We start from the raw sequence: 42,377 nt of genomic DNA, 5'->3' as shown, positions 1-42,377 counted from the left end.
GGTTATACGGGCGAAGAACCAGCGCAAGCCGCGCGGGACGAAGGCATCGAATTGCAGGTCATCAAACTGCCAGAGGCGAAGAAAGGCTTTGTCCTGCTGCCACGCCGATGGGTCGTCGAGCGCAGTTTCGGATGGCTCAATCGGTTTCGAAGACTCGCACGCGACTACGAGCGCTTGCCTGAAACACTCGCCGGCTTGCATTTCGTCGTCTTTGCCATGCTCATGCTCGTTCACGCCGCACCTGTCGTCCAAAGTGCATAACACGCTCTAAACCGCCGATGACGCACCTCAGCGGTCCGATCGTGGGCCTTCCTTGTTCGAGCCTGAATCGCTGCGGGCGGCACGCGAGTCTCAAATACTCGCATTCCGCAGTCAGAGGTCGAAACTTTCGACCTCTGACAGACGGCTTCGACCCTCTGACGGCGGAACGCCAGCCTCGACTCGATGACTTCGTATCTCTGATGGCGAAGCGTGGGCTTCGGAGGGCCGATGGGTGGGATGTTTTTGGGCAGAGTGCGAACCTTTGAGCCCCGCGCGCCGCAGTTTGACGGCGAGGTGTCGCTCTCATGCAAGCGAATTCAGGTGTTTGAGCGCGACACATGAGGCCAAAACTGCGGCGCTCGGCGGTCTATTGGGTAGCCGCGAGCAGCATAGGGCGGCGTTCCACTCTACGCCGCAGGCTGGGTCGGTGGCGCCACGCGGCGCTTGATGAAAACCGCCGGGGATAACACCGGGATATGCCGGGCGCGCAGCGTGACCAGCCAATCGCCCACGGCGTCTTCGCAGGTGAGGCGAAAGTGGTCCGCATCGATCCACTCCACCTCATCCAGCCAGAACGTGTAGTACGCCGCACCGATGGTGCCGGTGCTGATCGCGCGTGAAAGGTCGGGCGCGACGAGCGTGATGGAGACGGCCTCTTCAAACGGGCAGTCGTAATTGGTGATGAGGACGAAGCCGAGATCGGTCTGGTACTGCCGCAGCAGTTCGTAGCCGGGGATGGTGAGCGTCGGGTGCGGCACGCCGTCGACAATCACGCGCGTGCGCATGGGCCATTGCTCATACGGGCCCCTGTGTTTCTCCAGGGCGAAGCGTTGGAGCGGCTGCATGGCGGCGGCGCGTTGGCTGCGCTATTCCTTGCGCATGCCGCACAGGGCGACCTGGCGTGCAGGATCGGCGGAATCCTTCCAGTCGGGTTCTTCGCGCTTCTGGTACGCCTCCATTGTTTGGTAGCCCTTTACGCTCCAGGAGAACTCGCTGTAGCGCGAGACCTCGATGACGGCCAGGCCGCAGCGCTTGCGATGGTCTTCAATCTTGAAGGCCGCGTGCGGGTGGTCGCCGGACAAGTCCTGCTCGATTACCTTGTAGCGCGTGGGGCCGCACTTGAAGAAGCTGGCATTCCATTCGATGGTGTTCGAGCGCAGGAACAAGGCGCCGTAGCAGGCACGCCGTCACCGCGGAAGGTTCCGGTCAGCGCATCTGCGGCCATGGTCGATTGTGCGGTCAGCAGCGATACGGCGACGAGGAGGCGTCCTACTTGCATGCGGCGGTTCCGATCTTCGGGATGAGCGTGAGCACGTAATCGAGTTTCCGGATGTACGCGGCGTCGCCGTGGTCCTGCCAGCGCTCGAAATCGGTTTTCGGTCTGGCCTGGGCCTTGGTGACCATCTGCCCCTCCGTGGTTGCTTGACCTGTGGAGGGGCATGGTAGCCAGCGCCCGTCGGCGGCGTGTTAACGGCTGTTGATGTACCTTGCCGGTGGCTGGCAATTGGCATCGGTGGCGTGCCGGGCTTCACTGCTTGGGCGAGGGATCGTCCTGCGGGTTGACGTATTTGATATCGAGCGGCCCCGTGCCATGAATCTGCACCACCGTCGCCGCCCTGGTGAAGGCGTAGTGGTGCATGCCTCCGGGCAGGTTGTGAAAACCGCCGGTCTTGAGCGCATGCGCGGCGCCCATGTCCATGGTGTCACCGCTGCCCAGGTACAGCGTGCCCGAGATCACCGTGAGGTTCTCGGTCTCGGTGTGCCAGTGCGGCGGCACCTTGTAGCCGCCTGGCGTTTTCAGGCGTACGACGTAGGGGCCGTCCTTGCCGGGGTCGCCGTAGAGCACGGCAAGCTTGGCGCCTTTGGGCAAGCCGGGCGGCGCGTCGACCCACTTCAGGGCGGATGGGTTGATCATGGTCATGTCGCCCATGGCGGCGTCTTGGGCGGCAGCGGGCGCGGCGCCCAGGCACAGCAGCATGGCCGCTGGCAGCAGTATCGATTGCGCGGATGGTGTCTTCATCGTCGTCTCCTTCTTGCCTCGGCATCGGCTCGCGGGCGACGCTGATGGCCGCCGCTGGAGAGCGAGAGGTGCCGCATCCTCATCGTAGGGAAAGCACCCGCGCGGCTGACAAGCGCGCAATTGCCCTAGGCGGGAGATGGCGAGCAACGCCCAACACCAAACAAAAACGCCCGGTGGTGAGCCGGGCGTTTGTTGCAGAGCGATGCGCTTACACAGCGCGCTTTTGCGGCACCAGCGAGCGCCAGAAGCGCTGGCCGAAACGGCGCACATCGCGCAGGTTGCGCTTGAGCATGTAGTCGAGATCGGCGACCTGTTCGTCGATGGCTTCGGTCAACAGGCTCATCGTGTCGGCGGGCGGCAATTCGAGGTAGGCATCGGCCTCGCCATAGGCGTATTGCACGCGCATGCCAGCCTTCTTGGCGATGTGCATCATGGCCGCGTTGCGCGACAGGCAATGCATGTACAGCGTGCGAACCTTGGTGTTCTGGCCGTGCATGGCGGCACGCTGGAACAGCGCACTGCCTACGCCCTTGCCGCGCGCCGATTCCGACACCGACACGCCGAACTCCGCCACGCGCCCTTGCGGGTTGTCGCGCAGGTAGGCGAGGTGGCCCACGCCGGTCAGCTCCAGGCGCTCGTTGTAGACCCCGAAGACCTTGTCGTGGTCGAAATCGATGCTGTCGACGTACGCTTCGATGACGTGATCCCGTACCACCTGGCCGAAACGCAGCAGACGGTCTTCCTCGCCCAGGGCGAGCAGGTGTTTGAGCAGGCGCGACCGGTGGTGCGCAGCAAGCTCGCGCACCAGCACGGTGGAACGCGGCGCACCTTGCGCGGCTTCCGTTTTGTCGATGTCGTCCTGGGTGACGACGCCGATGGCCTTGCTCAGTTCGAGCGGGTTCACGACACGGTTCCTGTTCTGATCGCGCCCTTCAGTGGAGGGCGGCAAGTGATGAGTTGGAGGCGCGGATGACACCTCCGGGGCACTCAGGGGGGGGCAACTGAGTGTTGTGCAATGCACCATGCTATTGTAGTGCAATCAGGGTTTCCCCGTAAGTCTGGTGTCAGACTTTCCATAGAATTTCCCGATAAATCATTGATTTAGCGCATCTGAGCAAGGTCTCCAGCGGTGTGGTGCAGCAACAACGTAAATGCTGCGTCGCGCAAAAGAGATGGGGCGTGCGCTTTCCAGGTGCCGCACGCGTTACATCACTACCCGCAGTACGATCGCCGCCTGTAACGCCGCTCAACAATAGCCGTGCGAAGATGCGCCATCAAGACGCCCCAGCCTCCTGATTTTCCATGACACCCTCGCGCATTCTTGTGATCTACGCGCATCCTGCGCCGCGCCGGTCGCGCGCCAACAAGCCACTCGCGCGTGCGCTGGCCAGCTTGCCCGGCGTGGCCATGCACGACCTGTACTGGCATTACCCCGATTTCGACATCGACGTGCGTGCCGAGCAGGAAGCGGTGGAAGCGGCGGAGCTGATCGTCTTCCAGTTTCCGGTGCAGTGGTATGCCACGCCGTCGCTGCTCAAGGAGTGGATCGACGTGGTGCTGGAGATGGGCTGGGCCTATGGGCCGGGCGGCACGGCGTTGCGCGGCAAGCATCTAATGGTGCTCGCCACCACTGGCGGCCGCGCGCATTCCTACAACCCGGATGGCGTTCACGGCCACACGTTCGACATGTTCCTGCTGCCGCTGCAGCAGACCGCCGCGCTGTGCGGCATGCAATGGCAGCCGCCGCATGTGCTGCACGACGCCGACGATGCGTCTGCTGACGTCATCGACGCCCATATCGCGCAGGTCCGCGCCGCACTGCAGCCCTGGCTCCGGGCCGATGCCGACGCCAACTCCGTCGCCTGACGTTTCCGATCTCTTCCCTGCCTATGCAATCGCACGATCTGCTCGTCAATTTCGTCATCTACCTGGCTGCGGCTGTGGCAGCGGTGCCGCTGGCGCGTCGGCTGGGGCTGGGCTCGGTGCTCGGCTATCTGCTGGCCGGGGTGATCGTCGGGCCGTGGGGCCTGCGGCTCATCACCAATGTGCAGTCGATTCTGGATTTCTCTGAATTCGGCGTCGTACTGATGATGTTTGTGATTGGCCTGGAGCTGGAGCCGGCGCGGCTGTGGTCGCTGCGGCGGAGCATCTTCGGCTACGGCGGGCTGCAGATTGTGGTGTGTGCGCTGGCCGTCGGGCTGGCGGTCATGGCGGTGGGCCATCCGTGGCGCTCAGCTGTGGTGGCGGGGCTGGGCCTGGCGCTGTCATCCACGGCGATTGCGCTGGCCACGCTTTCCGAGCGCAACCTCATGCGCACGCCCGCTGGCACGGCCAGCTTCGGCATTCTGCTGTTCCAGGACATTGCGGCCATCCCGATGATCGCGCTGCTGCCACTGTTGGCGACGGACGCAAGCGACGCGTCCGGCGGCCATAGCTGGGTGGCGGCGGCCAAGGCAGTGGGCGTGGTGGCAGCCGTGATCTTTGGCGGACGCACCCTGCTGCGGCCCGTGCTGCGCGCAATTGCCCGCACCAACATGCGCGAGATGTTCACCTCGTTCTCGCTGCTGCTGGTGGTGGGCATTGCGCTGCTGATGCACGGCGTGGGCCTGTCGATGGCGCTGGGCGCCTTCATTGCCGGTGTGCTGCTCGCCGATTCCGAATACCGTCACGCGCTCGAAACCGACATCGAGCCGTTCAAGGGCCTGCTGCTCGGCCTGTTTTTCCTGGCCGTCGGCATGTCGATCGACTTTGGCGTGCTGATGCGCCAGCCGTGGGCTGTGATCGGGCTGGTTGCGGTGTTCCTGGCGGTCAAGATTGGCGCGCTGCGCCTGCTCGCCAACCGCTTTGGCATTGCGCGCGGGCAGGCGTGGCTGTTTGCATTCCTGCTCTCGCAGGGTGGTGAATTTGCATTCGTGGTGTTCGGCCCCGGCGTGGCGGGCAACGTGCTCGGTGCGGAGACGGCTGCTGCGCTCAACCTCGTGGTGGCGCTCTCGATGGCCGCGACGCCGTTGCTGCTGCTCCTGCACGACAAGGTGCTGGTGCCGCGGTTCATGGATGGCAAGAAGCGCGCGCCCGACACGATCGAGCCGCAGGAGAACGAAGTCATCATCGCGGGCTTCGGCCGATTTGGGCAGATTGTCGGTCGCATGCTCTATAGCCAGGGCTACAGCGCCACCGTGCTCGATCACGACCCCGACCAGATCGACATGCTGCGCCGCTTCGGCTTCAAGGTCTTCTACGGCGATGCCACGCGCATGGACCTGCTGGAGACCGCCGGCGCCGACAAGGCCAGCATGATGGTTGTCGCCATCGACGACATGGAAACCAACCTGGAGGTGGTCGACCGCGTGCGCGAGCGCTTTCCCCACCTGAAGCTGTACGTGCGGGCGCGCAACGTGTCGCACGTGTACCAACTGCGCGACCGCGGCGTGGAAGTGATCGAGCGCGAGATGTTCGAGGGCTCGCTCATGCTTAGCCGCCGGGTGCTGGAGGGCCTGGGCAAGGAGCCCTACGAAGCGCACCGCATCGCGCAGACGTTCCGCCGCCACACGCTCAATTCAATGGAGCAGGTCTACCCGGTTTACCGCGATCAGAAGAAGCTCGTTTCCCTTGCACAGCAAGGGCGTGACGAACTGACCGAAATGTTCCAGCGCGACCGCATGCAGCGCAAGCGCCTGCGCGAATCCGGCATGCCCTGGGGCGAGGGCGACGACCACAGCGACGTGGAAGGCATGCAGCCCGACAGCGACCTGGCCAACGAAGGTGACGGTGGCGACGCCGACGCTCCGATTGATTGCCCCGCGCGCGCGGGCATCCGACGCGACGGCTGACCCGCGCTGGTGATGAACCCCGTTCTAGGCGCAAGCAGCGTGAACAAACAAAAAGGAGCGCTTTTGGGCGCTCCTCGGGGCAGACTGGCAGGATTGCGCGGCGCTTACACGGCCACGCTCACATTGCGCCGCAGTTCGCAGGTGCTGAGCGAATCGGCCTCGCCGCGCAACAGCAACTGGCCGTTGCCGACCAGTTCGCGGCAGCGCCAGAAGACAAACCAGTCGCTGGCGAGCAGCCCGTCGATGGCGCCCATGATGCTGCCGACCACGTCCCGTGCGCTGGCCCAGTCAGTGGGAACCTGCTCCAGGATCACTTCATCCACCGTGCCGTACGACACCGGTACCAGCGTGTTGCCCTTCCATAGCCGCGTATCGGCGTTCTCGCGCACGGTCTGTTGCCATTCGTAGGCCAGGCGGCCGATGCGCAGCACCGACACCGGCGCGATGGTCGAAAACCGCCGCGCCAGCCGGGCGCCTGAATACATGCCGATGGTAGTTAGCGGGCCCTGACCGTTGGGCGCCTCAAGTTCGCGCACATCCATGCCGACTTCATTGATGCGCTGGGGCGATTGATGCAGGTGAAACGCCACGCGGCGCAGCATGAGCTGATCCGACGCGCTCTGGCCGTGCCAGATGGCGACTTCCGTGGTGGCATCGCGCAGGTCGGCGAGTGACGCAAGTGCGTCCCGCATCTCGGCGGCGAAATCGATGTTGCTGTTGGGCGCCACGCGCTGCCAGAAGCCGGAGCGCGCCATGGCGACGCTGTCGACGTCGACCAGCGGCCCGACGGCGAGATCGTCGCGCAGCACGACTACGGAATCGGGGCGGCCAGCCTGTGCGAGCGCCTGCTTGAGTGTGGCGCCGGCAACTTCGCCGTTGACGACATGGATGTATTGCATGGCAGCAATTGTAGCGAGAGTGTCATCGCCGCGCTTTCGTTTTACGCATCTCTATCAGTATTCCTTTGCGCGGTGTCATGTGCCTATCCGAAGGGGGGATAGCCCTCGGGCAATCCTCAGGCTGGCGTGAGAAAATCGCGGTTTTGTTGCAGACCATAACTAAGAACAGGTGAGGAAACATCCATGAGAGCCCCGTTGTTGCCCAAGGGTTTGCGCCCTGCAGTGCTGGCCGCCGTCGCACTGGTCGGTGCGCTGGCTGCCGGCCACGCTGCCGCCGTGCCGCCGGCTGAAATCTACAAGCGCGCCCAGCAGGAAAAACCCGCGCTGATCGACACCATGAAGACTTTGGTCTCGATCGAATCGGGCAGCAAGGACATCGAAGGCCTGGACAAGATTGCCGGCGTGATTGCCGAGCGCCTGCGCGGCATGGGCGGCGACGTCAAGCTCATCGACCCCAGCGACCACGCTTACCGCATGGCCGATACCCCCGAGAAGATCGGCAAGATGGTGCTCGCGCGCTTCAAGGGCGATGGCAAGCGCAACATCATGCTAATTGCGCACATGGATACCGTGTATCTCAAGGGCATGCTCGCGCAGCAGCCATTCCGCATCGACGGTGAACGCGCCTACGGTCTGGGCATTGCCGACGACAAGAACGGCGTCGCGGTCATCCTCCACACGGTGTCGATCCTGCAGGCCGTCAATTTCAAGCAATACGGCACGCTCACGGTGCTGATCAACGGCGATGAAGAAATCAGCTCGCCGGGCGCGCGGGCCATGCAGGCCAAGCTGGGCGCCGAGCAGGACGCCGTGTTCTCGTGCGAAGGCACGCGCGTGACGTCGGACAAGCTGTCGGTGGCCACCAGCGGCATCGGCGCGATCCTGCTGGATGTGAAGGGCAAGGCTTCGCACGCCGGCGGCGCGCCGGAGCAGGGCCGCAACGCGCTGTACGAACTGTCGCACCAGGTGCTGCAGATGCGCGATCTGTCCAAGCCCGAAACGGGCCTCAAGGTGAACTGGACAGTGGCGCAGGCAGGCACGAACCGCAACGTGATCCCGGCCGCGGCCAGCGCTCAGGCCGATGTGCGCCTGCTGCGCGCAGCCGACGCCGACAAGTTGGAAGAAACCGTCAACGAACGCATCAAGAACAAACTGATCCCGGATACGCAGGTCACAGCCAAGTTCGAGCGCCGTCGCCCGCCGCTGGAAGCCACGCCGGCGTCGCGCGCGCTGGCCGAACACGCTCAGAAGATCTATGGCGAACTCGGCAAGACGCTGGAGATTGACGACAAGGCCGAAGGCGGCGGCACCGATGCCGCGTTTGCCGCGTCGAAGACGAAGGCGCCCGTGATCGAGCGTTTTGGCCTGGCGAGCTTTGGCGCGCACTCGAATGACGCCGAATATGTCGACCTGAACTCCATCGTGCCGCGCCTGTACCTGTTGACGCGCATGATCATGGACGTGTCGCGCGATCGCGTCGGCCCGGCCAAGTAACCGCACTGCAATGCGGCGCGTAAGCCTTACACGCGCCGCAGCAGCTCTCTTGCGCGAAGCCGCTGCCCTGCGGCTTCCCACCGCCCGGGTGCCGGGTATTCCGCTTGCTTTCCCCTGACGCATGTCCCCAGCTACGGCCGCCCGGCCGGTGGAGCGTGCGCCATGTCCGAACATCCCGCCGCAGCATCGAACGACCCCGCCTGCGAACCGGAGGGAGCGCCCGCGCGGCCGAGCCGGCGCGGCTTTTTGCAGAGCGCGGCCGCCGCCGCCTCGGCCTTGGCGCTGCCGCATGAGCCGGCTGCAGCGCGCGTTTCGGCGCCAGGTGCGGCCCGCCCGGCCGCGTTGGCACCGGCAAGGCCGGTGTCGCTCAATATCAACGGCAAGCGGTATGGGCTGTCGCTGGAGCCGCGTGTCACGTTGCTCGATGCGCTGCGCGAGGTGCTGGGTCTGACCGGCACCAAGAAAGGCTGCGACCGCGGTCAGTGCGGCGCGTGCACCGTCCTCGTGAATGGCCGGCGCATCAACAGCTGCCTGACGCTGGCGATCATGCACGAAGGCGAGGACATCACCACCGTCGAAGGCCTGGCGCACGTGCACGACGGCGTGGTCGACCGTGCGGCGTTACACCCGGTGCAGGCCGCGTTTCTTGAACGCGACGCGTTTCAGTGCGGCTACTGCACGCCGGGCCAGATCTGCTCGGCGGTGGCGGTGCTGGAAGAGGCGCGCTGCGGCATGCCGAGCACCGTCACGTCGCCCGCGGCGCTCGGTAATGACGGCGCCGTTGCGCTGACCGAAGACGAAATACGCGAGCGCATGAGCGGCAACCTCTGCCGCTGCGGCGCGTACCCCAACATCGTGGCGGCGATTCGCGTGGTGGCTGCCAAGTCCGGCAACGGTGCCTGAGGAGCCTCATGCAATCGATTGCTTATGACCGTGCATCTTCCGTCGAGGCTGCCGTGCGCCTGGGCAACGAGCCGGGCGCGCGCTATATCGGCGGCGGGACGAATCTGCTGGACCTGATGAAGGGCGGGATCGAGCAGCCGCAGCGCCTCGTGGACGTGAGCCGCCTGCCGCTGGCGCAGATTCGCGCGTTGCCCGACGGCGGCCTGCGACTGGGCGCGATGGCGCGCAATGCCGACACGGCGGCGCATCCGCTGGTGCGCTCGCGCTATCCGCTCCTGAGCGAGGCGATTGTCTCGGGTGCGTCGGGGCAGCTGCGCAACATGGCCACCAACGGCGGCAACCTGATGCAGCGCACGCGCTGCCATTACTTCTACGACACGGCGTACCCGGCGTGCAACAAGCGGCAGCCCGGCTCCGGCTGTGCCGCGCGCGAGGGTTTCAATCGCATGCATGCCATTCTGGGTGCGAGCGAGGCATGCGTGGCGACGCATCCGTCCGACATGGCCGTCGCCTTGGCCGCGCTCGACGCCACGGTGGTGGTGCACGGCGCGCGCGGTGAGCGGCGTATCCCGATCGACGCGTTCCATCGGCTGCCGGAAGCGCACCCCGAAATCGACACGACACTCGGGCCCGGCGAGCTGATCGTCGCCATCGATCTGCCGCCGCCCGTGTTCGGCTCGCACGTGCATTACCTGAAGGTGCGCGACCGTGCCAGTTATGCGTTTGCGCTGGTGTCGGTGGCTGCGGCGCTGGCGTTGCAAGCGGATGGGCGGACGATCCGGGAGGCGCGCATCGTGCTGGGCGGCGTCGCGCACAAGCCGTGGCGTGCGCATGCGGCGGAGCAGATGCTGGCGGGGCAGGTGCTGGACGCGCACTTGTTTGCCCAGGCCGGCGCGTTGGCCGTGCAGGGCGCACAGCCACTGCGCGACAACGGCTTCAAGGTGCCGCTCGCACAGCGTGCGGTGGCGCGCGCGCTAACCGTGGCTTCCGACCCGACTGGAGGCGTGGCATGAGCAACGTCGGCCAACCGCTGGACCGCACTGACGGTCTGCTTAAAGTCACGGGCCAGGCACGCTACTCGGCCGAGTTTCAGGTGCCGCGTCTGGTGCATGCGGTGCTGGTGCAAAGCACGGTGCCCGCCGGCCGAATCACCCGGGTGGATACACACGTTGCGCAGGCCATGCCCGGCGTGCTGCTGGTGATGACGCACGAGAACGCGCCGCGCTTGCCTAACGATGGCAAGCCCGCGCTGGAACCGCCGGCCGGACGCGTGCTCTCGTTGCTGCAGGACGATCAGGTGCACTACAACGGCCAGCCCGTGGCGGTCGTCGTGGGCGACACTCTGGAACACGCGCAGGCCGCAGCGCGCATGGTGCGCGTAGAGGTTGCCCAGCAGCCGGCGCGGCTCGACTTCGAAACCGCCCGCGCCGATGCGCACTCGCCCGGCAAGGTGCAGACGCAATCGGCCGATACCATGCGCGGCGATATGGCCTCCGGCATGGCGCAGGCGGCGCAGCGCATCGAGGCCATCTACGGGACGCCCATGGAAGCGCACAACCCGATGGAGCCGCACGCCACCATCGCCGTGTGGGAGGGCGATTCGCTCACGTTGTACGACAGCACGCAGTACGTCTCGGGTGTGCGCCGCACCGTCGCCAAGACGCTAGGTCTGTCGCCTGACAAGCTGCGTGTGGTGTGCCCGTTCGTGGGCGGCGGGTTCGGCTGCAAAGGCTCGGTGTGGTCGCACGTGGTGCTGGCGGCGATGGCCGCGCGCCAAGCGGGGCGGCCCGTCAAGCTTGTTCTGGAGCGGGCGCAGATGTTCGGCCCCGTCGGCGGGCGCCCGCGTACCGAGCAGCGCATCGCCATGGGCGCCGCCAGCGATGGCCGCTTCACCGCCATCTCTCACGACTCGCTGACCACCACGTCGATGATTGAGGATTGGACCGAGCCCTGCGCCATCGTCACGCGCATGCTTTACGACACGCCCAACCAGCGGACGACGCATCGGCTGGCGCGTTTGAACGTCGGTACGCCCACCTTCCAGCGCGCACCCGGCGAAGCCACTGGCACGTTCGCGCTGGAAGTCGCGCTGGATGAGATGGCCTACGCGCTTGGCATCGACCCCGTGGAACTGCGCCTGCGCAACGATGCCGCCCAAGACCCGGAAAAACGCATCCCGTGGTCGAGCAAATCCCTGGCTGCCTGCTACCGGACGGGCGCCGAGCGCTTCGGCTGGGCGCGCCGCAACCCGCAGCCGGGCAGCATGCGCGAGGGCACTACGCGCGTCGGCTGGGGCATGGCCACGGCCACGTACCCAGCCAATCGCAGCGCGGCTGCTGCCACGGCGCGCTATCTGCCCGACGGTACGGCGCAGGTCGAATCGGGATCGCAGGATCTGGGCACCGGCACTTACACGGTGATGACGCAGGTGGCGGCCGATGCCATGGGCATGCCCGTCGACCGCGTGCTCTTCAGTCTGGGCGATACGCGCATGCCCGAAGCGCCGGTGTCGGGCGGCTCGCAGAGCGTGGCCAGCGTATCGCCCGCGGTGCAGGCCGCCGGCCAGCAGGCACGCGATGCATTGATTGCCGCGGCCATTGCCGACGCCAGTTCGCCGCTGCATGGGCTGGACGCGGGCGCCATCACGGTGGCCGATGGTGTTCTGAGCGCACACAGCGGTGCTCGGGAACCGGCGGCTGCCGTAGTCGCCCGCTATGGTCGCCCCATCGAGGTGACCGCCAAGGTGCAGCCGGGCGAAGAGAAGCAGAAGTTCTCAATGCACTCGTTCGGCGCGGTGTTTGCCGAGGTCCATGTCGACGCGGACCTGGGCGTGATCCGCGTCTCGCGCATAGTGGGGAGCTACGGCGTCGGGCGGTTGCTCAACGCCAAGACGGGCCGTAGCCAGCTCATGGGCGGCATCGTCTGGGGCATAGGCATGGCGCTGTTCGAAGAGAGCCTGCTGGACCCGCGTTACGGTCGCATCGTCAACAACAACCTGGCGGAGTACCACGTGCCCGTCAACGCCGATGTGCCCGACATCGACATCCTCGTACTCGACGAGGCGGACCCGCACATCAACCCGCTGGGCGCCAAGGGCATCGGCGAGATCGGCATCACCGGCGTGCCGGCGGCCATCGCCAACGCCGTCTATCACGCCACCGGCCGGCGCGTGCGCGAATTGCCGATCACGCTCGACAAGCTCATCTGAGCGCGCATGAAAAAGCCCCGCCGGCGCATCACCAGCGGGGCCAGAGTGGGCCAAGAGGCGGAAAACGGAGGATGCCTGGAGACAGGCCCGTAACTGATCAATGCGTGACGGCTGCGTGACGAACGCGGTGAATGCCGTTCAGCGCATCAATTCGGAACCGGATACCCGTAGACCGTGCCGCCGCCCTCGCGGGAGCGGCCGGCCGGGTCGCTGCGCATGCCTTCCGAATAGGGATCGAAGCGGCCTGCGCGCGCGCCTTCTGTATACGTGTCGAAGCGGCCGGTGCGGGCACCGTCGCTATAGACGTCAAACCGTTCGGCGCGAGCATTCTGGCCGAACACTTCCACGCGGCTGGCCTGCGCCCAAGCGCTGCCCGCCGCGAGGGCCCCGACCGCCAACATGGCGGCCAACCCCATTTGCTTGAGTCGCATGGCGAACTCCTTCTTCAACTGATTTTCGGTGCTGTTTTAGGCGTGGTCATTTGATGTCCTGCCACGGTCTACAGCCTAGGTCAGGAGGCATGCCGCATCCACGGTGGAGCGACGAACGGTTTGTTGTCGGCGCCGAAATGATGCAAGTCAGCGTGAACGGCGCTGAAAAGCGCGCCAATGGCGTAACGCCACCGGCAATCTCCCAACCTTTTTGTCTAATCAAGAGATGGGGTGAAAGCCAGCGCTCGGCGTTGATGCACCACAGCAGGGCGTCCCGAGCCGGCAAGCCTTGCCATAGGCCGATTTGGTGCAGCGCATTAAGAGCGATGCGCGCTTACCACACTTGGTAGAACGATTCCGTGAATTGCTTTGCCGCGCATATGGGCTTTTGTTAAATTTGCGCGGCACTTCCGACACGGAAGTTAAGGAAACGGAGGAGCCCAACCTCATGCACACGGGGTCGGGCGGTTTGAGACAACTCTTTTATTACGAGCCCACATGAAAAAGTCTGCCATTCTGGTCGCAGTTGGCGCCCTGTTCGCAGGTTCTGCCTATGCCCAATCGAGCGTGACGCTGTACGGTATTGTCGATACCAGCATTCACTACATCAACAACGCCAACCAAGCTGGCAACAGCGTGACCCAGATGGAAAGCGGTGCTGTGTCGAACAGCCGCTGGGGCCTGAAGGGCTCGGAAGACCTGGGTGGCGGCAACAAGGCACTGTTCGTGCTGGAAAGCGGCTTCAACTCCGACTCGGGCACGATGAGCAGCAAGGGTACGCTGTTCAACCGTCAATCGTTCGTGGGTCTGTCGAACAAGGACCTGGGCACCATCACCCTGGGCCGTCAATACAACTTCGGCTTCACGACGGGCGGCAACTTCGACCCGCTGGGCGTGGGTAACTACGACGGCAATTCGTGGATGTACTACGGCCTGACCGGTCTGCGTGAATCGAACATGCTGAAGTACGAAGGCAAGTGGAACGGCCTGTCGGTCGGCCTGGCCTACGGCTTTGGCGAAGTGCCGGGTGCTGCAAGCCAGAACTCGTACGTTGGCGGCACGGTGGCCTATGAATTCGGCCCGGCCTACATCGGCGCATTCGCACAGCAGCACAAGGATATTGCTGGCAACAAGCAAACCGTTTGGGGTATCGGTGGTAACTACACCATCGCTGCAGCCAAGCTGTTCGCAGGCTACATCGACAGCAGCGACGCCACGGGTTGCGTGAACAGCTCGGCTAACTGCGTCGGCGGCAGCGCCTTCGGCCTGAACATCTACGGCAACGCCACCTCGGGCGCTGGCCTGACCCCGGGCGCCACGAAGCGTCGTGACCACGTCGGCATCCTGGGCGTGACGTACAACATCACCCCGGCCCTGGCTCTGACGGGCGCGTTCTACTACGACAGCATCAACAACGCTGCCCTGACCGCCGGCAACGACGGCAAGCGCTACACCGGCGTGCTGCTGGCCGAGTACGCCCTGTCCAAGCGCACGCAAGTGTATGGCACGGTCGACTACAACAAGGTCAAGGACGCAGCTCTGCCGGAACTGTCGGGTGGCGGCAACGCAACCGGCGTTGGCAAGTCGAACCAGACGAGCGTTGGCGTGGGTATCCGCCACATCTTCTAATCGACGCTGTCACTCGATTGGGAACGGAAAAGGCGCCTTCGGGCGCCTTTTCTTTTGCCTGCCGTTTTTGTATTTCGCCGGGGCGAGCTTGCCTGGGCATCGGCCTACAATGTTTCTTTCCGTTTCTTTCCTCCGACATTGCGCCATGACTTCCGCACGTACTGCCCGCCGTCGTCTGATTGCTTCTGCTGCGCTACTGTGCGCCGGTCTGCCGTTGCTTGCTGCTGCGCCGGTGCAAGCGCAGGACTATCCGGCCAAGCCGATCCGCATCATCGTCGCCTATCCGACTGGTGGCATTTCCGACAACGTGGCGCGTGCACTGGGTGAAAAGCTGTCGGCGCAACTGGGCCAGCCGGTGGTGGTGGAAAACCGCGCCGGTGCCGGCGGCAGCATCGGCATGGATGCCGTGGCCAAGTCGGCCCCCGATGGCTACACGTTGGGCTTCTCATCGGTCAGCCCGCTCACGCTCAACCCGCATTTCAGCAAGCTGCCGTATGACCCGCAGAAAGACATCGCGCCCGTGGCCAATGTCATGTATGCGCCGATGATCCTGCTGGGCACGCCGTCGTTCACAGGCAAGAGCTTTGCCGACATGCTGAGCCAGTCGCGCACCAAACCGGGCTCGATCCGCTGGTCGACATCGGGCCTGGGTACGGTGGGGCATCTCGCGCTGGAGCAGATCAAGTCGCAGGCGCACGTCGATATCACGCTCATCCCGTACAAGGGCGGTGGCCAGCAATTGACGGATGCGCTGGGCGGCCAAGTGGAAGTCATGTCGACCAACGTCGGTCCGACCTTGATGCAACACATCACCAGCGGCAAGCTGCGCCCGCTGGCGGTGGGGGCGCCGCACCGGCTCGATGCGCTGCCGAATGTGCCGACCTTCACCGAGCTGGGTTACGCCAAGGCGAATATGGCGTCGACCTTTGGCGTGTTCGCGCCGGCCAAGACGCCAGCCCCCGTGATTGCCCGGTTGAATGCAGAGATCAACAAGGCGCTGGCTGCGCCCGATCTGCGCGAGCGTCTTACGCAGGCCGCCGTGGTGCCGGCCGGCGGCACCGCCGAGCAATTTGCCGCGGCCATCCGCGCGGAATACGACAGCAACGGCCGCATCGTGCGCGCCGCCGGCATCAAGGAACAGTAAGCCGACTTACGCCGTAAACCGGTACCCCACGCCGACTTCGGTCAGCAGGTGTTCGGGCCGCGCCGGATCGCGTTCCAGCTTGTGGCGCAGATGGCCCATGTAGATGCGCAGGTAGTGGCTGCTGTCGGAATGCGCCGGGCCCCAGACTTCGCGCAGCAGCTCGCGGTGCGTCATCACGGTGCCGCGGCGGCCGAGCAGCACCGCCAGCAGCCGGTATTCGATCGGGGTGAGATGCACCGCCTCGCCGTTGCGGCTGACCAGGCGGCGCGCCAGGTCGACTTCCACCTCGCCGAAGCGGATGACGCTGCCGCCGTCTTCGCCGCGCTTGGCATGTCGCCGCAACAGCACGCGCAGGCGCGCAACCAGTTCGCCCACGCCGAAGGGTTTGGTCAGGTAATCATCCGCGCCCGCATCGAGCGCTTCGATCTTGTCGCGCTCATCCACGCGGGCCGAAAGCACGAGCACCGGCACTTCCGTCCAGGTGCGCAACTCGCGAATCAACTGCATGCCGTCGCCATCGGGCAGGCCGAGATCGAGAATCACCGCATCCGGCTGACGCGTGCCCGCTTCGATCAGGCCGCGCTCGACGCGGTCGGCTTCGTGGACTTCGCAGCCTTCCTCCTCCAGTGCAGCGCGGACGAAGCGTCGGATATGCGGCTCGTCGTCGATGACGAGGACGGTGGGTGTGAATGTGAACGGCATGGCACGCATTGTAGAGCGCGCCCATAAAAAAAACGGACCCCGCAGGGTCCGTCTTGCTTGCATGCGATACCGCTTCGCTCAGGCCTTCTTTGCCCAGGCGCTGCACCAGCCCTTGTTGGCGACGTCCTTGCCGGCGAACAGCGGGCAACCGCCTTGCGCAGCCGTACCGCCTTGGTACAGGGCGCAGTTGCCGCAGTGCTGATCCGGCGTGTGCTTCGGGAACTTGGCCTTGTCGGCCTTGGTGGTGTCAGCCACGTAGCCCAGTGCCTTGGCTTGCGGATCGGTTTCCGCCACCATCGGTGCAGCCAGTGCGAGGTCCGACATCGACATGACGGCGCCCGCGGCGGCCACGATGGGGATGCTCTTCAGGAATTGACGACGATTGGACATGCTGATTCCTTTTGTGGGAGTGTGTTGTGTGGCGTCCCGTGCCGCCCGCGCAGTGCTCAGGCTCGCCATAGGGGACAGCGGACGGCGTCGGCGCGCCGTTTACCCGCTTGTGCATTCTGGCACAGCAATCGGGCGGCGGCATCTGCGTCCGGTCAATGTTCCCCATACCTGAGCGCAGCAATCGCGGATGTTCGTGGCCTTCGATTGGCGCCGTGCCATGCCGCGCAAGTACCCACATGCACCGTGCGATCGGGGCGTGCAGCCGTCAGCGCGGGGCGCCGCCCCCCAAATGGCTGGCTGACCCCGGTGGCAATTTGCCGCACGCGTGTGTGTACTTACTTCAGCAGACCCTGCAACGCGTTTAAGAATGCGTCGCATTCATCGTCGGTGCCGACGGTGATGCGCAGATGCTGGTCGATGCGTGCGAGCTTGAAGTGGCGCACGAAGATGGCGCGCTCTTTCAGCCGTGCTGCCAGCGTTGCGGCATCGTGGTGCGGATGCCGTGCGAACAGGAAGTTCGCCATCGACGGCACGACCTCGAACGCCAGCGATTGCAGCGATTGCGTCAGCCGCGCGCGGCTTGCCACCACGCGCGCACACGTGGCGCGGAAGTACGCTTCGTCTTCGTAAGCCGCTTGGGCGGCAGCCTGCGCGAGGCGATCCAGCGGATACGAGTTGAAGCTGTCCTTCACGCGATTGAGCGCTTCGACGAGCGCCGCGTGCCCGAACGCGAAGCCCACGCGCATGCCGGCCAGCGAGCGCGACTTCGAAGTCGTGTGCACAACCAGCAGATTCGGATAGCGGTCGATGAGCGCAATGGCAGACTCCGCGCCGAAATCCACATAGGCCTCATCCACCACGACGACCGACGACGGGTTCGCAGCGACGATCCGTTCGATCTCTGCCAGCGGCAGCGCGTGGCCGGTCGGCGCGTTCGGATTCGGGAACAGCACGCCGCCTGCGTCGCCAAGATAGTCATCGGCGCGGATGGAGAAGTCGTCCGCCAGCGGTACCACCTCGCACTGCACGCCGTAAAGCCGCGCGTAGGTCGGATAGAAGCTGTACGAGATGTCCGGAAAGCGCAGCGGCTTGTCGTGCTTGAGCAGCGCCTGGAAGACGTGCGCCAACACTTCGTCCGACCCGTTGCCGGCAAAAACCTGTTCCGGCTTGAGGCCGACATGCGCGGCGACCGTCTCGCGCAGGCGGCGCGAGAGCGGATCGGGATAGCGGCGCAGATTCTCGCCCGTCTCTCCCAGCTCTGCAGCGATCGCGGCCACCACGCGCGGCGACGGCGGGTACGGGTTCTCGTTGGTGTTCAGCTTGATGGGCCGCGCGATGGCCGGCTGTTCGCCCGGGACATAGGGCACAAGTTGCTGAACGATATCGCTCCAGTAACGGCTCACGACTCGACTCCTGATGAGGTGACTATTTTCTAGCGTGCCCGCAGCGCGATCGATGAATCGAAAAAGGCTGGGAAGCTGAATAAGGTTCGGGAATAGGCAGGCCTGCACGTTGCGGCAGAAGCGCGGTTCTGGCGTCGGAAAACCGTACAAGTTGCGTAAATCTTTGATTTTTGGCGCGCCCGGCTGGGATCGAACCAGCAACCCCTGCCTTCGGAGGGCAGTACTCTATCCATTGAGCTACGGGCGCATATCGGCACAGAACGCACCGAAAGAGAAGCCCCGCAGGATAGCGCATTTGGGCGCAAGCGTCCATCGCAGACCCGTGAACGGCCCGGTACGAGGCGGGCTGCTGCAACGTTTCGTTGGGTTTTTGACGCAGGTCGAAAAGCGGCGCCTAGGGCTGTCCCGCGTGTCAAAGGCCCAAGCATTGCGGATATAATCGCGCGTTATTTGCCAAAAGAAAGACGGGGACAGGTCTGTCTGGGCCGACGCGGCGATTCAATCGCCATGGTCTTCCTGCCCTCATCGCGATCCAATGCGGCCCCCACGCACTGCCGGCGATGCTCGTGACCTTGCCGGCGGCGCTCCGAGGGCTCCAAGAGCGGTTCCACCATCCTGAGAGTTGAGCATGAGCGACGCGCAACACGACGAACACGAGCCTCTGATCAAGACCCCCAAGCAGCTGATCATCGCGGTCATCGCCGCCTTTGCCGTTCCCATCCTCATCATCATCCTGCTGGCCAATTACGTTGGCCTGGGCGCCCGGGAAGGCGCAGGCGGTTCCGGCATGTCGGAAGAGGCCGTCAACGATCGCATCAAGCCCGTTGCGCAGCTCGAACTGAAAGACCCGAACGCACCGCGCGTTTTCAAGACCGGCGAGCAGCTCTACAAGGAAGTCTGCGCGACCTGCCACGCTGCAGGCGTGGCCGGCGCGCCGAAATTTGGCGATGCGGCAAGCTGGGGTCCGCGCCTGTCGCAGGGACTCGATGGCCTGACGAAGGTGGCACTGGCCGGCAAGGGTGGCATGCCCGCACGCGGCGGCACGTCGCCCGATGATGTGAGCGACTACGAAATCGAGCGTGCCATCGTCTACATGGCCAACTCCGCCGGTGGGAAGCTGCAGGAACCGGCCGCCCCGGCAGGCGCGGGCGCAGCACCGGCTCAGGCAGCAGCGCCGGATGCATCCGCACCGGCGGCAGCACAGGCTCCGGCCGCTGCTGCGCCGGCACCGGCAGCAGCACCGGTCGCGCCGGCTGCAGCCGCCGCACCGCAAGCCTCGGCGGGGGAAGTTGGCAAGAAGGTTTATGAGTCGACTTGCCAGATGTGCCACGCCGCCGGTGTGGCCGGTGCGCCGAAGTTTGGCGACAAGGCCGCCTGGGCGCCGCGCCTCGCCCAAGGCAAGGCCAAGTTGTATGACTCCGCGCTGCACGGCAAGGGCGCGATGCCGCCCAAGGGCACCTATGCCGGCTCCGATGACGACGTGAAAGCCGCCGTCGACTACATGGCCGCTGCTGCCAAGTAAGCCGCCCTTGCATTCCCGAAGAAGCCCGCCCCGAGCGGGCTTTTTTTTGTTGCCTGCCGCGGCAGTGTCACGCGCGGGGCATGCCGTTTGCTACGCATTTTTTGATGTGCGGAGAACGATGCAGCCATGCTGCTGCGCCCCGCATACGTCTGTGCAATGAGGCAAACGGAGGTTGCGATGCGAACGGAACGAACGACGCTGATCTACTGGGTAGCTGCTGCGCTGGCAATCGGTAGCTCGACGGCCACGGCGGCCGACAACTGGGTCAAGCTGGCCCCGCTGGCCGACAACGGCGGCTCGCTCTATCTGGACAAAGACTCCATCGAGCGCAACAAGGATGGCACTGTGCGCGCCACGACGCGCGACGCCTATGACGCGCCGCGCAAGCTCTCGGACGGCAAGGCGTATCAATACGATACGCGCACGTCCGTCTACGACTGCAAGGAGGGGCGTATCCTGCCGGTCAGTGCGCTGATCCAGGACAGCCAGCACGGCACGGTGCTCACCAAGACCATCGACGGCCCGCGCTGGGAGGCCGTCGTGCCGCGCTCAGAGGGCGAGGCGATCCTGCATGCCGTCTGCCAGAAGTAATGCGCTGTGACGATGGCGCTATTGAGCGGCCCCTGCCGGCGCGAGGTCCACACGCAGCGTGCCATCGGCATCCATGCGCGTGGTGCCGCGCGCGGCGGCCTCGCGGTAGTGGTACAGGTCGAAGCGCAGCGGCCCGCGCGTTGATGTATCGGTCACGAGCACGCGGCTGTTGGCCACCAGCACGTTGTACATCTTCAGGTCGCCGGACTGGATCCAGATGCGGCTCGCGGCGTCGGTTGGCGCCGGCGCACACATGGCGGGCGCGGGGCCGAACCCGAGCACCAGCCCGTCCGGCGTGACACGCGCCGTCTTCATCTGACCGACCAGGCGCGGCGGCGGGAAGACCGTGTATTGGTCCAGCACCATGTCGTTGCCATCCAGCTTGGCGCCGGTGCGATTGAGCGGCGCAAGCTGCGACAGCTCCAGCCCCATCCCTTTGAGCAGCGCCAGCGTCTGGATGCCCATCACGCGTGCCTCGGTGGGCGTGTAGACGAGAAAGCGCGATTCCTTGAGCGCCAAGGTGCCGCGCATGCCGAACGGCAGCCACACGCCGGGAAAATGATTGCGTAGCTTCAGCCCCCCCGACACGTCGAGCACGCCGTCGCCGGGTGTCAGCGACAGCGCATTGAGTGAGCGCGGTGAATAGTCGAGCAGATACCGGTTGAACAGCGCGTCGAGCGAATCCTTGGGCACCGTCACTTCCCCGCCGAGGATGCGGATGTCGAACTGCCCCGGGTCGTCCATGTCGACGGGCTGCCCCGGCTTGTGCGGCACGAGCTGCGCGGTCAGTTGATGCACGTGGAAACCGATGTCGCCGGTGATGCGGAAATCCACATCCCGCATCTGCACGACGGGCGGTGCGGTGCCGGAGTCGCGCGCGACGGCGGGGCCGCTGGCATTGGGCGCGCCGGAGGACGGATCGCAGCGCTGCGCCCATTGCTGGCGTACCGTCGTCAACTCCTTGCGTTGGGCGTTGGCCATCGGCGGCTCGGCGGCGCGGGCGAGTGCGCTGGCGAGCAGCCCGGCCAAGCCAAGCGTCACCAGCGCCAGGCGCAACATCACAGCGGCGAGAGCGAAGGCGGGGGCGATCATGGCGCGGTCCTCTTGGCGAGTTGCAGGGCAGGCTTGCCTGCTTTGGCAATTGCTGTTGCCTTGGCGGCTTTGGCAGCGGCGAGGGTGTCGAACGACGGCATCAGCACGCGAATGCCGCCATCCGGCGAGAAGCGCAGCGACCCCGCGACAAGCTGGTCGCGATAGCGGTACAGGTTGAACACGAAGGGTTTGGCCGGGTCGGCCACGACGATATCGATGCGCGCGTTCATCGGCATCGAGCGCATGAAGCGGATGTCACCGCCGCGGAAGAGGATGTACGGGCGCTGCGCGTCGGCGGCGTTGGCCAGCGGCGGCATCTGCGGGTTGCCATCGCCGATCTGCATGAGCAGCCCGTCGCGCGTGACGCGAATGGCGGAGAGCTTCAACTCCAGCGCGGGCGGCGGAAACAGCTTGGGCACCTGCATGACGATTTCGCTGCCAGTCAGCTGCACGGCAGGCGTCGATACCGGCAACAGATCGGCCAGTTCGATATGCGCCGCGCCCATCAGCGCGCCGGCGTCCTGCCCGCGCACCTTGACCACGTTGGGGTGGAACACGATGGTCTGCGGATCGCGCAACACCAGCGGGCCGCGCAGCTCGATCGGCACCCAGGCGCCGCGCCGGTGCATCTCGGCGCGCATGTCGAGCGTGCCGTCATCAAGCGAGAAGCTGAAGCCGCGCAGCGGCGGATCTTCACCCGGCCCGCGCGCAAACACCACGGTGTTGAAGAGCGCGGCCATGCTCTCGGCCGTAACGCGCACCGAACCGCTCACCGGCTGCAGCGTGTACGACGACACATCGTCGAGCCACACCGGATCGCCCGGTGCACGCGGCACCATGCGCAGCGCGAGCTGGTCGACCAGGAAGCCGACGCCGCCATCGAAACGAAAATCGACATGCCGCAGATACGAGATCGCATCGGGCTGGCCCGAATCGCGCAGCGTGGCGGGCCGCACCTCGCGCGTGGCGAGATTGCCCACCTGGAACGGCGCGCGCGCCTGGGCCCGTGCATCTTCAAGCTGTTTGGCTTTGTCGGCTTCGATGGCGCCGTATCCGTCGCCGGCGGTGGCGCAGCTTTGCAGCAGCAGCGCCGCCACCACTGCGCCCGCAGCCCGCAGCGCGCTATTTCGATGACGCAAGGTCAAGTCCCACATCGACGGTCTCCTCGTCGTGAGAAACGCACCGGAAACGTTCCGGCAACCGACGCGGTCTGTCGCCGCGCTCGTGTAGAATTTTTTGTATGCCCGCCCGCAAACCAACCGGCGACGCCGGTCCGCCTGCCATTCCGCCCGCCCGCGAGTTCACCATCGACGAACTGGCGCGCGCGGCCGAAACCACTGTCCGCAACGTCCGTTCGTATCAGGACCGCGGCCTGATCGATCCGCCCGAGCGGCGCGGACGCGTGGGCATCTACACGCAGGCGCATCTGGGGCGGCTCAAGCTCATCAATCACCTGCTCGGGCGCGGCTACACGCTCTCCAACATCCAGGAGCTGCTCAAGGCCATCGTCGAAGGCCATGACCTGCGCTCCATCCTCGGGCTCGAATCGGCCATCGCGAGCCCCTGGTCGGACGAGTCGCCCAAGCACTACTCGCTCCTGGCGCTTGCCAAGCTGTTTGGCCGTGCCATGTCGCGTCAGGCGCTGGCGCGGGCCATCTCGCTCGGCCTGCTTGAGCCCGATGGCCTCGGCTATCTGGCGCGCAGCCCGAAGGCGCTGCTGGCCGGCGCGCAGATGGCAAAGGCCGGTTTCCCGCTTGTTGAGGTGCTCGACATCATCGAGCGTGCCCGGCCGCATACGCAGGCGGTGGCCGACGATCTTGTCTCCATGGTCGTGCGCGAACTCGACAAGTACGGCAGCGATCTGCCGCCGGTCGAAGACGTGCCGCGTCTGGTCGACGTGATCTGGCGCATCCGTCCGCTGGCGCTGGTGGCAGTCGAAGCCGAGCTGATGCGCGCACTTGAGACGGCCGCCAACAAATACCTGGGCGACCGCGTGGCGCAGGTCATCGAGCACATGCACGAACCGCCGGGCAGCGCGCCCGGGCCGGACAAAGGCTAGTGTCTCCAGCGCGCCCATGCGTGGGGCGCGCCTGATCTATTTCTAGTTTGATCCCGATACGACGGGTGCTGCAGGCGTTTTGAATGCCTGCTCAAGATCCCGCTGCACCCGCCGTCGACAGCTTGCGGCGGATCGACGGCGACGGCGCTTCGCCGTTCGCTGCCGCATACGCTTCGATTTCCGAGATCAGCTTGGGCAGGCGTTCAAGTGCGTCACGGTTGTCTTCATCCCACGGGTGGAATGAAGGCCGGAAAAAGTCGAAGAATTCCGGGATGATCTTGCGCAGCGGCGCCGGGTGAATCCACAGGAAGTGGAATGCCTTGCCCAGACCGAAGAACATGTTCTTGCAGGTGCGATCGGCAAAGATCAGCCGCAGATGCACGTAGAACACCATCGACCAGAACAGCAGCGTGGTCAGCAGCATCGTCGATGTGCGCAGGATGTAGCGGCGCAGGCCCGGCTTGATGGCGAGATTCCACACGTCGTAGCTGACGGCCTTGTGTTCGGTCTCTTCCATGGCGTGCCACAGCCAGACCTGGCGGTAGCCGGGCTCCGAGTTGCGGCCCAGGCCATCTTCATGTGAAAGCACTTGGCCGGCCAGCATGGCGGTGTAGTGTTCCAGCGCCACGGTCACGGCCAGTTGGTGCGACTTCGGGGTCCACTTGCGCAGCACGTTCAGGAACTTGCCGACAAAGCGGTCGATGCGCGTGGCGGGCAGGCCGGCGCGATCGAGGAGGTCGTTGTACAACACGTGCTCGCGCGTATGCATGGCTTCCTGGCCGATGAAGCCGGCCACGGCCTGCTTGAGCTCGGGGTCGGTCACCAGATGACGGTAGTTGCGCACGCTGTCCATGAAGAAGCGCTCGCCGGTCGGGAAGAAGATCGACAGCGCGTTCAGGAAGTGGGTGACGTGCGTGCCTCGCTCGTGCCAGTTGCTGATGCGATCAGCCGGCAGGTGAGGATGCACGTCGCGGCGGACTGGCATCATGGGCGGTTCTCCTGGAATGTGGTTGCGGCGAGGCGCGTCGATGCGCGCCCTTGATCGAGGAATGCACAGAGGTCGGTCCCCACGCGTACGGGGTCTTCCTCCATCGGGATATGGCCGAGCGCCGGATACATGCGCAGCGTGGCGCCGGGAATGCGGCGGGCGAATTCGCCGGCGTGCGCGGGCGGGATCCACCGGTCGCGCTGGCCCCAGAGGATGAGCGTGGGCACTCGGATCGAGGCCAGCCCGCTGGTATCGACATCGTCAAAGCGGAACTTCGGCACCATCTTGCCGATGGCCTGTCGTGCACCGTCGGCATAGAAGAAATCGGCGTAGCGGCGCAGCGTCGGTTCGGACACGCGCGACGGGTCGCCATATACATCGCGCGTGGCGGCGCGGATGATCCCCTCGGGCAGCATCCACGGCGACGTCAGCCGCACGCCCAGGTGATTGAACAGATCGATGTAGATCGGCAGCTTCATCGGAAAGCCTGCCGAGTCGATCAGCACGAGCTTTTCGACGCGGCCCGGGTGCCGCACGGCAAAGTCCCACGACACCATGCCGCCGAGCGAGTTGCCGATCAGCGTGAGTTTCGACAGGCCGAGTGTGTCGACAAACGCGTCGATGAAGTCGCGGTACAGCGGCAGCTCCATTGCGCGCGGGCGGCCTTGCGCATCACGCAGGGGGCCGGTGATGCCGAAGGGCGGCAGGTCGAGCCGGATCACGCGGTAGCGCCGCGTGAGCTGCGGTAGCACGCCATCCCACGTGTGCAGCGATGCGCCAAAGCCGTGGATCAGCAGCAACGTGCCTTCGGAATTGGCGGCACCTTCATCGGTGTAATGGACGCGCGTGCCCATCAGTGGCAGGTAGCGCGATTGCGGCTTGGCGTAGCGCGCGATCAGCACATCGCGGCCGATGCTGCGCAAGCCGATGCGGCCCGGGCGCAGCATGGCGCGTGCAACGTTGAGCAGATTCGCGCGCGGGGGACTGGCAAACAGTTCGCCGGTGGTGGCCGTGGTCATCGGCACCTCCTACTTGGCGCGCGCGGTGGCCGGCGCCGCATCGTCGCGCAGTGCCTTCTTGCGCGTGCGGCGCGCTTCGCGCACGACCAGCGCCTGATACGCGGCAGGCAGCACGCGGGCCATCACGTCTGCAGCGTGCGCGTCGGGGCCGATCAGCACGCGGCGCTTGTTCTTGCGCACGCCGTCCAGGATCACCTCCGCAGCCTTGTCCGCCGAGGTGATGAAGAATTTCTCGAACTCGGCCTTGCCCTGCTGTTCGTCGCGCACCAGGAAGCCGTTCATGCTCGGCGAGACGCGGCTCGACTTGGCAATGTTGGTCTTGATGCCGCCCGGGTGGACACACGTGGCCGACACGCCGCAGTCCATCAGATCGAGTTCCTGGCGCAGCGCTTCGGTGTAGCCGCGCACGGCGTACTTGCTGGCGTTGTAGGCGCCCATACCCGGCTGCGCGAAGATGCCGAAGATGCTCGACGTATTGATGATGTGGCCGTTGCCCGTTGCCTTGAGCAGCGGCAGGAACGCCTTGGTACCGTGTACGACGCCCCAGAAGTTGATGTTCATGATCCAGGCCAGCTCGTCGTCTTCCATGCCTTCGATCGTGCTGGACAGCGCCACACCCGCGTTGTTGAAGATCAGGTTGACCTTGCCGTGCGCGGCGGCCGCTTCTTCGGCCCAGCGGTACACCGCGGCGCGGTCGGCCACGTCGACGGCATGCGTGGTCACGCGGATGCGGTCGCCTTCATGCGCACGCACCAGTTGCAGCGTCTGCGCGAGCGCCGCTTCATTGCGATCGGCCAGCGCAAGGTGGCAGCCTTCGCGTGCCAGCCGCAGCGCCAGCGAGCGGCCCATGCCCGACGCAGCACCGGTGATGGCGGCAACCTGGTTGTTGAATGACTTCATGGCGGGGTCTCCGTGGGGCTGACGCGCATCAGACGCGGTCGAGCGCTTCTTCGTTGGGGGTGTTTTGAGCGGCCGGCACTGTGCGGGCGGGTACGCGCAGCGGCACACCCTTGGGCACCGCCATCGGGCGCGTGCGGTAATCGGCCAGCCGGAAATGCGCGGTGGCGCGACGGAACTGCCACGTGAATCCCGGCCACAGCGTCGTGTTCTTGCCGGTCTTCGGATCGAGGTACCAGCTCACGCAGCCGCCGGCAGACCAGATTGCATGCGACAGCCGCTTCTGGATGCCGTCGTTGAAGCGGCGCTGCACGTCGGGGCGTACGTCGATGGCCGCCACGTTGTGCGCACGCATCGACTTGAGCGCGTCGACGATGTACGCCACCTGCGACTCGATCATGAACACCATCGACGAGTGGCCGAGCCCCGTGTTCGGGCCCACCACCATGAAGAAATTCGGGAAGCCCGACACGGTGGTGCCCAGGTAGGCCTCGGCGCCGTGCTTGTCCCACATGTCGACAATGTCCACGCCCTGGCTGCCGAGCAGCACGCCACGCGGGAACGGGTCCGTTGCATGAAAGCCCGTGCCGAAGATCAGGCAATCGACTTCGCGCCGCGTGCCGTCGGTGGTGACGATGGCGTTGGGCTCAACGCGAGCGATACCGGACGTGATCACGTCGACGTTCTTGCGCGTGAGCGCCGGGTAATAGTCATTCGAGATCAGGATGCGCTTGCAGCCGATGGTGTAGTCCGGCGTGACCTTCTCGCGCAGCACGGGGTCGGCAATGCGGCGCTTGATGTGGCCGCGCGCCATGCGCTCCACCGCCTTCATCAGCTTCGGATGGATCACAAAGCCGAGCACGCGCGACTCCAGCATCCAGTAGATGCCGGTGCGCATCAGCTTTTGCGTGAACGGCAGGTGGCGGAACAGCCAGTGCTCTGCGCGCGACACCTTGCGGTCGGGCTTGGGCAGGATCCACGGCGGCGTGCGCTGATACAGGTCGAGCCGGCCGACCTTCGGCGCAATCTGCGGCACGAACTGGATGGCCGAAGCGCCGGTGCCGATCACGGCGACGCGCTTGCCGCGCAGGTCGTAATCGTGTTCCCAGAGCTGCGAGTGGAAGGCCTTGCCCTGGAAGGTCTCGATGCCGGGGATGTTCGGCCAGGCCGGACGGCTCAGGCCGCCCATGCCGGAGATCAGCGTGCGGGCACGATACCGGCGGCCGTCGGCCATCTCCAGGTTCCACACGCCTGCAGCGTCGTCGAAGGCCGCACGCGCCAGCTCGTGATGAAAGCGCACATGCGGGCGCACGCCAAATTCATCCGTGCAGCGCTCCAGATACGCGCGGATTTCCGGTTGCGGCGAATACATGCGCGACCAGTCCGGATTGGGCGCGAACGAAAACGAATACAGGTGCGATTGCACATCGCACGCGCAGCCGGGGTAATGGTTGTCGCGCCACGTGCCCCCGACGGAGCCCGCCTTTTCAAAGACGAGGAAGTTGTCGATGCCGTGCTGCTTGAGCTGGATCGCCATGCCCAGGCCGGCAAAGCCCGTCCCGATGATGGCGGCATCGATCAGGGGCGGGGCGTCAGCGCTGTGCGGGGCCGACGCAAAGGCGTCGGCGCGCGGAAAGTCGGTCCGTGCGTTCACGTGGTGTCTCCGTGGGCACCACATGGGCGCCTCTTAATGTGACATTGATCGATGTCATCGTAGGAGGCTGCCCCGACCGAGTCAATCGGCCGATTGGAACGGTTAATCTAAAAGCGGTGCATGCACCGCTTGAAACGGTTTTCCCTTATGAATCCGTCACTTGCGTGCGGTGCACAACGTCGGCGGCGGGGGATCCGAAGGCGCTGAGTAGTCCGTTGATATGCGTCAAAAGCCTCATCGTGCGCGCCCCGGCAGCACGGATGTCGTTCGCACTGCCGTTATGCACGGCATGGCGGAACGCTTCCGCTACGGCATCCACGCCCGGGTTGTGCAACAGCGCGAGGGCACCACCGGTGCGATGGGCCCAACGGCGCAGCGCTGCACGGTCCATCGCGTCCAGCAGCGGCTGGAGGCGCTGCGCGTCATCGGCCAGCGACGAGAGGAAGACCTGCGCCAAACCGATGGCTGCGGGGTCCGTCCCGAGCGCGGCGTGCAGGTCGTCGAGCGAGAGGGTGGGCGGCTCCTCCGCGGCCCCGCCGGCGCCCGCGGGAACGTCACCGGTGCACAGCGCAGACAGCGCTTCCTGCAGCGTCGCGAGCGTGGTCGGCTTCAGCAGGCTGGCGTCCATGCCGACGGCGCGGCAGCGTGCGTGCTCCTCGGCCAGCGTCGTCGCCGTGATGGCGATGATCGGCAGGCGAGGGCCGTCGCCTTCTTCGTGGCGGATATGCCGCGCCAGATCGAAGCCGTCCATGCGCGGCATGTGGCAATCGGTGAGCAACGCGTCGAAACGGTGTTCGTGCAGACGTTCGAGCGCGACCACGCCATCTTCGGCCAGCGTGACCCGATAACCCAGCAGCCGGAGTTGTTTGGCGATCAGTTCGCGGTTGATCGGATGGTCTTCCGCCACGAGGATATGTGCACCGGGCGCTTCTGAAGGCGCGGCGGCCGGCGGTGTGTGGGCCGCCACGCTCGCCACGTGCGCGTGCCCGGCTCGACGCAGCGCGTGCTCGCACGCCTGCACGAAAGCGTGCCAGTTCAGCGGATTGATGCTCAGCGCGTTGCCCGGTTCGGCATAGCTGGCTTCGGAGGTGATGCGGATGGCGTGCTCGTGTGCCGGCGCCGTGGTGGTCAGGAGGATGTCGGCGTCTGCAGCAACCACAGGCCGGAGCCCGGCCGCGACCGCCAGCTGCGTGAGGCTGTGCCGCACGGCCGCGTCATCCACGGTAATGGCAACGCTGCGGCCTTCCAGTTGCGGCAGCGCATACCGCGCCTTGAGCATTGGCACGGTCAGTTCCAGCGTCACGGCGGTGCCTTGCCCTTGGGCACTTTCCATGACGAGCTTCCCGCCCATCAGACCCGCGAGCTGGCGGGAGATGGCCAGGCCCAGGCCGGTGCCGCCGTAGCGCCGCGTGGTCGAGCGCTCGGCCTGCACGAATGGCGCGAACAGCGTGGCCTGTACCGCCGGCGAGATCCCGATGCCCGTATCCGTGACGGAGATGATGAGATGCGCCGTGTCGTCGGTGACGCGCGCGCATTCCGCTGAAAGGCGCACGCTTCCGGTGTCGGTGAACTTGATGGCGTTCGAGAGCAGGTTGAACAGGATCTGGCGTAGACGAATGCTGTCGACCGAGACGCTGGCCGGCACGTCGGCAGCCACAGTCACATGCACCGCCAGCGATTTTTCGTGTGCGCGGCTCGCCAGCAAGCCGACCGTGCCATCAAAGACCTCGCGCAGGTCCGTGGCCGCCGGAGAAATATCCAAGCGACCGGCCTCGATCTTTGCGTAGTCCAGGATGTCATCGAGGATATGCAGCAACGCGCGCCCCGAATCCTGCACCAGCGAGACCATCTGCTTCTGCTCGCCCTCGAGCTTCGTCTGCTGCAGCAGTTCGACCAGGCCCAGCACGCCGTTCATGGGCGTGCGGATTTCGTGGCTCATCATGGCCAGGAAGCGGTCTTTCGCATGCAATGCCGATTCCGCCGCGTTCTTGGCCGCTTCCAGTGCGTCGGCCTGCTCGCGCTCTGCGGTGACGTCGCTCAGGTAGCCGTTCCAGACCGTGCGGCCGTCCGCCTCGCGGTGCGGAATCGAGCGCGCATGAAGCCAGCGGACCACGCCGTCTGCGCTGACATGGCGAAACTGCTGGTCCAGGGGCGTCAGCTGCTGCGCCGAGACCAGCACCGTGTCGAGCATGCGCTGCCGGTCGTCTTCGTGAATGAGTAGCTCCGGGGTCGACAGGTAGTCCAGCAGATCCTGAGGCTGCACGCCCAGCGTCTCGTACGCTTTGCCCGCGACGTAGGTGATGCGCCCCTGGACCTGACCCGGTGGCAGCTCGAACTGATAGACCAGCGCGGGCAGCGATTCGGTGACCTCGCGCAGGCGCTGTTCAAGGCGTTCGGCTCGCGCTTGCGCCTCGCGGATCTCACTGATGTCGACCAGCGAGGCGACGGTGCCCGCGGGTTGCCCGTCCGGCAGATGGAACGGCTCGATCCAGTACAGCACGTTGCGCGATTGCCCGTCCGGCGTGTCGATGATGAGTTCTTCGCGCGTGCTTTCGCTGATCTGCGCAGCGCGCTGGTTGATGTCGGACAGCGGCGACGTGTTGCTGACCGAATACAGCCCGAGCTCCTGCGGCGTGCGCCCCAGCAAAGAAGCGCGTGGTTGGCCAAACATGTTGCAGAACGCAGCATTCACGGCAACGTAACGCTGCGCGGCGTCTTTGGCGACGAGCGGGAACGGCACGGCCTCCATCAGCGCGCGCTGAAAGCTCAGTTGTTGGGCCAGGGTTTCTTCAGCGCGGCGGCGCTGATGATTTTCACGGCGCAACTGCATCTGCTTGATGAAGAGCGCCACCAGTGCCGCCAGCACCAGCGCGGCCACCGGCCCAAACTTGCCAAGCACGGCCGACGCCGAAGGACCGAGCTGATAGCTGACCGACAGCCACTTGTTGCGGATGCTTACTTGCTCGCCTTCGGGCATGGCGAAGAGCGCGCGGTTGATGAGCGGCACCAGCGCGGCGTACCTTGCCGACACGCCCACGCCGATGCTCTCGACCGTGTTGGCCGAGCCCGTGACCTTCAGTTCGCCCGGAAAATGGTGGCGGATCAACGCGTCGGCCACCGGCAGATTGACAATGGTGAAATCGGCTTTGCCGCTTGCCACCATGGACAGCGCGTTGTCGACCGAACCCGCCGACACGAGGCGGATTTTCGGCACGTTTTGGCGCAAGATCGCGGTCAGCGTATCGCTGGCAGGCAGTGCGACAGTCTTGCCGGAAAGCTCGGACAACGCCGCCACAGTCAACGCATCGTTGCGCCCGACGATAACCAGCGGCGTGGCATCGATGGGCTGCGTGAGCGCAAATCCAGCTGGGCGAGCATCCTGATCTGACATGCCGAGCAAGATGTCGACCTCGCCATTGCCCGCCTTGTCGAGCGCGTCGGCCCAGTCACGCACGGGGACGCGCTCGAACTGCAGGCCCAGCGTTCGCGAAAGGAAATTCTGGTACTCCGGGAAGATGCCGAGCAGGCCGCCGCCAGTGTCGTCAAATGTGTACGGCATGTAATCCGGGTCGGCTGCATACCGCAACGGGGGCAGCGATGCCAGCATGGCGCGCTCATCGTCCGACAATTGCAGCGCCACGGTCGACGTACCGCCCTGAGCGATCCAGCGCGCGCGAAGTTGGCTCATCGTGGTGTCAGGCAACTGCGCGAGATGGCGATCCAGATGGCGAATCAGCGTCGCGCGATCCCGGGGCGCGGCGAAATGGAGCGCATCGACCTGCTGGTTTGCAAGCTGCACGATCGATAGCTCCCGGTAGCGCGGCCGCGCTATCAATTCCCGTGTCGGGTAGGTGACGCCAGCGTAGACGTCGACCGTCTTGTCGAGCACGGCGTCCAAAGCGTCGGCTGCTGTGGGCGTGCTCAACAGCGCGATGTTCGGATATTCATGGGCCAGCTCCTCCTCCAGTGAAGAGCCTTGCTCGACCGCAACGCGAACGCCCGCGCCGAACGGGTTCTGCGCTATTTCGACGTTTTCCGTGCGCGCGACCACCGCTGTGGGGCGTTCGAGATACGGTGCCGAATACTCCAGGCAGTGGTCGTATTGGGAGCGTGGCGCCACGCTCATGATGATGTCGACATCGCCGCGACATGCTGCCTTGAGCAGTTCGTCGCGCCGTGCGAATACGCGCGGTACCACGCGCACTTGATCGTGCGGGATCAGTTGCATGAGGAGATCCCCGGAGAAACCGCTGAGCCGGTCCGCCTCAATGCCCTCCAGCGGCATCATCGCGTTGCCGATGACGCCCACGATGAGCATCGGCGGAAAGCGGGCTAATCGATACACCGGCCCCTGCCCAGCGTCGCCGGTATCGGCTTGCCGTGCGCCGTCCCCGCCCCACCAAACGAGGATGGCCGCACAGACGACGGCGGAAACCGCGAAGAGGGAACGCCGCATCGGCTCAGCCCTCGCCGCTGCCAAGCAGGCCGTGACGCACGGCAAAGTCGAACAGCGCCGCTTCGTTACCAAGCTCGAGCTTGCGCATGGCCGTCTGCTTCTGCGAACTGATGGTCTTGACGCTGCGGTTGAGCTGCTGGGCGATCTCGCTGACCGTCTTGCCGGTTACGTACATGCGCAGCACTTCCAGCTCGCGCTTGCCGAGCTTGGCGACCGGGTCGTCGTGGGCGGGCTGCGGCTCGCCGTTGCGGCAGAGCAGCTTGGCATTGAGCAGCGGCGAGAGATAGATGCGACCATCCACCGCCGCCTGCATGCCTTCGAGGATGTGCTGCGGCTCGTCGGATTTGCTGACGATGACCTTGATGCCCGCGCGCAGAATGTTGCTCATCAGCGCGCGGGTCTCAAGCATGGTGAGCACCATCACGCGCAGGTCCGGGTGGCGACGCATGAGAAATTCGAGCAGGATGATGCCGTCGCCATAGCGGCTGCCGGGCATGGCGTAGTCGGTGATGGCGAGGTCGCAGCGCACGCGCGCAAGCACGGCGAGCAGCTCATCGGCGTTGCTGGCTTCGCCAACCACCTCGAAGCCGTGGACGCCGGACACGAGGCGCCGCACGGCCGCCACCACACCGGGGTGGTCATCTGCAATGACGAGTTGGATGGGAGGCTGCATGTCGACGTATCTCCGAGCGTGTAACGTGCGGCAACGTGTTTGCCGCATTGCTGAGAATCGCCGAAGCCGCCAGCGTGGAACATCGGAAAAGTCCTATTCGTGCCCCCCCGATCCGCGCCCTTCTGGTGCAAATTTGTCGCAACGTGTTGTGATTGCGGCGATGAGATCTGACTCAGGCGGCGCGTTGGTGCGTGGCACAATGCTCGCGATTGCTTCGCACGCTTCAATTGCACCGATTTCCCATGACGCCCACATCCTCGACAGCACCTTCCGCGGCCGCGCGCCAGCAGAGCGCCGAACGCTCCACCCTGGTGAGTGCGGGCGTCAATTGCGTGCTCTCGGCGGGGCAGATTGCGGCGGGGCTGTGGTCGCACTCGCAGGGCTTGGTGGCCGACGGGCTGCATACGTTGTCCGACTTGATCGCCGATGGCATCGTCTTCATTGCCAACCGCAACAGCCACAAGGGACCGGACGAAGACCACCAGTACGGCCACGCGCGCTACGAGAACGCCGCGTCGCTGGGGCTGGGGTTGCTGCTGGTCGGGGCGGGTGCGGGCATGATCTGGGCTGCGGTGGAGAGCCTGCGCTCGCCGCAGGGGCCGGCGCCGGTGCATGGTCCGGCGCTAGTGGTGGCGTTGATCGCGCTGGCGGCCAAGGAGGGGCTCTTTCGCTACATGCTGGCCATGGCCAAGCGCATCAACTCACGCATGCTGATTGCAAATGCGTGGCATGCGCGTTCCGACGCGGTGTCGTCGTTGGTGGCGGCCGTCGGCGTGGCGGGCAACCTGATGGGCTATCACTGGCTCGACCCGGTGGCCGCCTGCGTTGTCGGGTTGATGATTGGCCGTGTGGGCGTGCGCTTTGGTTGGGAAGCGCTCAATGACCTGATGGACCGGGCCTTGCCGCCCCCCCAGGTGGAGGCGATTCGTGCCAGCCTGGAAGCCACGCCGGGCGTGATCAACGTGCACGACCTGCGTACGCGTGTGACAGGAGACCAGGCATTGGTCGACGCGCATATCGAGGTGGATCCGCGCGTCTCCGTGAGCGAGGGCCATGCGATTGCTGTCCGGGCCCGCACCAACGTGCTGACGGCGCATACGGCGATGGCGGTGCTCGACGTGCAAATTCACGTCGACCCTCGCGAGCATATCGCGACCGACCCCGTGCCGCTGCCCGACCGCGAGGCGCTGCGCGCCGTGCTGGCACAACTGCTGCCGCCCGGCACGCCGCTCGACGCGCGCCACTGCGTGCTGCATTACGTTGATGGGGCGGTGGAAGTTGACCTGGTCTTGCCGCCCGCGCTGGCTGGCGAACTCGCGCGCATTGCCGATGCCGTCCACGCGCGGTGGGATGGTCTTGTGCGCCTGCGCGTGCTCGTCACAGACGCCTAGCCTAAGCCTGTCGCGCTAGCGGCATTGATCGACCGCGTTGGCCGGCTGCGTCTTGGCGGGGTCGAAATGCAGCTGCTCCAACCCTTTTTCCGTCAGCGACATCCAGTCGATTGCCCCGGACGTGCGCAGCAAACCGGTGCTGCCCACCGGGCGCCATTGCACGCGCTTGCCATCGGTGTTCAGCAGCGTGGCAGATAGCGTGAGCGAATCCGGCCCCGCCTGCAGTTGCAGCAGGCGGCCATCGGCGGCGGGCGTATAGGCGGTGCTCTGGTTGACGGTGATGCCTGCCTCGCGCACCGTTGCCGGCATGCATGAAATGGACGCGCGCACCTTGCCCGTGGTGTCGATCAGATCGGCAAAGCCGTTACCCTTGGCCACGCCGACCAGCAGGTACCGCTCGATCGCCGGCATCCACGTGACGTTGTAGGTGTAGTACTGCAGATGCTTGTGCAGAAGCTGCTCGCCCGTCACGCGCCCGCTGACCGGATCAAAGACGGCGATCTTCAGATTGGCTTCGGTCTGCCCTGGTACGAACTGCTGCCAGGCCAGCAGCGCATTGGTGCTGCCGCCCGCCACCATGGGCCACCATTCGCGCCGGCCATCGGCAACATCGACGTTGTGCAGGCGACGGCCGCGCCCGTCGTAGACCTTCAGGTAGACGCCGTTCCCGCTGCCGAGGTTGTCGACGCCGCCGCCGGTGATCCAGCCGTCGGAATAGAACACCACGAAGCGCTCGCCCACGGCCGTGATATGGCCCGAATGGCTACCGGATTCCACCAGTTGCGGATACGGCTTGATGGGCCGCAGCGCGGTGTCGTAGATCCCGAAGCGCTGGTTGACGTTTTCCGGCGCATTCCAGCCGTCTTCAAACGACACCATCACCTGGCCAGCACGGTTGCGCGCCACCGTCACGGGCTCCTGCGCTTCCGGCTTCTGGATGAAGATGCGCGGGGCATCGAGCACGCCCGTGTCGGCATGCCATTGCGCGACATAGACATCGTGCGGCCAGCTGCCACTGCGATCGGCACCGCGCGGGGGCAGGCCCGAGCTACTGAAGAATACGTTGAAGGTGTTGGCCGTTGCGCCAGGCACCGCGCTGATGCCGTGCATGTATTGACGCGGATCGGGCGCGCCGGCCGTAGCAACGGCGGGCACGGCCAGCACGCACGCAAGGGCGAGGACGGTACGGCGCAGGAAAGACAGTCGGGACACGTGACGCTCCATCTTCATCGGTGGGTAGGGGGTGGGCGGTTTCGGAACCGATTGGGCCACGGTAGCGCGCCGAAGTTGCTGCGCGAATGGGGGAACCCGTTTGGCGGAGTGGCGCCGGGTGTTGCCAAGCACGACGGAGCACCGGTTACCCCCCGCTGCGGCAATCAAGTTTCGGCCCCGTGTGCCGTTCTTCACAAACAAGAGCGGAACCCATTCCGCCAATCCCTTCCCAGCGCGGCCAGAGTGGGCACCAGCCCGCCGCCCACCGCGCCAGAACCGACCCAGCGAGAACCACATGACCCAGCGACTCGACGCCCGATGGCGAAGCGAAGTGACGGAGGCTCTACGTACCGTGGAGGCGCAGTTCGGCGTGGCACCACAAAGCCTGCCGCGCGACGCGCTGATCGCCGCTCTGACCGACGCGATCTGGGCACAGCGTGGCGCGTATGCGCGTGTGCGCCAGACGCTGGTTCCGTGTCCTGAGCTGGCAGACGAATCGATGTAACGGCGTGCCCCGGTGCCGCCGCTGTTTTCAAGAAGGTGATGTGATGCGGTACTGCGGTTCGCTGGATCTGGACCATCTGCTGCACCAGCCGTTTGCCCAACTCGGCCGGCTGGTGCGCGATGAGCACTCGGGGCAGCCCCTGCCTCCGGTGGAAGTTGCCGCGCGTGCGGTATTGCTGCGCGCCGCCGGCTACGAGGTGATGCCCACCTGCGGGCACCATGACCGACGTGGTTTTTGCCTCGGCCACGCAGACCAGATCATCGGGATGTAAGCGCCGCGCCTACGACCCATGCGCCACGTGCGCGCAGCCTTGCGCACACGCTGTTGCGAACGTGCATCACGACATCCGAAAACAGTGTGATCGCGTGGTGTGAAAGGCACCTATAAAGCGTTGACTGGCGCACCTTTGCGGGCAATTCGTTGCCAAAAAGCAAACGGTAAAAATGACTTACATTCCGGTCCTTTTTCGGCCCATGGTTCTGGTGCATCCTGAACCAAGATAGATCGCACGGATGGCAGATGTGCGACGTCGGACGCAAACGTCAGGCCGGAAGTCGGAAGTGAATCGAATCGGCGACGCCTGCAATCTGGGGTCAGGGGAAAGAACATGAAGACGCAATATCTCAGCAAACAAGAAATCTACGACGGCGCAGTCCGTCATCTGTTCGGTCAGGGCGGCGCTGCCATCCTGCCGCGCGGCGGCGCTGCGTACCATGGCCAGGGCGGCCGCTGCTGCCCGATCGGCAACCTGATCGGCGTGCGCGACTACACCACGTCGATGGAAAGCGTGCCGGTGCGTTACATCCTCAAGCCGACCAACGAGATTCCGCGTTACATGGACGCCGGCGTCATCGCATTGCGCCGCGCGCTCAAGCGTGCGCGCATCGATGTGGATGACCGCGACACCGTCGAGTTGCTCTCCAAGCTGCAGAACGCGCACGACGTCTTCGGCACGTGGGAGTGGAAGGAACGCCTGCAGTCGATTGCGCGCCAATTCGGCCTGAGCGGCGCTCTCGTCGATACATTCTGACCGACCGGCCGGTCACAGATCACCCTACAGAAGGTGACGCCATGAAAGGGAAGGGGACGTTCCTCGCCATCGAGGACATTTTTGACCGCGTGCGCGCGCACCTGCTCGCACAGCAATGCCGCTCCGAAGACGCCGACGGCGAGCCGCGTTATCGCGGACTCGATAACCGCCGATGCGGCGTCGGGATTCTCATCGATGATGCGTTCTATTGCAGCGCCATCGAGCGCTTGGGCGTGAGCCTGCTGCGTGTGCCGAGCGAGGATCCGCTCGCGCGTGCGCTGCGCTGCTCCGGCGTGAATGTCGACGACGATCAGGTGGTCGATCTGCTGATCGATCTGCAGGACATCCATGATCTGGCGGCCATCGAAAGCTGGCCCGCCGCGCTGGAAGACATCCGCCGCCGGTTGCCCGCTACGCCGCTGGCGGCCTGAGCGATTCAACCTCCATGCGAACCCGGCCTTGCGCCGGGTTTTGTCATTTCAGTGCATCGAGTTCCGGATAGTGGCGGAAGATGCCCATCGTGTTGAACGGAATGCGACGCGGCGATTCCAGATAGGCCGCGATGTTCGGCTGTGCCGCCACGCGATCATGCAGTGCCACCAGATGCGGCAACGCGCGCTCGTAGCGCTGCATGTGGCGTGGAAACGCGTAGCGCAGCCCGGCCACGATCTGGAATAGCGACAAGTCCACATACGTCAGCGCATCGCGCACGGCCCATGTCGGGCCGGCGGGGTTGCGGTCGAGCACGCGCTCGAAGTAGTGCAGGAACTTGGGCGCGCGATTATCCAAAAAATCCTGTGTGCGGCGTTTGGCTTCGGCGCGCTGATCTTCGTAGTACTCGCATGACGCAATGGGATGGTGCGTGTCGTGAATTTCCACCACGAAATCGGCAATCGTCAGTTGCAGGCCGTGCGTCCACAGGCCACCGGCTTCGTCCTGCGGGGCCAGGCCGTAGTGCTGGCCCAGGTAAAGCAGGATGTTGGCCGTCTGTGCGATCACCAGCGGGCCGGACACCAGGAACGGTGGCGCGAACGGCGGTGTCGGAATGCCGGCATCGTCGAGAAACGCTTCGATGGCGGATGCATCTTCGCGGCCGAGGTCGGTATAGGGCACGGCGGCCTGCTCCAGCGCGAGCCGGACGAATTCGCCGCGGCCCTGGATTTCGGGCCAGTAGTAGAGCGTGGTTTCCATGATCGGGCAGATGAGCGAGATGGAGGCTGCGCAGCAAGGTCGATGTCGCATCGCAGCAGGAACGGTGCCTGCGAACGATAATAGGCGCCCGCCCCTGCGCTTGTTTCAACCCGCCCGCCGTGAACGCTCCGCTTCCGCCTTCGCCGACCCATTCGCCGTCTCCGCCGCCGTCCCCTCTACCCGCCATCGAACCCGCTGATCATTCCCGCTGGCTGGTCCGGGGCCATCCTGGCTATCTGCGCGCCAATCTGGCGCTGTTCGCGGCGGGATTTTCCACGTTCTCGCTGCTGTATTGCGTGCAGCCGCTAATGCCGCTGCTGGCGCACGACTTTGGCCTCACCCCCGCGCAGACGAGCTTGGTGCTGTCGGTGTCCACGCTGCTGCTGGCGTTTGCGATCCTGTTTGCGGGGCTGCTGTCGGAGTCGATCCATCGCAAGACGCTGATGGGCGTGTCACTGGTGCTGTCGTCGGTGCTCACGCTGGCGGCGGCGGTGTTGCCAGGCTGGCACGGGTTGCTGGCCACGCGGGCGTTGCTCGGCGTGGTGCTGGGTGGCGTGCCTGCGGTGGCCATGGCGTATCTGGCCGAGGAGGTGCATCCGCAAGGGCTGGGCATGGCGATGGGCCTGTACGTCGGCGGGACGGCGTTCGGCGGGATGGCGGGGCGTGTGATGACCGGCGCCGTGGCGGACCATTTCGGTTGGCGCGCCGCCATCGGTTTTACCGGCATGCTGGGTTTGCTCGCGGCAATGGCCTTCCTGTGGCTGCTGCCGCCGTCGCGCCGCTTTGTGCCGCGCAAGGGTGTGGCGCTGGCCGATCTGTTCGACACGCTGGGCGCCCATCTGCGCGAGCCGGGTCTGCGCGCGCTGTTCGCCATGGGCTTCTTGCTGATGGGCGGCTTCGTCACGATCTACAACTACGCGAGTTTTCACTTGCTCGATGCGCCGTATGCTCTCAGCCAGACGGCGGTGGGCGGCATCTTCATGGTGTACCTGCTCGGCATTGGTGCCTCTGCATGGTTCGGCCGATTGGCGGATCGCCATGGCCGGGGCCGCATGCTGCTGGCGGGCACGGTGCTGATGTCGGCGGGTGTGCTGCTGACCTTGGCGGGGCCGCTGCTGCTGGTGATTGGCGGCATCGCGCTGCTCACCTTTGGTTTTTTCGGTGCGCACGCGGTGGCCAGCGGCTGGGTCGGGCGCCGCGCGCAGCGTGCCAAGGGGCAGGCGGCAGCGCTGTATTTGCTGGCGTACTACCTGGGCTCCAGCCTGATCGGCACGACAGGCGGCAAGCTCTACGCGCCGTGGGGCTGGCCGGGCGTCGTGACGCTGGTGATGGGCTGCATGGCATGTGCGCTGGGCACGGCCGTCTGGCTCTGGCGGCGCGCCCCGCTGCCACCGGGCGCCAAGCGCTGAGGTTGTACGCCCGGGGAATTCGCGTATCGTGCCGTGATCGATGTCTGCACGATCGCTTTCCCTGTCATGCGTACTCATTCCCTGTTTTGCACGCGGCGACTGTGGCCGCTCGCATCGCTCCTGCTCTTGCTGATGGCGTGCGTCGCCAACATGGCCGATGCCGCGCCGGTGTCGTTTGCCAAGCTGGCCGGGCTGCCGACTTCCACCGCCAGCGCATCGGCGCCCGCGGCGGACCCTGCGCAGACGCGCCAGTCGCTCGACACCGTCATCACGCTGCTCAACAACGACCAGCAACGCACCGCCCTCGTCAATGAACTGAAGCAGTTGCGAGACGGCATGAGCGCGCAGCAGAAGGTGCAGGCCGAACAGGCGCCGGGCCTGCTGGGCGCGGTGGCTTCGCTCATCGAGAACGGCTCGTTGCAGGCCGATGTGGAAGCCGGTGCGCCGCGCTACTGGCTGCGCCGCATCGAGGCCGCCAGCGGGAACGCGAGCCTGCTCGTCGCGCCCGAGAAGCGCATGCCGCTGCTTGCCGACCTTGCGAGCACCGTTGGCATCTGGGCCGCCATCGCCGCTGGCCTGCTGGGCCTGGGCTGGTTGATCCGCCGCGTGTTTGGCCTCACCGTGGGCCTCGGGCCGCACCCGACGACGCGCGCGCTATTGATCGACGCGCTGCGCAAGATCGGCCCGTGGGCGATTTCCTTTGCCGTCATCATGCGGCTCGACCACGACGCCTCGCCGGGCTTCGTCCTGGCGCTGGTGCTGGCCTACGCCATCGTATGGGGCGCGATCATCACGGCGGGCGTGGCGATGCTGTTCTCGCTGTTTTCCGGCAGCGCGCATCGGCGCGTGGCAGTGGAATACCTGTTCAAGCATGGCATGTGGCCGATCTTTCTGACGGCCAGTCTGGGCGCCTGCGGCGATGCGCTGGTGGACCCGCGCGTCGCGTTGGTGCTGGGCGGCTCGCTCAGTCTGCTGCTGGCCACGGTGTGCAACGTGGTGTCTTCATTGATGCTGGCGGTGGGCGCGTTGTGGGCGCGGCGGCCCATCGGCCAGTTGATCGCCAATCGTCCGCTGGAGCTGCGCAGCGGCGAACACACGGGCAATCAGATCCGTCGCCTGCTGGCGGCGTTCTGGCCAGTGCCGGTGGTGGTGCTGGCGGGCGCCACCGTCATGGCCACGCTGACGATGCCCGACAACGTTGACGTCGTGGCGCGCCGCGCGGTGATGACGTCGCTGCTGCTGGTGGCCGCCTTCTTCCTGTCGGCGCTGGTCCGCCCCCGCGCGAATTGGCGCGCGCACCTGCGTCTGACGCGCAGCTCGCCTTATCTCGAGCGGCTCAAGCATTTTGTTGGCGCGCTGATCAAGCTCGTCATCTGGATCGCCTTCCTAGAGCTGGTGCTGCGCGTGTGGGGCCATACGCTGGTGGAGGTCACACACAGTTCGGTCAACGGCAAGCGCATCGCCGATGCCTTGGTGGGCCTGATCGGCACCGTGTTTGCCACCTGGCTCGTCTGGATCCTGCTCGACACGGCGATCCTGCGGGCGCTGTCGCCGGCCTCCGCGCGGGCGCAGCCCAGCACGCGTGCACTGACCATCCTCCCGCTGCTGCGCAATGGCCTGAAGGTGACGCTGGTGGTGACGGCCAGCATTGGCGTGCTGGCCAACCTGGGCGTGAACGTGACGCCGCTGGTGGCCGGCGCCGGCGTGATCGGCCTGGCGGTCGGCTTTGGCGCGCAGTCGCTGGCGCAGGACTTCATCACCGGCATCTTCATCCTGATGGAAGACACGATCAGCGTAGGCGATGTGGTGGACGTGGGCGTGGCCACGGGCTCCGTCATCAACCTGACTATCCGGACGGTGCGGCTGCGCGATGGCACGGGCGCGGTGCTGTCGATTCCGTTCAGCCAGATCAAGACCGTGCGCAACCTCTCGCGCGATTACTCGTTTGCCGACTTTGAAGTGCGCGTGGCGATGGAGGCCGAGCCCCAGCAGGCGATCGATCTCGTGCGCGCGGCGGCTGACCAGATTGCGGGTGAGCCGCGCTTTGGCTACACGTTGCTCGGCGGTGCGGAAATCTTCGGGCTGGATCGCTTTGAAGGGGGCGCGATGATCGTCAAGGGGCGGTTCAAGACGCGTCCGCAGAAGCAGGCGGATGTGTTGCGGGCCTTCAACGTTGTGCTCAAGGATGCGTTCGACAAGGCGCACGTGCCGCTGGCGGCGCCGGGGACGGTGTTGCGGACTTCGGCGGCGTTGGAGGAGTGGATGGCGCGGGTTGGTGGGCCGGATGAGCGGAAGGTGCCGCCTACGGCCGAGCCACCCGCTGCGGGGGCGCCGGCTTAAAGGTGTGTTGCTGGTCCATCCCGCGTATCGTCCC

At 65.5% G+C, this 42,377-nt stretch carries 39 protein-coding genes and 1 tRNA gene; 19 read left to right on the top strand and 21 right to left on the bottom strand.

The window, feature by feature from the left end; genetic code table 11:
- On the top strand, positions 1-261 hold a 261-nt coding region (locus BEK68_RS21965), incomplete at its 5' end, for a transposase (protein ID WP_139111373.1).
- Positions 262-668: 407 nt separating this feature from the next.
- Here BEK68_RS21965 and BEK68_RS21960 read toward each other — a convergent pair.
- From BEK68_RS21960 to BEK68_RS21945, 5 genes are all read right to left on the bottom strand, one after another.
- On the bottom strand, positions 669-1,106 hold the full coding sequence (locus BEK68_RS21960) for a hypothetical protein (RefSeq protein WP_012436639.1): 438 nt from the start codon (positions 1,104-1,106) through the stop codon (positions 669-671).
- A gap of 21 nt (positions 1,107-1,127) precedes the next feature.
- Entirely contained in the window at positions 1,128-1,427 is a 300-nt protein-coding gene (locus BEK68_RS21955) for a hypothetical protein (protein ID WP_012436638.1), read from the bottom strand.
- A 103-nt stretch (positions 1,428-1,530) separates the two neighbouring features.
- Positions 1,531-1,665: a hypothetical protein gene (locus tag BEK68_RS26415; protein ID WP_004628851.1), complete on the bottom strand. Its 135-nt coding sequence runs from the start codon at positions 1,663-1,665 to the stop codon at positions 1,531-1,533.
- Between the two features lie 124 nt (positions 1,666-1,789).
- The gene (locus BEK68_RS21950; protein ID WP_004628852.1) at positions 1,790-2,281 is read right to left on the bottom strand and encodes a cupin domain-containing protein; all 492 of its coding nucleotides are present in this window, start codon (positions 2,279-2,281) and stop codon (positions 1,790-1,792) included.
- Positions 2,282-2,489: 208 nt separating this feature from the next.
- Positions 2,490-3,185 (bottom strand): GNAT family N-acetyltransferase, encoded by a 696-nt coding sequence (locus BEK68_RS21945; RefSeq protein ID WP_004628855.1) that lies wholly within the window; start codon positions 3,183-3,185, stop codon positions 2,490-2,492.
- A 398-nt stretch (positions 3,186-3,583) separates the two neighbouring features.
- On the opposite strand from BEK68_RS21945, the gene BEK68_RS21940 reads away from it, so the two are divergent.
- Together BEK68_RS21940 and kefC are read left to right on the top strand one after the other, a co-directional pair.
- Complete coding sequence (locus tag BEK68_RS21940; protein ID WP_004628856.1) at positions 3,584-4,147, top strand: NAD(P)H-dependent oxidoreductase; 564 nt, start codon at positions 3,584-3,586, stop codon at positions 4,145-4,147.
- Between the two features lie 23 nt (positions 4,148-4,170).
- Entirely contained in the window at positions 4,171-6,111 is a 1,941-nt protein-coding gene (kefC, locus tag BEK68_RS21935; RefSeq protein WP_012436637.1) for a glutathione-regulated potassium-efflux system protein KefC, read from the top strand.
- Positions 6,112-6,215: 104 nt separating this feature from the next.
- On the opposite strand, the gene BEK68_RS21930 is transcribed toward kefC, so the two are convergent.
- Positions 6,216-7,010 carry a DUF1835 domain-containing protein gene (locus BEK68_RS21930; protein WP_012436636.1) on the bottom strand — a complete coding sequence of 265 codons (795 nt, stop codon included), beginning with the start codon at positions 7,008-7,010 and terminating at the stop codon, positions 6,216-6,218.
- Between the two features lie 183 nt (positions 7,011-7,193).
- On the opposite strand from BEK68_RS21930, the gene BEK68_RS21925 reads away from it, so the two are divergent.
- The 4 genes from BEK68_RS21925 (at position 7,194) to BEK68_RS21910 (ending at position 12,615) form a co-directional block, all read left to right on the top strand.
- Complete coding sequence (locus BEK68_RS21925; protein WP_012436635.1) at positions 7,194-8,504, top strand: M20/M25/M40 family metallo-hydrolase; 1,311 nt, start codon at positions 7,194-7,196, stop codon at positions 8,502-8,504.
- Positions 8,505-8,666: 162 nt separating this feature from the next.
- Complete coding sequence (locus tag BEK68_RS21920; protein ID WP_012436634.1) at positions 8,667-9,407, top strand: 2Fe-2S iron-sulfur cluster-binding protein; 741 nt, start codon at positions 8,667-8,669, stop codon at positions 9,405-9,407.
- 8 nt (positions 9,408-9,415) lie between these two features.
- Positions 9,416-10,420 carry an FAD binding domain-containing protein gene (locus BEK68_RS21915; RefSeq protein ID WP_012436633.1) on the top strand — a complete coding sequence of 335 codons (1,005 nt, stop codon included), beginning with the start codon at positions 9,416-9,418 and terminating at the stop codon, positions 10,418-10,420.
- Positions 10,417-12,615, top strand: coding sequence for a xanthine dehydrogenase family protein molybdopterin-binding subunit (locus BEK68_RS21910; RefSeq protein ID WP_012436632.1), 2,199 nt, complete (start codon positions 10,417-10,419; stop codon positions 12,613-12,615). The genes BEK68_RS21915 and BEK68_RS21910 overlap by 4 nt, the downstream gene beginning before the upstream one ends.
- 146 nt (positions 12,616-12,761) lie before the next feature.
- Here BEK68_RS21910 and BEK68_RS21905 read toward each other — a convergent pair whose 3' ends face one another.
- Complete coding sequence (locus BEK68_RS21905; RefSeq protein ID WP_004628870.1) at positions 12,762-13,046, bottom strand: hypothetical protein; 285 nt, start codon at positions 13,044-13,046, stop codon at positions 12,762-12,764.
- Between the two features lie 498 nt (positions 13,047-13,544).
- On the opposite strand from BEK68_RS21905, the gene BEK68_RS21900 reads away from it, so the two are divergent.
- Positions 13,545-14,675 carry a porin gene (locus BEK68_RS21900; protein ID WP_012436631.1) on the top strand — a complete coding sequence of 377 codons (1,131 nt, stop codon included), beginning with the start codon at positions 13,545-13,547 and terminating at the stop codon, positions 14,673-14,675.
- 145 nt (positions 14,676-14,820) lie between these two features.
- Positions 14,821-15,819 carry a Bug family tripartite tricarboxylate transporter substrate binding protein gene (locus BEK68_RS21895; protein WP_012436630.1) on the top strand — a complete coding sequence of 333 codons (999 nt, stop codon included), beginning with the start codon at positions 14,821-14,823 and terminating at the stop codon, positions 15,817-15,819.
- A 6-nt stretch (positions 15,820-15,825) separates the two neighbouring features.
- Here BEK68_RS21895 and kdpE read toward each other — a convergent pair whose 3' ends face one another.
- The 4 genes from kdpE to BEK68_RS21875 all read right to left on the bottom strand — a co-directional run bounded on the left by kdpE (position 15,826) and on the right by BEK68_RS21875 (position 18,561).
- Positions 15,826-16,530 carry a two-component system response regulator KdpE gene (gene kdpE, locus BEK68_RS21890; RefSeq protein WP_004628876.1) on the bottom strand — a complete coding sequence of 235 codons (705 nt, stop codon included), beginning with the start codon at positions 16,528-16,530 and terminating at the stop codon, positions 15,826-15,828.
- 69 nt (positions 16,531-16,599) lie between these two features.
- Positions 16,600-16,911, bottom strand: a complete 312-nt coding sequence (locus tag BEK68_RS21885; RefSeq protein WP_004628878.1) for a high-potential iron-sulfur protein — start codon at positions 16,909-16,911, stop codon at positions 16,600-16,602.
- Between the two features lie 335 nt (positions 16,912-17,246).
- Complete coding sequence (gene hisC, locus BEK68_RS21880) at positions 17,247-18,314, bottom strand: histidinol-phosphate transaminase (protein WP_012436629.1); 1,068 nt, start codon at positions 18,312-18,314, stop codon at positions 17,247-17,249.
- A 171-nt stretch (positions 18,315-18,485) separates the two neighbouring features.
- Positions 18,486-18,561, bottom strand: a tRNA-Arg gene (locus BEK68_RS21875).
- Positions 18,562-18,942: 381 nt separating this feature from the next.
- On the opposite strand from BEK68_RS21875, the gene BEK68_RS21870 reads away from it, so the two are divergent.
- Together BEK68_RS21870 and BEK68_RS21865 are read left to right on the top strand one after the other, a co-directional pair.
- Entirely contained in the window at positions 18,943-19,836 is an 894-nt protein-coding gene (locus BEK68_RS21870; RefSeq protein ID WP_012436628.1) for a c-type cytochrome, read from the top strand.
- A 177-nt stretch (positions 19,837-20,013) separates the two neighbouring features.
- Positions 20,014-20,427, top strand: coding sequence for a surface-adhesin E family protein (locus tag BEK68_RS21865; protein ID WP_004628885.1), 414 nt, complete (start codon positions 20,014-20,016; stop codon positions 20,425-20,427).
- An 18-nt stretch (positions 20,428-20,445) separates the two neighbouring features.
- Here the strand turns inward: BEK68_RS21865 and BEK68_RS21860 are convergent, their stop codons facing one another.
- Positions 20,446-21,519 (bottom strand): LmeA family phospholipid-binding protein, encoded by a 1,074-nt coding sequence (locus tag BEK68_RS21860; RefSeq protein WP_012436627.1) that lies wholly within the window; start codon positions 21,517-21,519, stop codon positions 20,446-20,448.
- Positions 21,516-22,673: a hypothetical protein gene (locus BEK68_RS21855; RefSeq protein WP_012436626.1), complete on the bottom strand. Its 1,158-nt coding sequence runs from the start codon at positions 22,671-22,673 to the stop codon at positions 21,516-21,518. Before BEK68_RS21855 ends, BEK68_RS21860 begins: the two co-directional genes overlap by 4 nt.
- Positions 22,674-22,759: 86 nt before the next feature.
- On the opposite strand from BEK68_RS21855, the gene BEK68_RS21850 reads away from it, so the two are divergent.
- Positions 22,760-23,578 (top strand): MerR family transcriptional regulator, encoded by an 819-nt coding sequence (locus BEK68_RS21850; RefSeq protein WP_012436625.1) that lies wholly within the window; start codon positions 22,760-22,762, stop codon positions 23,576-23,578.
- Between the two features lie 91 nt (positions 23,579-23,669).
- Here BEK68_RS21850 and BEK68_RS21845 read toward each other — a convergent pair whose 3' ends face one another.
- The 6 genes from BEK68_RS21845 to BEK68_RS21820 all read right to left on the bottom strand — a co-directional run bounded on the left by BEK68_RS21845 (position 23,670) and on the right by BEK68_RS21820 (position 33,265).
- Entirely contained in the window at positions 23,670-24,566 is an 897-nt protein-coding gene (locus tag BEK68_RS21845; RefSeq protein WP_012436624.1) for a metal-dependent hydrolase, read from the bottom strand.
- Entirely contained in the window at positions 24,563-25,585 is a 1,023-nt protein-coding gene (locus BEK68_RS21840) for an alpha/beta fold hydrolase (protein WP_012436623.1), read from the bottom strand. Before BEK68_RS21840 ends, BEK68_RS21845 begins: the two co-directional genes overlap by 4 nt.
- A 9-nt stretch (positions 25,586-25,594) precedes the next feature.
- Positions 25,595-26,485, bottom strand: coding sequence for an SDR family NAD(P)-dependent oxidoreductase (locus BEK68_RS21835; RefSeq protein WP_004628897.1), 891 nt, complete (start codon positions 26,483-26,485; stop codon positions 25,595-25,597).
- Positions 26,486-26,513: 28 nt separating this feature from the next.
- A complete protein-coding gene (locus tag BEK68_RS21830) occupies positions 26,514-28,136 on the bottom strand; it encodes a flavin-containing monooxygenase (RefSeq protein ID WP_024542303.1) in 1,623 nt (540 codons plus the stop codon).
- A 145-nt stretch (positions 28,137-28,281) separates the two neighbouring features.
- Positions 28,282-32,592 carry an ATP-binding protein gene (locus tag BEK68_RS21825; protein WP_012436621.1) on the bottom strand — a complete coding sequence of 1,437 codons (4,311 nt, stop codon included), beginning with the start codon at positions 32,590-32,592 and terminating at the stop codon, positions 28,282-28,284.
- 4 nt (positions 32,593-32,596) lie between these two features.
- Entirely contained in the window at positions 32,597-33,265 is a 669-nt protein-coding gene (locus tag BEK68_RS21820) for a response regulator transcription factor (RefSeq protein ID WP_012436620.1), read from the bottom strand.
- A 242-nt stretch (positions 33,266-33,507) separates the two neighbouring features.
- On the opposite strand from BEK68_RS21820, the gene BEK68_RS21815 reads away from it, so the two are divergent.
- Positions 33,508-34,656 carry a cation diffusion facilitator family transporter gene (locus BEK68_RS21815; RefSeq protein WP_012436619.1) on the top strand — a complete coding sequence of 383 codons (1,149 nt, stop codon included), beginning with the start codon at positions 33,508-33,510 and terminating at the stop codon, positions 34,654-34,656.
- A gap of 15 nt (positions 34,657-34,671) precedes the next feature.
- On the opposite strand, the gene BEK68_RS21810 is transcribed toward BEK68_RS21815, so the two are convergent.
- Positions 34,672-35,886, bottom strand: a complete 1,215-nt coding sequence (locus BEK68_RS21810) for a hypothetical protein (RefSeq protein ID WP_012436618.1) — start codon at positions 35,884-35,886, stop codon at positions 34,672-34,674.
- A 277-nt stretch (positions 35,887-36,163) separates the two neighbouring features.
- Between BEK68_RS21810 and BEK68_RS21805 the strand changes: the two genes are divergently transcribed.
- The 4 genes from BEK68_RS21805 to BEK68_RS21790 all read left to right on the top strand — a co-directional run bounded on the left by BEK68_RS21805 (position 36,164) and on the right by BEK68_RS21790 (position 37,834).
- The gene (locus BEK68_RS21805; protein WP_004628910.1) at positions 36,164-36,373 is read left to right on the top strand and encodes a hypothetical protein; all 210 of its coding nucleotides are present in this window, start codon (positions 36,164-36,166) and stop codon (positions 36,371-36,373) included.
- A 43-nt stretch (positions 36,374-36,416) separates the two neighbouring features.
- Positions 36,417-36,644, top strand: coding sequence for a hypothetical protein (locus tag BEK68_RS21800; RefSeq protein WP_012436617.1), 228 nt, complete (start codon positions 36,417-36,419; stop codon positions 36,642-36,644).
- Between the two features lie 336 nt (positions 36,645-36,980).
- Positions 36,981-37,403: a hypothetical protein gene (locus BEK68_RS21795; RefSeq protein WP_012436616.1), complete on the top strand. Its 423-nt coding sequence runs from the start codon at positions 36,981-36,983 to the stop codon at positions 37,401-37,403.
- Positions 37,404-37,444: 41 nt separating this feature from the next.
- Positions 37,445-37,834, top strand: a complete 390-nt coding sequence (locus tag BEK68_RS21790; protein ID WP_012436615.1) for a hypothetical protein — start codon at positions 37,445-37,447, stop codon at positions 37,832-37,834.
- A gap of 43 nt (positions 37,835-37,877) precedes the next feature.
- Here the strand turns inward: BEK68_RS21790 and BEK68_RS21785 are convergent, their stop codons facing one another.
- Positions 37,878-38,594 (bottom strand): glutathione S-transferase, encoded by a 717-nt coding sequence (locus tag BEK68_RS21785; protein WP_012436614.1) that lies wholly within the window; start codon positions 38,592-38,594, stop codon positions 37,878-37,880.
- 119 nt (positions 38,595-38,713) lie between these two features.
- Here BEK68_RS21785 and BEK68_RS21780 point away from each other — a divergent pair, with 119 nt between their 5' ends.
- Both BEK68_RS21780 and BEK68_RS21775 read left to right on the top strand, forming a co-directional pair.
- A complete protein-coding gene (locus BEK68_RS21780; protein ID WP_012436613.1) occupies positions 38,714-40,003 on the top strand; it encodes an MFS transporter in 1,290 nt (429 codons plus the stop codon).
- Positions 40,004-40,069: 66 nt separating this feature from the next.
- Positions 40,070-42,343 carry a mechanosensitive ion channel family protein gene (locus BEK68_RS21775; RefSeq protein WP_012436612.1) on the top strand — a complete coding sequence of 758 codons (2,274 nt, stop codon included), beginning with the start codon at positions 40,070-40,072 and terminating at the stop codon, positions 42,341-42,343.
- The last annotated feature ends 34 nt before the right edge of the window (positions 42,344-42,377 follow it).

Source organism: Ralstonia pickettii (assembly GCF_001699815.1).
Lineage (GTDB): Bacteria > Pseudomonadota > Gammaproteobacteria > Burkholderiales > Burkholderiaceae > Ralstonia > Ralstonia thomasii.
This window is presented reverse-complemented; position numbering and strand designations above follow the sequence as displayed.

Bases quoted from the DNA above. Each gene is read 5' to 3' on its own strand.
- BEK68_RS21960 (WP_012436639.1), bottom strand. From the start codon at position 1,106: ATGCAGCCGCTCCAACGCTTCGCCCTGGAGAAACACAGGGGCCCGTAT.
- BEK68_RS26415 (WP_004628851.1), bottom strand. From the start codon at position 1,665: ATGGTCACCAAGGCCCAGGCCAGACCGAAAACCGATTTCGAGCGCTGG.
- BEK68_RS21950 (WP_004628852.1), bottom strand. From the start codon at position 2,281: ATGAAGACACCATCCGCGCAATCGATACTGCTGCCAGCGGCCATGCTG.
- BEK68_RS21940 (WP_004628856.1), top strand. From the start codon at position 3,584: ATGACACCCTCGCGCATTCTTGTGATCTACGCGCATCCTGCGCCGCGC.
- kefC (WP_012436637.1), top strand. From the start codon at position 4,171: ATGCAATCGCACGATCTGCTCGTCAATTTCGTCATCTACCTGGCTGCG.
- BEK68_RS21930 (WP_012436636.1), bottom strand. From the start codon at position 7,010: ATGCAATACATCCATGTCGTCAACGGCGAAGTTGCCGGCGCCACACTC.
- BEK68_RS21925 (WP_012436635.1), top strand. From the start codon at position 7,194: ATGAGAGCCCCGTTGTTGCCCAAGGGTTTGCGCCCTGCAGTGCTGGCC.
- BEK68_RS21920 (WP_012436634.1), top strand. From the start codon at position 8,667: ATGTCCGAACATCCCGCCGCAGCATCGAACGACCCCGCCTGCGAACCG.
- BEK68_RS21915 (WP_012436633.1), top strand. From the start codon at position 9,416: ATGCAATCGATTGCTTATGACCGTGCATCTTCCGTCGAGGCTGCCGTG.
- BEK68_RS21910 (WP_012436632.1), top strand. From the start codon at position 10,417: ATGAGCAACGTCGGCCAACCGCTGGACCGCACTGACGGTCTGCTTAAA.
- BEK68_RS21905 (WP_004628870.1), bottom strand. From the start codon at position 13,046: ATGCGACTCAAGCAAATGGGGTTGGCCGCCATGTTGGCGGTCGGGGCC.
- BEK68_RS21900 (WP_012436631.1), top strand. From the start codon at position 13,545: ATGAAAAAGTCTGCCATTCTGGTCGCAGTTGGCGCCCTGTTCGCAGGT.
- BEK68_RS21895 (WP_012436630.1), top strand. From the start codon at position 14,821: ATGACTTCCGCACGTACTGCCCGCCGTCGTCTGATTGCTTCTGCTGCG.
- kdpE (WP_004628876.1), bottom strand. From the start codon at position 16,530: ATGCGTGCCATGCCGTTCACATTCACACCCACCGTCCTCGTCATCGAC.
- BEK68_RS21885 (WP_004628878.1), bottom strand. From the start codon at position 16,911: ATGTCCAATCGTCGTCAATTCCTGAAGAGCATCCCCATCGTGGCCGCC.
- BEK68_RS21870 (WP_012436628.1), top strand. From the start codon at position 18,943: ATGAGCGACGCGCAACACGACGAACACGAGCCTCTGATCAAGACCCCC.
- BEK68_RS21865 (WP_004628885.1), top strand. From the start codon at position 20,014: ATGCGAACGGAACGAACGACGCTGATCTACTGGGTAGCTGCTGCGCTG.
- BEK68_RS21860 (WP_012436627.1), bottom strand. From the start codon at position 21,519: ATGATCGCCCCCGCCTTCGCTCTCGCCGCTGTGATGTTGCGCCTGGCG.
- BEK68_RS21855 (WP_012436626.1), bottom strand. From the start codon at position 22,673: ATGTGGGACTTGACCTTGCGTCATCGAAATAGCGCGCTGCGGGCTGCG.
- BEK68_RS21850 (WP_012436625.1), top strand. From the start codon at position 22,760: ATGCCCGCCCGCAAACCAACCGGCGACGCCGGTCCGCCTGCCATTCCG.
- BEK68_RS21845 (WP_012436624.1), bottom strand. From the start codon at position 24,566: ATGATGCCAGTCCGCCGCGACGTGCATCCTCACCTGCCGGCTGATCGC.
- BEK68_RS21840 (WP_012436623.1), bottom strand. From the start codon at position 25,585: ATGACCACGGCCACCACCGGCGAACTGTTTGCCAGTCCCCCGCGCGCG.
- BEK68_RS21835 (WP_004628897.1), bottom strand. From the start codon at position 26,485: ATGAAGTCATTCAACAACCAGGTTGCCGCCATCACCGGTGCTGCGTCG.
- BEK68_RS21825 (WP_012436621.1), bottom strand. From the start codon at position 32,592: ATGCGGCGTTCCCTCTTCGCGGTTTCCGCCGTCGTCTGTGCGGCCATC.
- BEK68_RS21820 (WP_012436620.1), bottom strand. From the start codon at position 33,265: ATGCAGCCTCCCATCCAACTCGTCATTGCAGATGACCACCCCGGTGTG.
- BEK68_RS21815 (WP_012436619.1), top strand. From the start codon at position 33,508: ATGACGCCCACATCCTCGACAGCACCTTCCGCGGCCGCGCGCCAGCAG.
- BEK68_RS21810 (WP_012436618.1), bottom strand. From the start codon at position 35,886: ATGAAGATGGAGCGTCACGTGTCCCGACTGTCTTTCCTGCGCCGTACC.
- BEK68_RS21805 (WP_004628910.1), top strand. From the start codon at position 36,164: ATGACCCAGCGACTCGACGCCCGATGGCGAAGCGAAGTGACGGAGGCT.
- BEK68_RS21800 (WP_012436617.1), top strand. From the start codon at position 36,417: ATGCGGTACTGCGGTTCGCTGGATCTGGACCATCTGCTGCACCAGCCG.
- BEK68_RS21795 (WP_012436616.1), top strand. From the start codon at position 36,981: ATGAAGACGCAATATCTCAGCAAACAAGAAATCTACGACGGCGCAGTC.
- BEK68_RS21790 (WP_012436615.1), top strand. From the start codon at position 37,445: ATGAAAGGGAAGGGGACGTTCCTCGCCATCGAGGACATTTTTGACCGC.
- BEK68_RS21785 (WP_012436614.1), bottom strand. From the start codon at position 38,594: ATGGAAACCACGCTCTACTACTGGCCCGAAATCCAGGGCCGCGGCGAA.
- BEK68_RS21775 (WP_012436612.1), top strand. From the start codon at position 40,070: ATGCGTACTCATTCCCTGTTTTGCACGCGGCGACTGTGGCCGCTCGCA.